Genomic DNA, 57,671 nt, shown 5'->3' on the forward strand with positions numbered 1-57,671 from the left:
GCGTAAACGTGTTTCAGAATTAGGGGTGGCAGAAGCTGTAATACAACGTCAAGGTGCAGAACGTATCGTAATTGAATTGCCGGGGGTTCAAGATACCGCTCGTGCTAAAGAAATTCTTGGGGCGACAGCGACCTTGGAATTTCGTATGGTGAATCAAACCGTCAATGCTGAAGCTGCGGTACGTGGCATTTTACCGGCAGATTCTGAAGTGAAATATAATCGCGATGGTCGTCCGGTAGTACTTTTTAAACGTCCGTCTTTAGGTGGTGAACATATTATCAATTCAAGTGCTGCTTTGGATCAGCAATCAGGTACACCACAAGTGAGTGTGACATTGGATAGTGAGGGGGGAGAACAAATGTCTCAACTCACTAAAAAGTACTATAAAAAACCAATGGCAACTCTTTACGTTGAGTATAAAGATAATGGTAAGAAAGACGAGAACGGTAAAACCATTCTTGAGAAAAGTGAAGAAGTGATTAATGTGGCGACTATTCAGGCCCGCTTTGGCGCAAACTTCCAAATTACCGGGGTAGATAGTATGGCAGAAGCACATAATCTTTCGACCTTGTTGAAATCCGGCGCATTAATTGCACCGGTACAAATTGTGGAAGAGCGTACAATCGGTCCGTCATTAGGTGCGCAAAATGTCGAACAGGGCTTGAATGCAAGTTTCTGGGGGCTTATTGCTGTCATCTTATTTATGCTGTTCTATTATAAGCTTTTCGGCATTATTGCAAGCCTTGCAATGGTCATTAATATTGTCTTGCTGGTTGGTTTGATGTCTATTCTTCCGGGGGCCACCTTATCCATGCCGGGGATTGCCGGTATCGTTCTCACATTGGGAATGTCAGTAGATGCCAACGTACTGATTTTTGAACGTATTAAAGAAGAAATTCGCAACGGTCGTCCGGTTCAACAAGCCATTAATGAAGGTTATAACGGTGCATTTACTTCTATTTTTGATGCGAATTTAACCACGATTCTCACGGCAATTATTCTTTATGCGGTGGGAACCGGCCCGATTCAAGGTTTCGCAATTACCCTTTCATTAGGTGTTGCAATTTCCATGTTTACTGCCATTACCGGAACGCGTGCGCTTGTGAACGCAATTTATGGTGGCAAACGTGTTGAAAAACTTTCTATTTAATTGAGGTGACTATGGCACTTTTTGCAAGAGATAAAAACGGACATCTCATCAAAGAAATTAACGGAATTAAACTCCCGTTCCCGTTGACCGAGTTTATGAAAGTTCGTAAATGGGGATATATTGTTTCAGCACTACTGATGGCGATTTCACTATTTTTTATCGTCACAAAGGGCTTTAACTGGGGGCTAGATTTTACCGGTGGGGTCGTCTTTGATACCCGTTTTTCACAAACGGCGAATCTTGAACAAATCCGTGGTAAGTTAAAAGAAAACGGTATTGAAAGCCCTATTGTGCAAACAACGGGTTCTGTTCAAGATGTGATGATTCGTTTACCTGCAGCGGATAATGATTCTGGAATTGGTGATCGTATTAAATCCATGTTGGTTGAATTGGATTCGGCTATTCAAATTAAAAGTATAGAGTTCGTAGGCCCCAATGTTGGTGAAGAATTGGCTCAAGGTGCGGTGTATGCGACTTTAGCAACCTTGGCGATGATGTTAATTTACATCGGTTCCCGTTTTGAATGGCGTTTGGGCTTGGGAGGAATTGTTTCTCTTGCCCACGATGTTGTGATTACCCTTGGGGTTTTCTCAGCGTTACAAGTAGAAATGGACTTAACGTTTGTTGCCGCTATTCTTTCAGTGGTGGGATACTCCATTAACGATAGTATCGTTGTATTTGACCGGGTTCGTGAAAATTTTCGCAAGATCAGACGATTGGATACCATTGATATTATTGATATTTCCCTCACACAAACGTTATCAAGAACCATCATGACCTCTGCGACAACATTGATCGTTGTGATTGCGCTCTTTTTCTTTGGTGGACCGTCTATTCACAATTTCTCCCTTGCTTTATTGGTAGGGATTGGCTTCGGTACTTATTCTTCCATCTTTGTGGCCATTGCCGTCGCTTATGACGTAGGTTTAAGACGTGAACATATGATCCCGCCTAAGGTAGAGAAAGATGGGGATGAACTTCCTTAAAGTACCGGCATTGTGTCGCAGTTACACAAATCTAATTTAAGCTTTATATAAAAAGTGCGGTTAATATTGACCGCACTTTTTTATCGCTACAAATATGCTGAATCCCTATAAATTCAGCACAAAACCCAGTAAAATACGCCGGTTTTTTTTATATTGTTTTAGGAGTGACTATGGCAGCGGAAAGTTCAGGTGATTTAATTCGAGTGGTGGCATTGCTGGGTGCCGCAGTGGTGGCGGTGCCATTATTTAAACGCATAGGATTGGGATCGGTGTTGGGGTATCTCGCTGCCGGATTGGCTATTGGCCCCTATGGTTTACAGGTGATTGGTGATCCTCACGCAATTATTCATCTGGCTGAATTTGGTGTCGTGATGTTCTTATTTGTGATCGGGCTTGAAATGAAGCCTTCACACCTTTGGGGATTACGTCGTCAAATTTTTGGACTAGGCAGTATGCAAGTGATCATTTCTGCCATTTTAATGACCATTGTTGGTGTGCAGTTTGGCGTATCATGGGAAGTGGCGTTTGTCTCTTCCGCAGGTTTTGTATTGACATCCACCGCAATTGTGATGCAAGTATTAGGTGAACGCAAAGAACTTTCTACAAAACGCGGTCAAAAAATCGTCTCAATTTTATTATTTGAAGATCTTCTGATTGTCCCATTACTTGCTATTGTCGCTTCCCTCTCTCCTTTTGAAAAAACTGAAGCTTCCATGCCTTGGTGGCAATCTGCGGGCATTGCTATGCTCGCCTTAGCGGTATTAGTGTTTATTGGCCGTTTCATTTTAAATCCGGTTTTCCGTATTTTAGCGAATGCTAAAGCCCGTGAAGTCATGACTGCTGCTGCACTTTTTGTGGTATTGGGGGCCGCATTATTAATGGAAGAAGCCGGCTTATCCATGGCAATGGGCGCTTTTGTAGCAGGTGTAATGCTTTCCGAATCTGCCTTCCGCCATCAATTGGAAGCGGATATTGAGCCTTTCCGTGGTTTATTGCTGGGGCTTTTCTTCCTTGGCGTGGGAATGGCGTTAGATTTAAAAGTCGTTGCAGAAAACTGGCAATTAATCCTTTTAGGCGTGATTGTATTAATGCTTACCAAAGGTGTCTGTATTTATGTTGTAGCACGAGTTGCTAAAAGTACTCATAAAACAGCATTAGAACGAGCACTCTTAATGGCGCAAGGTGGGGAATTTGCTTTTGTGCTTTTTGCGGCAGCCCTGTCAAAAGGAGTGATTGATGAAACGGTAAATGCCAATATGACGGCAATTGTTGTGCTTTCTATGGTGATGACACCGCTCATTCTTGTGCTTTATGAAAAATATGGATCGAAAGAAATTGCAGAAGAAATTGAACCTGATGAAATTGATGAACAGCATCCGATACTTATTATCGGTATGGGACGTTTTGGACAAATCGTAAATGACTTGCTCCGTTTAAGTGGTTATGCCACAACAGTGGTAGATCTTAATCCAACGATGATTAAAGGTTTTAATGAATATGGTATTAAATCTTATTTTGGCGACGCTTCCCGCCGTGAGTTTTTAATTGCAGCAGGATTGGAGCAGGCTGAAATGCTTGTTGTGGCAATTGATAATAAAGCACAAGCCTCCGATATAGTGCACTTTGCCCGTGAAGTGAACCCGAATATTAAAATTATCGCCCGTGCTTATGACCGTTTTCATACTTTTGATTTATATAATGCAGGGGCTGATGACATCGTGCGGGAAACTTTTGATTCAGCGGTACGCACCGGTCGATTGGCATTAGAAACCTTAGGTATGGAAACTGAGGTTGCAAAAGAAATTGCGGAATATTATTTCCATGCCGATCGTCACGAAGTGGAATTAATGTCTCAAGTGTATGATCCACAGGCACAATTCTTTAAAAATCCGGCATTACAAGATATTGCTCGAGAATGCGACCAAAAAATGGCAGCAGAGATTCAAGAAATCTTGCTAAGAGCGAAAGAAAAAGAACAAGAAGAAAATTAAAAAATTTGATAAAAACGACCGCACTTTTAAGCATTAAAGTGCGGTCGTTTCTTTTCATTTTTTTGCATTAATAGCAGAGCCAATTTGAGGGGCATTTGTAGGGACACACTGCGTGTATCCGTTTAAAATCAAATTATTTCAATACATAGGACACACGCAGTGTGTCCCTACCTTTCGTTGAAATACCGGTTCTTATTATACGCTCAATTTTGCCTTTAATTCTTGCAACGCACGTGCACGGTGAGAGATTTTTTTCTTTTCTGTTGTTTCCAGTTCTGCAAAGGTGCAACCTTGTTCTGGGCTGAAGAATAAGCTGTCGTAACCAAACCCATTTTCCCCTTTTTCCTCAAAACCAATCATACCGTGGCATTCCCCTTCTGCAATGATAGGGGAAGGATCGGTTGGGTGACGTAATAACACTATACAGCTCACAAATTTTGCGTGGCGTTTTTCCTTTGGTACATGGGCAAGTTCTGCCAATAATTTTTGACGATTTTTCGCATCATCGCCTTCTTCGCCGGCATAACGGGCGGAATATAAACCCGGTGCGCCGTTAAGCGCATTAACGACTAATCCCGAATCGTCCGCAATTGCCGGCAAACCTGATTTTTCTGCGGCATAACGGGCTTTTAATAACGCATTTTCCACAAAAGTTAATCCTGTTTCTTCGGGGCTTTCGATGCTTAAATCCGTTTGAGCGATCACGTCGAATCCAAATGTTGCCAACACATCTGCCATTTCTTTCACTTTTCCAGGGTTACCGGTAGCCAGTACAATTTTTTGCATGATTATTTATCCTTTTTGTTGAAATTTTGATGATAACCGAGCATTAATTCCGCCCAGTTTTGTTCCGTAAATTGGATTTTCATTCTTTCGGTTTCTTTTGTAAAAGAGCGGTGCAAACGGGTTAAGTTTTCTTCTTTCCAAAAATCTCCTGATTTTTCACCGCACTTATCAAAATCAAGTAGCCAACATTTTTGTTCCGATTCAGTGTGTTGAACAAGAATATTGTGAGCATTGAGATCTGTATGGCAAATTTGCAGATCGTGTAATTGACGAATTAGCCCACCGATTTGTTGCCAAACCTCATTTGTTAGTCTTTGGGTTTGCAAAAGTGCGGTCAAATCCTGTGCATTTTCGATTTTTTCGGTGAGAATATCCGCTTGATAACAAAAACCGAATTGTCCTTTTTTTACCCGTGCGCCGATAGGTTTTGGAACGGGCAAACCCGCATCATACAAGCGTTGTAATAAAAAAAATTCTGCGAAACTACGAGTTTGGGAAAGAGATGAGAAATAATAACGATCTTTATTGAATTTTCCCCATAAACCACCCCGATAATAATGACGAAGTGCACAATTGACCCCAAACCAATCTTGTGTTGCCAAAAAATAAGTCGTTCCTCGTCCTTGTGCTGAACCAAGAATACGCTGTTGTGTTTGCCAATATTGCGGATCGAAAAACTGATGTGGTTGGTCAAAAGTGCGGTCAAAATTAAAGAGAAAAAATTGGTTATCCTGTTGGAACTCAAACATTTTATGTGGATTGAATGATAGAAAATGCCCTCATTCTACTTTAAAATAACGCCAATTTAAACGAGAAAGGAATCGCTATGCCGCTTTTTACCGACGCGCCAACCACGCTTTGTATTCTTCGCCTTTCTGCGGTGGGGGATGTGTGTCATGCCCTTGCGGTGGTACAACGCATTCAGACGTATTATCCACAAACCAAAATCACTTGGATTGTGGGGAAAACGGAAGCCACATTGTTAGAGGGAATACCTAATGTTAGGCTGATTTCTTATGATAAGAAAACGGGTTGGAAAGGGATTTTTTCTTTATGGCAGCAGCTTAAAAATACCCATTTTGATGCGTTATTAAATATGCAAACGGCATTTCGAACTTCCATCCTTTCTTTAGGTATTAAGGCAAAATATAAAATCGGTTTTGGTAAAAAACGTTCCCGTGAGGGACAGTGGCTTTTTGTGAATCGCCGTGTGAACGATCCCATATCACCTCATGTATTAGAGGGTTTTATGGCGTTCGCCGAATATATTGGTGTACCAAAAGGCGAACTCAATTGGCAGCTTGTGATTTCTGAAGAAGATAAACAATTTGCACAACAATTTATTGATCCGACCCGTAAAAATTTATTAATTTCCCCTTGTTCCAGCAAAGCTGAAAAAGATTGGTTGGTGGCACGTTATGCAGAAGTGGCAAATATTGCGAACCAACATAATGTGAACGTGATTTTTTGTAGTTCACCGGCAAAACGGGAGGTGGAAATGGTGGAGAAAATCACCGAACTCTGTGACTTCACGCCTACCAATGTCGCAGGAAAAACGAGTTTAAAACAACTTACCGCATTGATTGCTAAGGTTGATCTTGTGCTTTCGCCGGATTCCGGTCCTGCTCATATTGCCACAACGCAAGGCACACCGGTCATCGGATTGTATGCCTATCACAATCCATTGCGTACTGCGCCTTATAATAATAGAGAAAATGTGGTATCGGTGTATGAAGAAAATGTGCAAAAGGAATTTGGCCGACCTTCCTCTGAATTGCCTTGGGCAACTAAATTGAAGGGGAAAAATTTAATGGCGGAAATTCAAGTGAAAGAGGTGATTGCACAGATGGAAAAATTGAATTTATGGTAACAAAAAAGGCGTTCATTGAACGCCAATAGGGATAATATGATAAAGATTATTCCCCTTTTTGTACATTAAATGCTTCTAATGCACGTAAGGAATAGGTATAAGCCGCACCGGCATTGAGTGCGATAGACATTGCCAATGCAGCAGAAACTTCGGCTTCAGTCGCACCGGCTTTTACCGCTTCTTCCGCATGAACGCTAATGCAGCTTTCACAACGAGTGGTAACTGCCACCGCAAGGGCGATTAATTCACGGGTTTTGGCATCAAGTATATTACCTTCAGCCGCTGCGGCACCTAATGCTTGATAGGCTTGCAACATTTTAGGGTGTTTTTTGCCAAGCTCGCCAAATGATTTTTTTACATGTGAAGTGTGTTCTTTCCAATCGGTAAACATAATGTTTTCTCCTAAAATATGATTGTGTAATGATGATTAATTTCGGGGCAAATTATAGACCGTTTGTGCAAACATACTTGCCAATTTGTCTCAACTTATATGGTTGGAGTCTCATCATGGATTACTTAGATAAACTGGTTCAATTTGCTCAGGTTAGGGGAGAAATTAACATTCGTTGCGAATTTCAGGGCGAGTGGCAAGTGGAACATAATAAACATTCAAATAGCAAAGGGATTTTTCATTTGATCGAAGAAGGGGAATGTTGGCTTACTCTTGAGGATCAACGATTTCATTTAACACAAGGCGATATCTTTTTTCTTCCACAAGAACGACCGCACTTAATGGGAAATCTGCCGGAAAACAAGGAAAACACACCCTCTCATAAAAGCAAGTATGGGGTGTTTGAAGTGCAAAAAATTGGGCATGGGGCTGCAGATTTAAAAATGTTTTGCGGGGCATTTTATTATCAGAAAAATGCACTACTCACAACATCCTTACCTGATTATTTACATCTGAACTTGCGTAATACCTCAATCCAACCTCTTGTGCAATTATTTTTGCAAGAAGCAATGAAACAAGAAAACGGTAATCAATCCGTGATTGATGCATTGGCCAATGTGTTATTTATTTATATTATCCGTCACGTCATCAGTTTTGGGATGATGGGGCAAGGTGTACTGTATGCGCTTCAAGATAAACGGCTCAATCCTGTGATCCTTCGGCTTTTACAATCACCGGCACAAGATTGGTGCATTGAACAACTGGCAGAGCTGGCGTCAATGTCTCGTGCTAATTTTATCCGTGTATTCCAGCAACAGATTGGTATGTCCCCCGGTCGATTTCTTACCAAAGTGCGGTTAGATTTGGCGGCATTTTTATTAAAACAGTCGCAAAAAACCGTCTTGGCAATTGCCTTAGAAGTTGGTTATCAATCAGAGGCTCATTTCAGCAAGGCTTTTAAAAATACCTATCAAGTTTCCCCAAGTCTTTATCGTAAAGTGTAAATTTCGCTCACTGTAATTTGAGGGATTTTTACGCTATAATGCGCCATTTCAAAGGCAGCCTTATGTTGCCTTTTGCTTTTTTAAGGAAATCTTATGTTCGATAAAATTTTTTCATGGTTTGAAAACCGTTTAAATCCTTATCCGGAAAGCAATCCGACAACGCCGGAAAAAGGACTGTTCCGTTTTATATGGTCGAGTATTGACGGAATGAAAGGCTGGATTTTCTTGCTGGCGATTTTAACGGTTGGAACCGGCATAATGGAAGCATTACTATTCCAATTTATGGGGTTGCTCGTGGATTGGCTTGGCGCTTATACACCGGCAACCTTATGGCAGGAAAAAGGGCATTTACTTATTGGCATGGCAGCACTGCTTTTATTGAGTATTGTGTGGTCTTTTATTGGGGTGAATGTTCGGTTACAAACCTTGCAGGGGGTATTTCCGATGCGGCTGCGTTGGAATTTCCACCGTCTGATGCTTGGGCAAAGTTTGAGTTTCTACCAAGATGAATTTGCCGGTCGTGTTTCTGCAAAAGTGATGCAAACTGCTCTTGCTGTGCGTGATACAGTGATGACAATTGCGGATATGCTGGTTTATGTGGCGGTGTATTTTATCACCTCAGGTTTGGTATTGGCGGCGTTAGATATTTGGTTCTTATTGCCCTTCGCTATTTGGATTTTCCTCTTTATCACAATCTTGAAATTGCTGATTCCTCGTTTAGCGAAAACGGCGGAGCGCCAAGCGGATGCCCGTTCTTTGATGACAGGACGTGTCACCGATGCTTATTCCAATATTGCGACAGTAAAATTATTCTCTCACGGTTCACGTGAAGCGGCATATGCAAAACGATCAATGGAAGAATTTATGGTAACAGTACATGCGCAAATGCGTCTTGCCAGCTCCCTTGATACCTTAACTTATGCCAGCAATATTTTCTTAACCTTAACCACTGCTATATTGGGCGTTATTTTATGGCAACAAGGGCAAGTGGGTGTCGGGGCGATTGCCACAGCGACTGCAATGGCATTGCGTGTGAATGGATTGTCTCGTTGGATTATGTGGGAATCGGCACGTTTATTTGAGAATATTGGTACTGTAAATGATGGAATGGCAACCCTGACAAAACCGCACACGATTGTTGATAAACCGAATTGCCCACCATTACAGGTCAAGCAAGGGGAAATTAAATTTAATGATATTACCTTTGCCTATGATCCGACAAAACCGCTATTAAATCATTTTAATCTCACCATCAAACCGGGCGAAAAAGTCGGGTTAATCGGGCGTTCCGGTGCGGGTAAATCGACCATTGTTAATCTCTTGCTGCGCTTTTATGAGGCACAGCACGGTACAATCACCATTGACGGACAAAATGTCTTGGATGTGCAACAAGAAAGTTTACGTAGTCAAATTGGTTTGGTGACACAAGATACCTCACTATTACATCGTTCCGTCCGTGACAATATTATTTATGGTCGCCCAACTGCCACAGATGAAGAAATGCAATGGGCAGCAGAACGGGCTGAAGCCGCGGATTTCATTCCGTTCTTGACGGATGCACAAGGACGAAAAGGTTATGATGCACACGTGGGTGAGCGAGGCGTTAAATTGTCCGGTGGTCAGCGCCAGCGTATTGCCATTGCCCGTGTGATGTTGAAAGATGCACCGATTTTGTTACTGGATGAAGCGACCAGTGCGTTGGATTCTGAAGTGGAAGTGGCGATTCAAGAAAGTCTTGATAAAATGATGGAAAATAAAACGGTTATTGCGATTGCCCACCGTCTCTCTACCATTGTGGCAATGGACCGTTTGATTGTGTTAGATAAAGGTCAAATTGTGGAGCAGGGCACACACAGTGAATTGCTTGAACAAAATGGCTTGTACGCAAAACTTTGGAAACATCAAAGTGGTGGTTTTTTAAGTAGTCATGAACATTTAGATTAATACGGAAAATAGCAGTATTACGTGGCTGTTGCACAAACTTTATTTTGTTTTTTGTAGGGATACACAGCGTGTTGCTTATAACAGTTGAAATAATTTGGTTTTATCATGGACACACGCAACATATCCCTACATTTTAAAGTAACCGCTTTTATGCATTTCTCCATAACAGCGGAAAATAGAAAGAGAAACGACCGCACTTTGAGAAAGAGCGGTCGTTTTTTATGGCATTTTTGAACTAGTTAAGCCAGAAAAAATAACCGAATGTTGCAATCACGAAGACACAGACAATATTGAGTACAACACCAGCACGCACCATTTCACTTTGTTTGACTTGACCGCTACCAAACACAATAGCATTTGGTGGTGTTGCCACCGGCAACATAAATGCACAGGATGCTCCCAAACCGATAATTAATGCAAGACCAATTTCTGGGATTCCTAAGGACTGGGCGATAGAAATAAAGATTGGTACGAGCAAGGCTGCACTAGCTGTATTGGAGGTAAATTCGGTTAAGAAAATGATAAATGCCGCAACGAGTAAACCAATTAAGTAATAATGTTGCCCTTGAACTAAGAAGACAATGCCATCAGCGAGAATCTTACTTGCACCGGAATCTTTCAATACTGCACTTAATGTTAAACCGCCACCAAAGAGCATTAACACGCCCCAATCGGTATTGTCTTGGATTTGTTTCCAACTCGCCACGCCAGTTGCACAGATAATAATTGCCGCAAGTAACGCAACTACACTATCAAAGCTCGCAATGTTTTTTGGTAACCCCAATAAGCCTGAAATGAGCGGATTAATTTTGCTACTAAATACCCAACAAAGTGCGATAAATACAAAGATCAGCAAAGTTAAAATCCGTTGTGGATTCATCTCAATTTTATCAAAAGATTGTTCAAAGTGTTTATTGAGTTTAGGTTTGAATACGATGAAAAGCGTACCAATCATTAACGGCAATAAAATTAACATAATCGGTAATCCGTACCATAGCCAATCTGAGAACGTGAGGTGTAAGTTGCTCGCCACAATCGCGTTTGGCGGACTACCAACTAAGGTTCCCATTCCGCCAATACTTGCGCTATAGGCAATTCCCAACAAGACAAATACATAAGTATTATGCTCTTTTTCACGATCCATATTGCTTAAAATACCCATTGCGAGTGGTAACATCATTGCCGCAGTCGCAGTATTACTCATCCACATTGAAAGAAAAGCGGTGATCAAGAAGAGATAAATTACTGCGACAAAAAGATTACCTTTAGCGAGTGCCATAATTTTATTGGCAATCATTCTATCCAGTTTTTGCATATGTAATGCTGTTGCTAATGCAAACCCACCGAAAAATAAGAATATTGTGGGGTCAGAAAAGGCTGCAAGAGCCTGTTTTGTTGAAACTAAGTCTAATGAAACGGCAAGCAATGGAACAAGTAATGCCGTAATGGTAACGTGTAATGCTTCGCTTAACCAAAGCACTGCAATAAAAGCCAATAATGCAAGCCCAGCGTTTTCCTTCGGGGCAAAGGGTAGACATTTTAATAAAACAAAAAAGAGAAGAATATCCGCAAGGAATATCATTCCGTTTTTATGGTTTTTGAGTGAAGATGTTGTGTTCATAGAACCCTCTACATTTTTAATCAAATGAACAGGATCTTATGTTAAAGGAATGTTACTAACTTGCAATGAGCAAAATTCAAAAATGTGATCAAGAGCAAACATTTTGACAAAAAAAGTGTGGTTAAAACTTCCGACTTAGGAAGTTTATTGACGACATCCCCTTATAGCCGATAACGTATAGGCTTTCTTCCTATTGATGAGAAAACAAAAATGCAGCTTAACACAGTAATAGCCCAAAAAATTGTGAAACGAGCAATGAAAATTATCCATTATTCCGTAAACGTGATGAATGATAACGGTGTGATTATTGCTTCCGGTAATCCTGAGCGTTTGTCGCAACGACATACCGGAGCGGTGTTGGCGTTACGGGAAAATAGGGTTGTGGAGGTAGATCAACGCTTAGCGCAAAAATGGAATTTCGAGGCTCGGCCGGGGATTAATCTACCTATTCATTATTTAGGAAAAGCGATTGGAGTTGTGGGAATTTCCGGTGAGCCTACGCAGGTGAAACAATATGCGGAATTGGTGAAAATGACCGCGGAATTGATTGTAGAGCAACACGCATTATTGGAGCAAGAAAGTTGGCGCCGCCGTTACAAAGAAGAGTTTATTTTGCAGTTATTGCGTGGAGATTTGAATTGGCAAGAAACCGAGCAACAAGCCAAATTTTTTGCTTTTGATTTAACCCAATCCCGAGTGGTGATTTTGATTAAATTGTTATCCCCGAATCCTGATTCCTTACAGCATTTGATCAATTATTTAGAGCAACCTGAATTTGCGCAGGATGTGGCGATTTTATCGCTCGATCAAATTGTCGTATTAAAAACACTGTCGATTTCAACCGCACTTTCTCAGCAAATAAAAACCTTACTCCCGAAAGATTACACAAAACAGAATTATAAAATTGCAGTCGGTGCAAGTTTGAATGTGCCCTTATCCGAACAACTTCCCCTTTCTTTTCAAAGTGCCCAAAGTACCTTGGCTTACGGTATGAAATATCATCCGAGAAAAAATCTTTATCGTTTTGAGGAATATCGTTTGCCGGTGCTGTTGACAGGGCTATCCTATTCTTGGCAAGGTAAGGAATTGTTAAAGCCGATAACGCCCTTATTTGCTGAGGAAAATGCCACGCTTTATAAAACACTACAACAGTATTTTTGGGCAAATTGCGATCTCCATCTCGCTGCCGAAAAATTGTTTATTCACCCCAATACCCTACGTTATCGACTTTCTAAGATTGAACAAATAACTGGGTTGTCTTTCAATAAGATAGATGATTCATTGAGCCTTTATTTGAGTACGGTATTAGTTATAAATGGTAAGAATGATTAAAAAACAAATAAATTTAACTGTACTTTCTATTTATTTTAGACAAATTAAGAATAACTTTTTAAGTGATGATGTCCTTTAATCAAAGAATAAATAAAAAAGAGAGAGGAAATACTTATTACAATAATATTCACCCATTGCCACCCATTTGGAAAGGCTAATGTAAATCCTGCGAGAAAGGAAAAGGTTAAATTACCGGAATAGGTGAATATTGAACTCACACTTTGTAATTTATGCTTAATGCTATGATGGATTTCATTAAGATAAAATGTCCCGCCACTAAACATGAATGCCCAGCCTATCCCGGCAAAAAAGAGAGAGATAACGTAACCATGCTGTGGAGATAGTAAAAAAATACTGATTGATCCCACAATAAAACATAAACTCCCAAATAAAATTAGAGTAGCGGTTTTAATTTTTTCAATTAAAAATGGGATGAATAAAGCCGGTGCATACATCCCAATAAAATGTAGCTGCAATGCGAAGACATTTTGTGATATAGGATAGTGATTGTTATACATTGATAAGGGTGCCGAGTTCATAATTAAAGTCATTAATGAAAATCCAATAGTACAACTTAGTGTTCCAATAATAAAATTGGAGCGATATATATGTGTTGTATTTAGTAAACTTGTAGAGTTAGATAGGGGTACTTCTTTTTCAATAAAAATAAATAATTGGCTAAAAATTAAGAGAGAAAATATGATGATAATAAAAATGAAATTGCCCATTAGCTCATAATTTGAAATGAAATTACCCCCTTTCCCTGCAAGAAAAGGACCTAATATTCCTCCAATAATTCCGGAACCAATAACTAAGGAAGTTGATCTTTTCTTCCATATTTCATTATCAAAAATCTCTGCTGCTGCAAATCTGTAAAATTGATTAAATATAGCCGCATTACCAAGAATAAATGTTGAAAATAGAAAAAGCATAAAGTGCTGATAATATAACGCAAATATAGCTAGGATTGCGCCAGAAATACCAATAAAACCACTAATGACAAATGATCTTCTTCGACCGTATTTTTTCATTAATAAACTTGCATAATAAATCATACAAAATGAACCTAGAACCGTCATTGTCATAGGAAGGGTTATCAATATTTCTGTCGGCGCTAGAGATTTACCGACAAGAGCAGAGGTTAATGTCAGTAAAGAAATTACCGTTCCGCTTAAACCTTGACCTAAACAAAGTGCTATTAAAGTAATATATTTTTTCATAAATATACCCCTAATTTATTTTTGGCTATCAATTATTCTAGTTCATATGATTGAGCTTTATTTTGATGAATGATCGAAGAGTTTATAGAAAGTTTATTTTAGTTAATAAAATTACAAAAAAGCAACAAAATAAAAACAATTATTCAAGAGCGGAAAAAACTTTATTTTAAAACTGTGATCGTCCTCACATCGCTGAAAAACTATTTATTCACCTCAATACTCTACGTTATTGACTTGCTAAAATTGAATAAGTCACAGGGTTATCTTTCAATAAGATAGATGATGTATTGACCTTTATTTAGAGGCATTGCTAGAATATTGATTTGTTTAAAATCACAAAGTATGGCAGATTTGACCGCACTTTTTTGTTCATATGAATAAAGCAATTTTTTGTTAAACAAGAAATAATCTTTCCGATCTTATCATTTAGGAGGAGAGAAACTATGACAACCGTATCTGCTTTTGGGGCATTGGTGGCGTTAGTCGTCGCCATTTTTCTGATTTTGAAAAAAGTACCGCCTGCTTATGGAATGTTAGTGGGGGCATTGGTGGGAGGCTTGGTTGGCGGTGTGGATTTATCGCAAACTGTGACCTTAATGATCGGTGGCGCACAAGGGATCACCACTGCCGTAATGCGTATTTTGGCTGCCGGTGTGTTAGCCGGTGTATTGATTGAATCCGGTGCGGCAAATAGTATTGCAGAGAGCATTACCAATAAACTCGGTGAAACCCGTGCCTTATTGGCGTTGGCATTAGCCACAATGATTTTAACGGCAGTCGGAGTATTTGTGGATGTAGCGGTGATTACCGTTTCGCCGATCGCCTTAGCTTTGGCTCGCCGTACCGATTTATCCAAAGCAGCGATTTTATTGGCGATGATTGGTGGGGGGAAAGCGGGCAATATTATGTCACCAAACCCCAATGCCATTGCGGCGGCGGATACTTTCCATTTACCACTGACCTCTGTGATGATGGCAGGCGTTATTCCGGCAATATTTGGGTTAATACTCACTTATTTCTTGGCAAAACGACTTATCAATAAGGGATCAAAAGTGACGGATCAAGAAGTGGTGATGGTTGAAAGTCAAAATCTTCCTTCATTTTCTACCGCACTTGTCGCACCGTTGGTGGCGATTTTATTACTTGCCCTTCGTCCTTTGTTTGATATTAAAGTGGATCCCCTTATCGCCTTGCCGATAGGTGGCTTAATCGGTGCGCTTTGTATGGGAAAATTGCGCCAAGCAAATAGCTATGCTATCAGTGGTTTAGGTAAAATGGCTCCGGTGGCGATTATGTTACTTGGCACGGGCGCATTAGCAGGCATTATTGCCAATTCCGGTTTGAAAGATGTGTTGATTCAAGGATTGGAACATTCCGGCTTGCCTTCCTACATTCTTGCACCGATTTCAGGGGCATTAATGTCGCTTGCCACTGCTTCTACTACCGCAGGGACAGCGGTTGCCTCTAATGTCTTCAGCAGTACCTTATTGGAACTTGGCGTGAGTAGCCTTGCCGGTGCAGCGATGATTCATGCCGGGGCAACAGTGTTTGATCATATGCCTCACGGCTCTTTTTTCCACGCCACCGGCGGCAGTGTGAATATGGAAATGAAAGAGCGTTTAAAACTTATTCCTTACGAAAGTGCGGTCGGTTTGATTATGACCATTGTTTCAACCTTAATTTTCGGTGTATTTAACTTATTCTAATCAAGGAGTTCAAAATGAAAATTGTGATTGCCCCCGATTCTTTTAAAGAGAGTTTAACTGCACTTGAAGTGGCAACCGCCATTGAAATCGGCTTTAAACGTGTTTTTCCTGATGCGGAATATGTGAAATTGCCTATGGCGGACGGTGGAGAGGGAACCGTCCAATCTTTAGTGGATGCCACACAAGGTAAAATTATCGAAGCTGAAGTCACCGCACCCTTGGGGGAAAAAATCAAAAGTTTCTTTGGCTTATCCGGTGATGGTAAAACTGCCATTATTGAAATGGCGGCAGCTTCCGGGTTGCATTTAGTGCCACCGGAAAAACGTAACCCATTAATCACCACCAGCTATGGTACCGGAGAATTGATTAAATATGCCCTTGATCTCGGTGTGGAAAAATTCATTCTTGGTATTGGCGGCAGTGCCACCAACGATGGCGGTGTGGGAATGTTACAAGCCTTAGGTATGCAGTGTTTAGATGCGCAAGGCAAACAAATTGAATTTGGTGGTGCACAACTCATCAACCTCGCCAGAATTGATGCGAAAGAGTTAGATCCACGTTTGCAAAATGTGCATATTGAGGTGGCCTGTGATGTGAATAACCCTCTTTGCGGTGAACGTGGTGCTTCGGCGATTTTTGGTCCACAAAAAGGGGCGACAGCGGAGATGGTACAACAACTTGATTGCGCATTAGCCCATTTTGCGAAAATTGCCAAACGGGATTGTGGTAAGGATATTGCAGAGCAGGCAGGCGCAGGAGCGGCAGGCGGCATGGGCGGCGGATTGTTGTTATTGCCGAATGTGCAACTTAAAGCCGGCGTACAAATTGTATTAGAAAATTTACGGCTTGCCGATTACGTGCAAGATGCCGATTATGTCATTACCGGCGAAGGGCGAATGGATGCGCAAAGTATTATGGGCAAAACCCCTATTGGCGTGGCACGGACGGCGAAACAATTCAATAAAGCGGTGATTGCCATCGTAGGTTGTTTGCGTGAAGACTACGATGTGGTTTATGCCCATGGTATTGACGCGGTTTTCCCGATTATTCGTCAATTAGGCACATTGCCTGATATTCTCAAACAAGGCGAACAGAACTTAATTTCAAGCGCCCAAAATGTAGCGAGATTGTTGGCGTTGAAGTAGTTTTGTGAGATGTCACCATGGTGATGTTGGGGTGTTATTAGCAAATGCACAAAAACAGAAATTTCAACGATATGTGGGGACACAACGAGATGCCGATAACGGCTTGTATTGTTGAGTATAACTGAATTTAGATATACATGGGACACACTGCGTGTGTCCGCTTATAACATATTGAAATACGGACACACTCAGTGTGTCCCTACTTCAAAAACAGGTTTGTGCAACTGCTACATAATACCCTGATGTAGCAAAAGTGCGGTGATTTTTAACCGCACTTTTTTAGCCTCTAGGGTGGAATCGTTCATGCAAGCGTTTCAAACGTTCTTTCGCCACATGGGTATAGATTTGTGTAGTGGATAAATCACTATGTCCGAGTAGCATTTGTACCACCCGTAAATCTGCACCGTGGTTCACTAAATGGGTGGCGAAGGCGTGGCGAAGCACATGTGGCGAGAGTGCATTACTATCAATATCGGCAAGCACGGCATAATGTTTAATACGATGCCAGAAAGTTTGGCGGGTCATTTGTTGTGCCCGTTGGCTAGGGAACACAATATCGGAACTTTGTCCGTTTAATAAAACGGGGCGGGCATAAAGCACAAATTGGCGAATCCAATATGCCGCTTCTTCCCCCATCGGGACAATACGTTCTTTGTTCCCTTTGCCGATGACCCGCACAACACCTTGTTGTACGCTCATATTTTCAATAGTGAGCGAAACTAATTCTGTTACACGCAAACCTGTGGCGTAAAGCAATTCTAACATTGCTTTATCACGCAATTCTAAAGGTATTTCTACATTAGGCGTATTGAGTAAGTCGGTAACTTGTTGTTCGCTTAAATATTTTGGCAGACGGCTTGGTAATTTGGGCGAACTCAATATTGCGCTCGGATCATCCGCACGATATTTTTCACGGTATAAATACTGGAATAATTTTCGCATGGCACTTAATAGCCGTGCAGTACTGGTCGCTTTATAGCCTTGCTCGACCCGCTCTCCAAGGAAATGCTGTAAATCCACTGCATCTAAGGTTTCCAAAGAAAGATTGTTTTTATCTAACCAATCACAAAGTGCGGTCAGATCCAGTCGATAAGATTGCACGGTATTTTCAGAAAGCCCTTTTTCAATCCAATATTCATTGAGGAATAAATCAACTAATGCTGTGTTTTTCATTGTGTAATGTTTATAGGGAATAGGAAAATGTTATCTTGTTGTATTCAAAATATAGTTTTATCTATGTTTTTTGATTAATTTATTCTTTTTATCTTACTAAATTTAAATGGTCAGTTACCGATTGTCAAAAGAAAGGATTTTTGTATACTCGTTATTCGTTAAACATAAAGTTGATAGAAAATCTTTGATTTGAAGAGTTCACCTATATTTAACAATATGATTTTCATCTTTTTTGTAAATAGTATTTCTTCTATTCTAAATTGTAAGCGATTTTTTGCCTGCCCTCTTTAATATGAGTTTTAATGATACTCTGCTAATGCTAATGCTAATGCTAATGCTAATGCTAATGCTAATGCTAATGCGAGAGGATGTAGGCTATCAATCGCAATTTTAAGGGCTGAGTTAGACTTAGTTTAAAATCCGACTTAGATCAGGTTTTAATTAACAATCAATAGAAATCTACTATTGATTATTAAAAACAGATTCGATAACTTCTTTTTAATATTTTTTACTGATAAAATCGCGCAGAATTTATACCTGCCTATATATTAAAAGGAATCCAAATGGCAAACTCTCTGCGTGTCGTTCATCACGGCGAAGTAATAGAAATTACTCTTTCAACCACTGAAACTCTCCACTTAGCTGCTCAACCAGATACCCAATATCAACTATTTGATGAGAATGGTCAACTTATTCAAGAAGTGAAATCAGAACTGATTGATGGTGATTTAAAGATCTATGTTGAAGGTGATACGCCAAACTTAATTTTAGACAACTATCAGTCTGCTTATCCTATTGAGAGTAAGACTTATTTAGCAGAGATCAATGCGACTTTTGCAACGGCTGAAAATGCTTCGCAGGCAGCCTTTTACTCTCAATCAATTCTTGCTAGTGAAGTGATTTCACCCTCGATGAAAAATTTAGCAATTTGGGGATTAGGGGCTGTGGGTATTGCTGGGGTGGCTGCTGCTACGTCAAATAAACATAAAGGATCATTAATCAAGCCAAGCTTACAGCAATCAAAAGAAGAAGTAGAAACTCCAATTAAACCAGAAGAACCTGTTCAACCAGAACCTGAAAAACCTGCTCAGCCAGAGCCGGAAGAGCCGGATCAACCAGAACCGGAAAATCCTGTTCCACCAGAACCTGAAGAGCCGGTTCAACCAGAGCCGGAAAATCCAGCTCAACCAGAGCCAGAAGAACCGGATCAACCAGAACCAGAAGAGCCGGCTCAACCAGAACCTGAAAAACCTGCTCAACCAGAGCCAGAAGAGCCTGCTCAACCAGAACCGGAAAAACCTGCTCAGCCAGAGCAGGAAGAGCCAGTTCAACCAGAACCGGAAGAACCTGCTCAGCCAGAGCCGGAAGAACCAGCTCAACCAGAACCTGAAAAACCTGCTCAGCCAGAACCGGAAGAACCGGTTCAACCAGAACCTGAAAAACCTGCTCAACCGGAGCCGGAAAATCCTGTTCAACCAGAACCGGAAGAGCCGGTTCAACCAGAGCCAGAAAATCCTGTTCAACCAGAGCCCGAAGAGCCGGTTCAACCAGAGCCGGAAAATCCTGTTCAATCAGAGCCGGAAAATCCTGTTCAACCAGAACCGGAAGAGCCAGTTCAACCAGAACCTGAAGATCCGGTTCAACCAGAACCTGAAAAACCTGCTCAGCCAGAACCGGAAGAACCGGTTCAACCAGAACCTGAAAAACCTGCTCAACCGGAGCCGGAAAATCCTGCTCAACCGGAGCCGGAAAATCCTGTTCAACCAGAACCGGAAGAGCCGGTTCAACCGGAGCCGGAAAATCCTGTTCAACCAGAACCGGAAGAGCCGGTTCAACCGGAGCCGGAAAATCCTGTTCAACCAGAGCCAGAAGAGCCAGTTCAACCGGAGCCAGAAAATCCTGTTCCACCAGAACCTGAAGAGCCGGTTCAACCGGAGCCGGAAAATCCTGTTCAACCAGAACCGGAAGAGCCAGTTCAACCAGAACCGGAAGAACCCACTCAACCAAAACCGGAAGAACCGGCTCAACCAGAACCGGAAGAACCTGCTCAACCAGAACCTGAAGAGCCTGCTAAACCAGAACCGGAAGAACCAGTTCAACCGGAGCCTGAAGAGCCTGCTCAACCAGAACCGGAAGAACCAGTTCAACCGGAGCCGGAAGAGCCTGCTCAACCAGAACCGGAAGAACCAGTTCAACCGGAGCCTGAAGAGCCTACTCAACCAGAGCTGAAACAGCCTAACATGACCTTAAATAATGTAACGGAAGATAATGTTATCAATCAGGCAGAGCGCGAATCGGTGATTAATTTGTCCGGTACAACGGAAAATGTACCGGATGATACGTTGATTCGTATTCAAATTGGCGCAGAAACAGTAACCACTAAGGTGAAAAGTAATGCTTTTAGTAAGGATATTGACGGTTCTATCTTAGCTGCCAATACCAAAATCACCGCAAGTGTTGAGGTGAGAGATACAATAGGCAATGTAGTTTCTGCTCAGGTGGAAAAAGATTATATTGTGGATGTGGAACCACCAAAATTAGATGTTACGATTGATCCGATCAATCAGGGTAAGATTCTAAACTTGGACAATGCAGAAAGTGGCTTAGTGTTAAGCGGAACAATCAGTTTTGAAGAGAATGTCATCGTTGAAAAGGTTGAGGTACGTTTTGGTCAGCGTAACGAATCTGCTGTGATAACAGGGAATAAATGGACCCTAAATGCCTTTGGTGGTGATCTTATTGACTCAGAAGATAAACAGGTTAGTGTTGAGGCGTTCGCTCGAAATTTGATTGGTAATACCGCTTCTGCTAGCAAATCTCAAGATTATTCGGTTGATATTACCCCACCAACAGTGACACTCAGCCTAAATGATTTGACTGATGATAACATTATCAATATTCAAGAAAGCAAAGGAAAGATTACTCTTTCCGGTAGTGCAAAGGGTGAGTTTAATGTCAATGATGTTGTGACATTAAGTGTAGGCGAACAGGTGATTGGTTCGACTCAGCTATCTGCACAAGGTGAGTTTAGTCTTGAGGTTGATGCAAGTAAACTCGTTGCTGATCGTGAAGTTAAAGCAACCCTAACAACGCAGGATGAAGCAGGAAATTCTGCTAGTGTCACAACAACTAAAGCCTATGATGTGGATTTGCATATTTCTCAGCCAGTGATTGTCCTTGATCCTATTGCCAATGATGACTTCTTAAATGTAACGGAAGCCAAAGAGAAGGTGCTTATAAAAGGAAGTGTGACAGATGCGATAGATGGTACCGTAGTGAATATTGTCATTGGTTCATATCAAACTACAGCCGTCGTGACAAATGGGCGTTTCAGTACTGAGGTAGAGGGTCGAACATTAATCGAAAATCGTACCGTCTCTGCTAATGTTTCTGTAACTGATCAGGCAGGAAATTCGGCTGAAGGTTCAGTGAGCCGAAATTATGATGTTGATCCAAATCTAAGTGCAAGCATTGATATTACGCATATTGGTAATGCATTCAATACAGAATTGGCTCAAACCAGCCGTATTAGTGGAACTGTTGAATTCGATGGTCTTTATGCTTTAGGGCAAAATGCAAGAATGATTCGGGCCGTGAATATTGTAATCGGTGATAAGACTTATACGACGGGATTTGACGGTAAGAACAAGTCATTCTATATCGATATCCCAAATTCAGAATTGGCGGCGTTAAATGGTCAAACGGTAAGTATTAACTTCTTGAACCGAAAAACACAAGCAGAATTGCCTTATACCATGATTTCAGATAACGATCCTATTAATTTATTTGAAGTGGTTTACGATTTAACAAAAAATGACGATGGTAGCTATACGATGACGCCTAAGGGTGAATTCTATGGCGGGGTCAGACCTGAAATTAAGGTAAAAAATGTTGTATTCGATAGTGAAGTGCTTGAGGGTGAAACAGTTGGTAAGCAGGCTGAAACAACAGAAATTCGTGGTAAGGTAGATGGCAGTGCAAAAGCCGGTGATACTGTAAATATTAAAATCGGTAATGATGTGCTTGAAACGACTGTGCAAGCCGATAATACTTTCTCAGTAAATGTTGAAAATGAAAAACTCCTTGGCAATAGCCGAGTTGTTGCGACACTGAAAACACAGGATATTGCAGGTAAACAAATTGAGGTAACAGATAGCGAAATCTATATTACCCCAAGTGCGGTCAATTCTGAGTTTGTTTCTCAACACCAAGATCTCGCAAAATCAGCGCGTAAAATCGATCATACAAAAGAGGAATATAATTTCCCTTATTTTATTGATGGTATTCTGTCATCTACTAATAATTTAGGATTTAATCGTTCCTATCCTGTAGGTGGCACGAAAGAGCCTCTTACTATTCGTTATTATTTTATGACAGCTGACGAAGCTAAAAGCATGCCTCTTGAGGGAGAAAATTATATTTCAAGTTATGAATCGGATTATACAGATGTAGAAAAAGAGACTATCCGCTTCTCTTATCGACAAATTGAGCAATATACTAATATAAAATTTGTTGAAGTTGATAGTGCCGACAAAGCCGATTCAAGGATTTATAAAGCGGCTATGAAAAGTTTAAATGGCGGTTTGGTAGGTGGAATAGCTAACAGCGGTGGACATCTTGCACTAAATAGTGCGCCATTAGAGGAAAATCAAAATAATCCTAGACTTAAAGCTGATATCTATTATACGAATACTCACGAAATTGGTCATAATCTTCAATTAGAGCATTCTGCTGGTCGAAATGGTTTTAATTATGAAGATACGGCAGAATTTACCGTGGAATCATACAAAACCGTGGCTGAAGGCATACAAGGCGCCATTGTCTCTCGTTATAGCTTCCCACGCATATTTGATTTAGCGGCATTACATTATCGTTATGGCGTAAATCCTGAAGCCCGTAAAGGTAATGATGTTTATGGTTTCAAAGATTACAATGCGTTAGAAAGTGATGGGGCATTGTATATTTGGGATGGGGCCGGAGTGGATACCTTTGATGCGTCTAATGAGAAAATGGGGGTTAATGTGAATTTAACACCGGGTTCATGGATTTATCGTGGTGATAAGTTAAATGCATTTTTGGTGGCTGAAGGAAAAGAAAGTATTAGTAAGCATCAGTATTTTGGATTGGACGAAAATACAACAATAAATGGTCAATTTGTTCATGATCTACCTTTCAAAGAGGGGGTATCATTAGAGTCTCTTGAAACTTGGCTAACAGGATTATCATTACAAGGTGTGCCTAAAGAGACGATTGATGCAATAAGAAAGCAAATATTTTTGACTGAGAAAGAGTTCATGCAATATACCAAAGATCAAGCGTTTATTGGATTTGGTACCCAAATTGAGAACTTGGTTGGATCCGATTATGACGATGTGCTAACAGGTAACAATGCGGATAATAATATCCAAGGTGGTAAAGGCAATGATAGGATCCATGGAGGAGATGGTAACGATTTCTTAGATGGTGGTTTGGGGGACGACACGCTGTATGGCGGCACAGGTGATGATACTTATGTTGTCGCTCAAGCGGGTGATCAGGTCATTGAATTACCAAATGAAGGAACGGATACGGTATTCAGTCATATTGATTACGTCCTACCGGACAATGTGGAAAACCTCACCTTACTTGGTACAACCGCAACCAGTGCCTCAGGTAATGGCTTGGATAATGTGATTACCGCCAATAATATTGGTAACACTCTCAATGGTGGGGCAGGTAATGATCGCTTAATCGGTGGCTTAGGTGCCGATACCCTTACTGGTGGTGAAGGAAGTGATACTTTCGTTTTCCAAACCGCGCTCAATGGCAATGTGGATACTATCACCGATTTTGGTGCAGGTGACAAAATTGTACTTTCTAGTGTTATTTTCACTGCTTTGAAAACAGGTAGTATCAGCGATCATATCAAATATGATTCAGAGAGCGGTAAACTCTTCTATGATGAAGATGGTAGTGGTATCAAAGATGCGGTACATTTTGCCACGCTGAATAAAGGGTTGAACATTGAACAAACTCAATTTGAGATTGTATAGTTCAGTGTAAATAGAAATGAGGCTTTGTTAGCCTCATTTTATTGACAGCGTTGTGGAGAAGCGTTTTAGTCACTTTAGTGTCTTTCTCCAAAGTTTAAACTTATTATTTAAGGACTGAATCCGATAGGTTGTTGGATTCAGTCCTTTCTTTTGGTTTTCATCTCGTGCTTTTGCACTATGGTGAATCTTTGAATTGTTCGTTGATCTTGTGTACTTTGTTATCCTCTCCCTACCAATTTATGCTGTTTTACGGTATTCTATGTCGCGTTTTATAGGGTAAAAATGCCGCTAAAAGTGCGGTCAAAATTTAAGGTGATTTTATGCAAGAACAATATCGTCCCGATATGATCGAGCCAAAAGTTCAACAATACTGGGCAGAAAATAAAGTCTTTAAAGCGATTAAAGATGTAAATAAAGAAAAATATTATTGTCTTTCTATGTTCCCGTATCCATCAGGTCGTTTGCATATGGGGCATGTGCGTAACTATACGATTGGTGATGTGATTTCACGTTATCAACGTATGAACGGCAAAAATGTATTGCAACCGATTGGTTGGGATGCTTTTGGTTTGCCGGCGGAAGGGGCTGCAATTAAAAATAAGACGGCGCCGGCAAAATGGACATATGAAAATATTGAATATATGAAAAACCAGCTCAAAATGTTGGGCTTTGGTTATGATTGGGATCGTGAAATCGCAACCTGTAAACCGGAATATTACAAATGGGAACAATGGTTTTTCACCGAGCTTTATAAAAAAGGTTTAGTGTATAAAAAAACCTCAACCGTAAACTGGTGTCCGAATGATGAAACCGTACTTGCCAACGAACAAGTCCATGAAGGTTGCTGTTGGCGTTGTGATACGCCTGTGGAACAAAAAGAAATCCCTCAATGGTTTATTAAAATCACGGATTATGCCGAGCAATTATTAGGAGGTCTGGATAATCTTCCGCAATGGCCGGATATGGTGAAAACCATGCAACGCAACTGGATCGGACGTTCCGAAGGGGTAGAAATTACCTTTAATGTAAAAGATAGCGATGAGAAGGTGGCTGTTTACACCACTCGTCCTGATACTTTTTACGGCGTAACTTACATGGCCGTGGCGGCGGCTCATCCGCTGGCGACACAGGCGGCAGAAAATAATCCTGAATTAGCAAAATTTATCCAAGAAATCAGAAATGTTAAAGTTGCAGAAGCAGAGCTTGCAACGATGGAGAAAAAAGGAATGGCAACGGGCTTGTTTGCTATTCACCCCATCACAGGAAAAGAAATACCAATTTGGGTGGCAAATTTTGTATTAATGCACTATGGCACGGGAGCCGTCATGGCGGTACCTGCACATGACCCACGTGATTATGACTTTGCCAGCAAGTATGATTTACCGATTTTACCGGTGATTGAACCCTTTGATGGCAGCAAGTGGGATTATAGCCAATCCGTGTTTGCTGAGCACGGTATATTGATTAACTCTGAGGAATTTAATGGATTAGCGTTTGATGCTGCATTTAACGGCATTGCCGATAAATTGGAAGCAATGGGCGTGGCAAAACGCCAAGTGAACTACCGCTTGCGTGATTGGGGGGTATCCCGCCAACGTTATTGGGGCGCACCAATCCCAATGCTGACTCTTGAAAATGGTGATGTGGTGCCTGCACCGTTGGAAGATTTACCGATTATTCTACCTGAAAATGTCGTGATGGATGGGGTGAAAAGCCCGATTAAAGCCGATCCAAACTGGGCAAAAACCACCTTTAATGGTGCACCGGCGTTAAAAGAAACGGATACCTTTGATACCTTTATGGAGTCTTCTTGGTATTATGCCCGTTACACCTCGCCAACCTTTGCAGAAGCCATGTTAGATAAAGAGGAAGCGAATTACTGGTTACCGGTGGATCAATATATCGGCGGTATCGAGCACGCCACCATGCACTTGTTATACTTCCGTTTCTTCCACAAACTTTTGCGTGATGCCGGGTTTGTCACCTGCGATGAACCGGCAACCAAATTATTATGTCAAGGTATGGTGCTTGCCGATGCCTTTTATTACACCAGCCCGACTAACGAACGTATCTGGGTCAGCCCAACGCAAGTTACCCTTGAACGTGATGAGAAAGGTCGTATTATTAAAGCAACAGATCCAGAGGGGCGTGAACTGGTGCATTCAGGTATGACCAAAATGTCGAAATCGAAAAACAATGGTATCGACCCGCAAGAGATGGTAGAAAAATACGGTGCGGATACGGTTCGCTTGTTTATGATGTTTGCTTCTCCGGCAGAGATGACACTTGAATGGCAAGAATCCGGTGTGGAAGGAGCGAAACGTTTCTTAGGTCGTGTGTGGAACTTGGTGTATCAATACCAACAAAACCCAGCAAAAACGGCATTAAATGTGACCGCACTTTCAGCGGATCAAAAAGCCCTTCGTCGTGAAGTGCATAAAACCATTGCCAAAGTAAGTGACGATATTGGCCGCCGCCAAACTTTTAATACTGCGATTGCAGCAATTATGGAGTTGATGAACAAACTCACCAAAGCGTCATTGGATAACGAGCAAGATCGTGCGGTCATGGCGGAAGCATTGAGTGCGGTAGTGCGTATGCTTTATCCAATCACACCGCACATTTGCTTTGAGTTATGGCATGCCTTAGGCAATGAAAAGAGTATCGACACCGCAGAATGGGTGAAAGCTGATGAAGCAGCGATGGTGGAAGATGAAAAACTCATTGTTGTTCAAGTGAATGGTAAAGTACGTGGCAAGGTGACGGTATCAGCCAATGCAACTGAGCAGGAAATTAAGGCGATTGCTAAAGCAGATGAAAATGTTGCTAAATTCCTTGATGGTATGGAAATTGTCAAAGAAATTTATGTGCCACTTAAAATGGTGAGTTTTGCGGTAAAACCTATGTAAAATGAAATAAAAGGCTCGTTTGACGAGCCTTTATTTTAAGATTAGTGGAGATTATGCAAGATATTTTGAAATATCAAGGTGAAGTAGAACTTTGGGGATCAAAAGCAGAAACACGTTTGGCTTTTAATCGTGGACTTATTCAAAATGGAGAAGTATGGTTAGAGATGGTTGAAAGCCGTAATTAACTGTTCACACTTATGATAAAAATATTCTAAAAAAATATCCTGAAGTTGAACAAGCCATTATTTATGGTTCAAGAGCGAAAGGGACTTATCGTGAGGGATCAAATATTGATCTCTGTCTTAAAGGGAAAAATTTAACTCATTCAATACTTAGGAAAATTTGGTTGGATTTAGATGATTCAAATTCACCTTATTTATTTGATCCCTTCATTTATCACGAGTTATCCAATCTGAATTTAGTTGAAAATATTGATCGGATAGGAAAGGTGTTTTATCAGTGTATGTGATAAAGATATCTTTTGATGGTAAAGGGTTTGTGCTAGAGTAGCGAACACTTTTTGTCGTTTTACATAACAGGAAATTTTAATATGTTGAAGAAATCTGTTGTACTTTTTGTATTCTTTTTAACTGCCTGTGGCTGGCATTTACAAAATGGTGCATTAATTCCACAAGAATTACATACTCTCACTTTTGAGAGTGCTGATCCTTATAGTGAAATGTCAATGGCAATGCGTCGCCAACTCTTAGCAAATGATGTCCATCTTGTCAATGCGACACAGGGCGTATCGGTATTACGCCTCAATAAGCAAACGATGAGTGATGAAGTTTCTTCGATTTTCAAAGGGGGGCGTGAGGCGGAAAAAATCCTTATGTTGGAGGTGGAGGCCAGTGTCCGTTTAGCCAATGGCAAAACCTATCCAATCAGTGCTAAAGTCAACCGCACTTTCTTTGATAACTCTCGTGCAGCCTTGGCTAAGGCCGGGGAACGTGATGTGATTTGGAATGATATGCGTGAACAAGCCGCTCGCCAGCTCATCACTAAAATGGTGGCATTACAAAACCAATTAAAAGATCAGTAATGAATCGTATTTTTCCTGAACAATTGCCTCATCGTCTTGCTCAAGGGTTAGCCAAGGTTTATTGCTTGGTTGGGCAAGATCCGCTACTGCTTACTGAAAGTGAGGAGAGTATTTATCAAACTGCTGTTCAGCAAGGTTTTGATGAAAAAAATGGGGTACAAATTGACAGCCAAACAGATTGGGCGACATTGATTGAATCCTGCCAATCAATGGGGTTATTTTTCACTAAGCAAGTCCTCATTCTTAATTTACCGGAAAATTTGACCGCACTTTTACAAAAAAATCTGCAAGAATTAATAAGTGTATTAAATGAAGATGTACTCTTGGTTCTGACGATATCAAAGCTTGCCAAAACCTTAGAAAAACAAGAATGGTTTTTGACATTGAATCAATATGAGCCGAAAGCAATACTGGTAAACTGCCAAACACCAACGGTTGAAAATTTACCTCGTTGGGTAAAAAATAGGACTCAAGCGATGGGATTAATGGCTGATAACGAAGCCATTCAACAACTTTGTTACAGCTATGAAAATAATCTGCTTGCCCTTAAACAAGCCTTACAGCTTTTAGATTTACTTCACCCTGATCATAAATTGACTTATAACCGTGTGATTGCCGTTGTGGAGCAATCTTCAGTATTTACGCCCTTTCAATGGATTGATGCACTGCTTGCCGGTAAAGTGAATAGGGCTAAACGTATTTTGGCTGGATTACAGGCAGAAGAGATACAACCGATCATTTTATTGCGCACTTTACAGCGAGAATTACTTGTTTTACTTGAACTCACAAGACCTCAGCACTCTATTCGTATCACTGAGGCTCTACCGTTCCAAGAAGTGAAATCAGAATTTGATCGTCTCAAAGTTTGGCAAAATCGCCGACCGCTCTTTTTAAGTGCGATACAACGATTCACCTATCAAAAACTTTATGAAATTATTCAAGAGTTAGCCCATATTGAACGGTTGGCTAAACAAGAATTTAGCGCTGATATATGGGCTAAATTAGCAGATTTATCGGTGAAAGTTTGCCTATAATTAATCTGTTTCTGCAATCAATCGTTGGATTAATTTAGCATTTGCCGGTGGGAATAAACCCGCATCTAATGCCTTTTGTTCAATCCAAAAACCTTCTTGTCCTTCACGACCAAAGGGTTCACCAATCCATTCTTCGACAAGATAAAAGAAAAATGAAATGATCTTTGTGGGATATTCAAATTGAAAGCGCTCATAAAGCTCGGCATTTAACACGACAATACCAATTTCTTCTTCCAATTCACGTTTTAAGGCTTGCTCCGGTGTTTCATTGGCATCGACTTTTCCCCCAGGAAACTCAAGAGATTGAGCAAAATCCTGCCCTTCTAAACGTTGAGTCAAATAGAGTTGTCCGAATTCATTACGAATGATACCGGCTGAGACTTGTATGATAGATTTTTCCATTTGTTTGATCCAAGATGAAAAAAGTGCGGTCAAAAACAACCGCACTTTTAGACCATTAATTGTATTTAGCACGGCTACCGTGACAATGCTTGTATTTTTTACCCGAACCACAAGGGCAAGGCTCATTTCGACCTACACGACGATCAGAGTAATCCTCTTCTGTCTGTATAGGTTGCCCGTTTTCGTCCAGTGGTTGATGGGTTTGGCTTTCACGTTCCGCTATTTCTTGACGGAGACGCTCTGCTTCTTCTATTTCTTCTTGAGTTCTTACCCGAACACGGGTTAAGGTAGTGATGACATGGTGTTTTAAGGAATCTAACATTTCCGTAAACATACGGAATGACTCCTTTTTATACTCCTGTTTCGGATCTTTTTGTGCATAGCCACGTAAGTGGATGCCTTGACGAAGATAATCCATCGCGGCTAAATGCTCTTTCCAAAGCTCGTCTAACGTTTGTAGCATCACCCCTTTTTCAAAATGACGAAGACTTTCTTCGCCCACTAAGGCTTCTTTTTCCTTATATTCTTTTTCAGCGATTTCTATAATGCGTTCACGTAGGTTTTCTTCGTGAAGATTACTATCTTCTTCTAACCAATGTTCAATAGGTAATGCCATACCAAATTCTTGTGCTAAACGTTCTTCAAGCCCTTTAACATCCCATTGTTCTTCTAACGATTGTGGTGGGATATATTGGTCGATGACATGGTTGAACACATCGTGGCGAATTGCGTTGATCGTGTCTGAAATATCATCATTATCCAACAAATAATTGCGTTGCTCATAAATGGCATGGCGTTGATCATTGGCAACATCGTCATACTCAAGGAGGTTTTTACGGCCATCAAAGTGGAAGGCTTCCACTTTCGCCTGTGCAGAGGCGATCACTTTTGCCAGCATTTTGGATTCCATTGCTTCACCCGGCACAGTGAAAGCTTTACGCATTAGGTTGAGTTTGCCTTCATTAAGGTAAATTCGCATTAAACCGTCTTCCAAAGAAAGGTAGAAACGGGAAGAGCCCGGGTCGCCCTGACGACCGGAACGACCACGTAACTGGTTGTCAATACGGCGTGATTCATGACGCTCCGTACCGATAATATGCAATCCACCGGCTTTCATGACGATATCGTGATTTTTCTCCCACTCTGTTTTTAATGCGTCAAGTTGTTCTTGGGTCGGATTATCTAATTTGGCTGCCTGTGCTTTCCAGTTACCACCAAGAATAATATCCGTACCACGTCCTGCCATATTGGTCGCAATGGTAACCGCCCCTGGATAACCGGCTTCGGCTACAATTTCCGCTTCCTGTTGGTGGAATTTCGCATTTAATACATTGTGTTTAATCCCTGCTTTATCCAATGCTTTCGACAATTCCTCCGATTTTTCAACAGAAATTGTCCCTACTAAAACCGGTTGTTGGCGTGCGACACAATCTTTAATGTCTTCAATAATGGCATTAAATTTGTATTCTTCATTTTCAAACATCAAGTCTGTGCGATCATCACGAATCATCGGGCGATTTGTCGGGATCACCACGGTTTCTAAACCATAAATTTGTTGGAATTCAAAGGCTTCGGTATCAGCCGTTCCGGTCATACCGGCAAGTTTTTCATACAAACGGAAATAGTTTTGGTAAGAAATGGAGGCAACCGTTTGGTTCTCACTCTTAATTTCCACGCCTTCTTTAGCTTCAATGGCTTGGTGTAAACCGTCAGACCAACGGCGACCAGCCATAGTTCGCCCGGTGTGTTCATCGACAATCACAATTTCGCCATCTTTCACGATATAATCTACATCACGTTCAAATAAGGTATGTGCACGTAAGGCCGCCATAATATGATGCAATAATACGATACGGCCAGGTGAATAAAGGGAATCACCTTCCGGCATTAAGCCTTGCTCAATGAGCCAATTTTCTACTTTTTCCTGACCACGTTCGGTTAAGTGAGCTTGTTTTGATTTCAGATCTAAGGTGAAATCACCTTCACCTTGATATTCTTCCGTATCTTCTTTTTCTTGTTTAATTAAATTTGGAATAAGTTTGTTTACGGCGATATAAAGCTCGGAGCTATCTTCGGCTTGACCGGAAATAATTAATGGCGTACGGGCTTCATCAATTAAAATAGAATCCACTTCATCCACTAATGCATAGCCCAATGAGCGTTGGAAACGTTCTTCTTTTGAATGGGCTAAATTATCACGCAAATAGTCAAAGCCGAGTTCACTGTTGGTAGCGTAAGTAATATCTGCTGCATAGGCCGCTCGTTTTGCTTCAGGTGGTAAACCTGGGATATTGATACCTACGCTCATTCCTAAAAATTCAAATAATGGGCGGTTGGTCTCTGCATCACGACGTGCGAGATAGTCGTTTACAGTCACAACATGTACCCCTTTTCCTTCAAGAGCAATTAAATAGCAAGGGAGGGTTGCGGTTAAGGTTTTCCCTTCACCGGTACGCATTTCTGCAATACAGCGGTTGGTCAGCACCATCCCCCCAATGAGCTGAACATCAAAGTGGCGCATACCCAATACACGCTTGCTTGCCTCACGTACCGTAGCAAAGGCTTCAGGTAGAATATTTTGTAAGGTTTCTCCTGCGCTTAGACGCTGGCGAAATTCATCGGTTTTGGCTCGGAGCTGATCATCACTTAATGCTTCAAATTCGGGCTCTAATTGATTAATTTTGACAACTTGTTTTTTTAGCTTGCGTAAAATACGGTCGTTACGGCTACCAAAAATTTTCGTTAAAATGCTCATAATTTCTCTTTTAAAATCATTAGTTAAAGTTAATGAGTGAGTGAAATATTGATCACTCATCGTAATATTTATGTGAATCTTCTCATTTCACTTTCTTTAAAGGTGGTTAAAAAATTAAATGAGCAAAGGGCCGGCACGAATGGGCGCTTGAACGTTGAATACCGCCATCACAAAGTGCGGTCGAATTTCAGTCCGTTTTTTTTCTGAATAGGAAATTGGGAAAGGCTGAACGGAAGATCGCTGTACATGGCATGCGATCTTTGTCGTTTCCAATACTTGTTGTACAGAAACACTCGAGGAATAATTTTCTGTGGTTTTATTTTCTAAACTTTGCGCATTGGGCAAAGCAAAAATCGCAATTACACTTAAAAGTAACCGCGACCAAAAATAAGGGGGGCTTTTGCCTGAAATCATCATCTCATTGTTTCTTATAAAAATTGCGTGTATTGTAGCGGAAATCTAAATCTATGTCATTTATTGGGGTTATTTCATGGAAAACAAGGCAGATCGTTATCAAAAAGCGGTCAATATTGTGGATGTTATTGAGCAATCTTCTTTTTCTCAAATGATGAGAAAAGGATTAGCAATTCACGAATTAAATCAAAAACTTAAACTCACTTTTCCACAGGAATTTCAGGGTTTATTCCGGATTGGCCGGATTAATGGTGATAGCCTTTTTATTGAGGTGGCGAATGCGATTGTGCGACAAGGGATCTTATTTCGTCAGACAGAATCCCTCAAATTTATCCAAATTGACTATCCGCAAGTGAAACGGTTAGAGATAAAGATTAACCCTGAATTTAAGAAAGTCACCCTTTAAAAATAGCAATCAACTCTTTCACTTTAACTCGTTTTTCCGAATTCTGGCTAATAGAACGCTGAACTTTCATTGCTTTAAATTTCGCACCCTTATAGAGTTCACGCGTGAATTTTGTATCGTGATTGGAAATCAACACGGGAATTTGCTTCTCTTTTTGTATTTTTTTCGCAACCTCTGCTAAGGTGCGTTGGTGCTCCAAACCAAAGTCATTTCCGGCATAACCGGTGAAATTGGTATGTTGATGCAGTGGCGCATAAGGGGGATCACAATAAATCACTGAGGTATTGTCAGCCAGTTCAAAGGTTTCTTGAAAATCACCACAAAAAAAGACCGCACTTTGAGCCTTATGAGCGAAATAGCGTAACTCATTTTCTGGAAAATAGTGGGTTTTATAGGCGCCAAAAGGGACATTAAATTCATTCTTGCTGTTATAGCGACATAAACCGTTAAACCCAAAGCGGTTGAGGTAGAGGAAAATGATAGAACGTTCAAAAGGATCGTTAGATTCATTAAATTGACGGCGTTTAGCATAGTAATATTCTGGGGTGTTGGCATTTGGTGCATAGAAAATGGGTTTACAGGCTTTGATATAGCCTTCAACATCAGCTTTGATAATATTGAATAAGTTAATCAAATCAGGGTTGATATCCGCCAAAATATAGCGTTCAAAATTTGTATTCAAAAATACTGCACCGGCACCAACAAAGGGTTCAACTAAACATTGTTTTTTCTTTGGAAAAGCATTGTTTATTTCATCCGTTAAACGAAATTTACCACCGGCCCATTTTAAAAATGGGCGGTGTTTGATATTTGACTTAATTTGTTTTTTCGGACGTGGCATTTTAGTCCGTTTGTGTGCAACGTCGAATAGCGTTTAACACGAGGGTATGATCAGTGTTTGTTGCGACATAGGCTTGACCAAGCGATTTAAGCAACACAAGACGAAGTTTACCGGCAAGCACTTTTTTATCACGCATCATGTGCGGTAAGTAATCTTCCGGTTGCATAGTATCGGGTGATACCGTAGGTAAATTGGCGCGGGCAAGGAGTTTTTCTAGGCGAGAGACATCTGCTAAAGAAAGATGACCTAATTCTTCAGAGAGTGCTGCGGCCATCATCATTCCTGTAGAAACTGCTTCACCATGTAACCAATTGCCATAACCTAAATGGGTTTCAATAGCATGACCAAATGTATGACCGAGATTGAGTAAGGCACGATCACCTTTTTCTGTTTCATCGCGAGCAACCACATCCGCTTTGATCCGGCAACAGCGTGCAACACAGTGTTGAAGTGTATCTTGTTTCAGTGCGACGAGATCATCAATATGTTTTTCTAACCAAACAAAAAATTCATTATCAAGAATGGCACCGTATTTTATCACTTCGGCAAGGCCTGCATTCACTTCACGCTTTGGTAGTGTGTTGAGTGTCAAAGTATCGATCAGCACCATGGAAGGTTGATAGAAAGCACCAATCATATTTTTACCGAGCTCATGATTGACGGCAGTTTTTCCGCCAACAGAAGAATCCACTTGTGAAAGTAGCGTGGTTGGAATCTGAATTAAACGCACTCCCCGTTGATAGCTTGCCGCAGCAAAGCCGGCGACATCACCAATCACTCCACCGCCAAGGGCGATAATTGTTGTATCACGCCCGTGATTCGCTTTTAAAAGCGCAGTAAAGATTAGGTTTAATGACTCAAGGGTTTTATATTTTTCACCATCGGGAATGAGAACATACTCGGTAACAGCCCCTTGCTTTTGAAGTGCTGTCATGACGCTTTCCAAGTAAAATTGTGCGACAGTAGGATTCGTCACAATCATTACCCTATCCCCTTGCTTTACCGGGTAATTTTGTTCATTTTGGAGTAAACCACTACCAATCAAAATCGGGTAACGACGTTCTTGCAACTCTACATTGACGCACAACATAATTTATCCCTTTTTATATTAAAGCGAACTATTTAATCCATTCATATTGTCAATTAAATCAACAATTTGATTCACCATTACTTTGGTGTTTTGCTCATCGGTTGGAAGTGTGATGTCGGCAATTTCCTCATAAAGTGGATTGCGAATTTTTGCTAACTCTTCCAAGACTTGACGAGGATCATCAACACCTTGTAAGAGCGGTCGTTTTTTATCACGTTGTGTACGTTGGAATTGTTTATCAACAGTCGTCTCTAAATAAATCACAATGCCACGAGCAGATAGATAATTACGGTTATCTTTAGACATCACTGCCCCGCCTCCGGTAGAGAGTACGATACCTTGCATCTGTGTTAATTCATTAATGACCCGTTCCTCACGCTTACGGAAACCTTCCTCTCCTTCTAAATCAAAAATCCAACTAATATCTGCACCGGTACGTTCTTCAATAACGGCATCGGAGTCTAAAAAGTCCATGTTTAATTGCTGTGCTAATTGGCGTCCAATAGTGCTTTTACCTGCTCCCATTGGGCCCACTAAAAAAATATTACGTTTTTCAGCCATTGTTTTTTTCTAACGATAAATTTACTCAAAATTGATCTTTTAAAAAGAGAAAGCAAAACCACAAAAGGTTGCGAAAAGATCACCCAAAAATCTTTGGGATTATCGCAATAAATCACCCTAATTTTCAACCTTTAAAGGGAATTTATTTTGGAAAACCTTAAAGAGCGGTTAGAAAATGTATTTTTATTTGCCTATCAGATTAACAGATTGAGCTTTTATTCTTGCAAATGTATAGTAGGCATAGTTTTTATGAGGGATTTTATGACGACACTTTTTTATTCTTTTTTATCGCTTAACCCGGTATTACAGGCATTGATCGCTGGCTTATTTACGTGGTTTTGCACGATTTTTGGCTCTGCCTTTGTGTTCTTTTTTAAACAGGTTAATCAGAAACTGCTTGATAGTATGATGGGATTTGCTGCCGGCGTAATGATTGCCGCTTCTTTTTGGTCGTTACTAGAGCCATCTTTTGAATTTAGTAAACAAAACCAAAGTGAATGGTATTGGCTTCCGACGCTCGTTGGATTTTTGATAGGGGGATTATTTTTACGTGGAGTGGATTACCTTGTTCCTCATTTGCATTTAAGTAAACCGATTGAAGAGGCGGAAGGTATGCAGCCCCGCCGTAGATTATCCAAATCCATGTTACTTTTCTTGGCAATTACTATTCATAACATTCCTGAGGGGCTTGCGATTGGTGTGGCATTTGGTGCTGTGGCAACGCTTAGTGAAAATGCAGATACCCTTCCTTTGACATTAAGTGCTATTGGGCTTGCGATTGGTATGGGGTTACAAAATGTGCCGGAAGGCTCTGCGTTGTCTATGCCACTTCGGGCTGAAGGGCATAGCAGAATGAAAGCCTTTACTTACGGAGCTTTCTCCGCCATTGTTGAGCCTATTGGTGCTGTGATTGGTGCATTATTTGTGATATCCATGACATCAATTCTTCCTTATGCTCTCGCCTTTGCAGCAGGGGCGATGATCTTCGTTGTGGTTGAAGAGCTTATTCCCGAATCACAAAGTAACGGTAATACCGATATTGCGACACTCAGCTTAATGTTGGGTTTTTCGTTGATGATGATTTTAGATGTGGCATTAGGGTAGCAATTAGAAAAAATGTGCGGTTAAAATCGTTTTGAATTTTAACCGCACTTTGATTGCTATTCTATCTCTTCTGCTTTTTCAACCGTACCTTTAATGGTCAGGCTAATTTCTGTGGAAATGAGATGCTCAAGGATGGAGGATAATGCATTCAAATAAGGAAGATTACCCTGACCTTGCTCATCAAAATAGCCCTCCTCTTTTAAATTCGCAATAAATGCAGAGAATACTGCTTTATCAAAGAATTCCGGTGCATTAATACCATGTAAGACTGACAGGCGTTGTGCGACTAACTGACTTTCTTTTTCTAAGGTTGCACGGGAGATTTGTGGGTCTTTCTGTAAGATAGTCGTTGTGATGTAGTAACGTTGTAAAATTTCACGCACTCCGGCAGACCAAAGTTGTAAAATTCGGACTTTTGAACGGTCGATAGAAAGGAGATTTTCACGGTTATGGATTACCCCTTGACGTGTAAATTCCGTAATAATTTTGCTTACTTGTTGTTTTAATTCTTCCTGATTGAAATGTAGGAAAAGTTCGCCTTTTAAGAATGGGTAGATTTTACTGACGGCATCTAATAAGAGATCTTTCTGAATTGCCTCATAATGGAGCACAATACTCGCAACCAAAGAGGGTAAAACAAAGGCGTGTTGAATGTTATTACGATAGTAAGTCATTAATACCGCTGAGGTGCGTTCAAGACGAACAATTTCACCAAAGTTATCTTTTTCAATTAATACACCGACACGATCAAGACTTAATACGTGTTCTAACATCGCTTTAGGTGAATCTGTTGGAATGACCATATCTTCGGAATAAGGTGCATTTTGCAACATTTGTTGGTAGCTATCCAATTGCTCAAGCAATTGTTCACGGGCAAGGGCGCGCTGACGAGAGGAGAGTAGCGTTGTTCCCACTAAATTCATAGCATTGACAGCCGCTGCTTTATTGATGTTAATCATCACTTGGCGGGAAACCATATCTACAGCTTGATTAAACCAATGAGGTTTGTCTTCGTGGTTATTTTCTTTCCAATTAGGAAAATGTTGATTGAGATAATTGGATAGCGTAATCGGCTCACCAAAATTCACGAAACCTTGTCCTAAATTACGTAATTTTTTAATCACACGAATCACCAAGCCTGCGTTTTCTTTTTCTTTTGCCGCACCGCGTAATTCTTTTGCATAAGTGTCCACTTCCAACACGTGTTCATAGCCCACATAAACAGGAACGACTGAAATGGGACGGCTTTGATTATGTTGAAGGGCTTGCAAGGTCATTGACATCATTCCCGTTTTGGGTGCGAGTAAACGACCGGTACGGGAACGCCCACCTTCAATAAAATATTCTACCGAATAGCCTCGATGGAATAATTCTGCTAAATATTCTCGGAAGATAGCGGAATAAAGTCGATTACCTTTGAAAGTACGGCGAATAAAGAACGCCCCCCAACTACGGAAAAGACGGCCTACCGGCCAGAAATTAAGGTTAATTCCCGCCGCAATGTGGGGAGGGACTAAGCCTTGATGATAAAGTACATAAGAAAGCAATAAATAGTCAATGTGGCTTCGGTGGCAAGGGACATAGACAATCTCATGACCTTCAAGGGCAAGCTTACGAACACGATCCGCATTTTGTACATCAATGCCGGAATATAACTTATTCCATAGCCAACGTAAAAAACGATCTGCCGCTCTAAGACTAGAATGGCTCACATCTGCTGCGATCTCATCTAAAATTTTGTAGGCTTCTTTTTCTGCTTTTTCACGGCTAATATTTTTACTTTTGGCCTCATCTTCAATTGCCGCTTGAATAGCAGTGGATTGTAGAAGTTTATTAAACATCGCTTTACGATTCGGCAAACGTGGCCCCGTAGCTGAAATACGCTGACGGGCAAAGTGCATTTTGGCAACACGTGCTAATTTTTGTGCCATTTTCTCATCAGAACCATATTCGTTCACCATATAGCGTAATGAAACTGCTTGAGAAAAACGCACAAAGGTATCACGCCCAAACCAAATCGCCGCAAAGGTTTTTTGTACACCATTCAATAATCGTAAGTTGGGTAAAGCTGCTTTATCTTCATGTCCCGGTGAGCGCCCCCAAAGAACGGAAACCGGTACGATTTGTACATCTAAATCTTCAAAGGTGCGGTGTAATTCTAAATAGTTGTTAAATACCTGAGTAGTTTCGTCTTTTGCACCTTTTGATTTAAAAAAACGACGTCCCTCATCTAAATACACATAGCGGGGCAAACTGACGCCATGCACATCATTTTTCTGAGCGGGATCCGGTAAACCTACATTCAAACAATTTCGACGGAAAATCACAAAATCGGTTTGAGAGGTATAGGGTAAAACATAGACGATAGGTTGGGAAAGATTAAGTTGAAGTTCTTCAGCTGGATTGGCTGGGATAGGATTATTTTTTACTAAGAACGATAAGGGAAATTCTAACAGTTTACGATAGGCATTCACGATACTCGACATAATCAGGTTCTCTTTTGTTATCAATTATCGACTCAATAATATCATATTAGACCAGTTATAATCCCTTAAAATTTTGGTATGAAATATAAATAACGGTTGCAACAGCCTTTCTTCTGTATATAATGACATAATCTCTGTATATAACAACAGGAGTGGCTATGAAACCATTAACCAATAGACAACAGGAAGTATTGGATTTATTAAAACGGCATTTAGAAACAACGGGGATGCCGCCAACACGAGCCGAAATTTCGCGTGAATTGGGTTTTAAATCCCCTAATGCGGCGGAAGAACATCTGAAAGCATTAGCTCGGAAAGGGGCGATTGAGATTATCTCTGGCGCATCACGAGGTATCCGTATTTTAGATGATGGTACAAGTGATGAGCAGGAAGGACTACCGTTGATTGGCCGTGTTGCGGCAGGTGAGCCGATTCTTGCAGAACAGCATATTGAAGGGACTTATCGTGTGGATGCCACAATGTTTAAACCACAAGCAGATTTTTTGCTTAAAGTCTATGGGCAATCTATGAAAGATATCGGCATTCTGGATGGTGACTTGCTCGCAGTCCACAGTACAAAAGATGTGAGAAATGGGCAGGTAATTGTTGCACGTATTGAAGATGAGGTTACAGTGAAACGTTATGAGCGTAAAGGTTCCATAATTTATCTTCACGCCGAAAACGAAGAATTTCAGCCTATTGTTGTAAACTTGGAAGAACAGCCTTATTTTGAAATTGAAGGTATTGCTGTGGGGATTATTCGTAATAATGCTTGGATGTAAGTATTCATCAAAGCTAAAAGTGCGGTCAAATTGATCGCATTTTTTATGCTTCTTTCTCGTTTTTGCTCATTTGCTATTCCCTTTGTTGGTTACTATAATGCGAAGCCATCACTTTAAAGAATTTAAGGATAGCAATGCAGTTTTCCAAAATGCACGGTTTGGGCAATGATTTTGTCGTTGTCGATGCGATTACACAAAATGTTTATTTGGCTCCGGAAACCGTTAAACGCCTTTCAGATCGCCACCGCGGAATTGGCTTTGATCAACTTTTGATTGTTGAACCGCCTTACGATCCTGATTTAGATTTCCATTATCGTATTTTTAATTCAGATGGCACTGAAGTTTCACAATGTGGTAATGGTGCTCGTTGTTTTGCACGTTTTGTGACACTTAAAGGTTTAACCAATAAGAAAAATATTGCTGTTAGCACCCAAAAAGGAAAAATGATTTTAACGGTGCAAGACGATGGGCAAGTTCGTGTAAACATGGGGGAACCCATTTGGGAGCCTGCAAAAATTCCTTTTATCGCGAATAAATTTGAAAAAAATTATATCTTGCGTACAGACATTCAAACCGTTTTATGCGGTGCGGTCTCTATGGGAAATCCTCATTGTGTTGTGCAAGTAGAAGATATTTACAGCGCAAATGTTGAACAACTCGGGCCTTTACTTGAAAATCACGAACGTTTTCCTGAACGTGTTAACGTTGGGTTTATGCAAATAATAAACCGTAACCATATAAAATTACGTGTGTATGAACGTGGGGCCGGAGAAACCCAAGCCTGTGGTAGTGGAGCATGTGCCGCTGCAGCTGTGGGAATCATGCAAGGTCTGCTTGATAACAAAGTACAAGTTGATTTACCGGGGGGAAGTTTGATGATTGAATGGCAAGGAGCAGGACAGCCACTTTATATGACGGGTGATGCTACTCATATTTATGATGGATATATTCAAATTTAAAGCAAAAAGTGCGGTCAATTTTAAGCGCACTTTTGAGCTATTACGGTAGTATGTCGAAAATGCACAAAAACAAACATTTCAATGAGATATGGGGACACACAGTGTGTCCCGAAAAAACAGTTTTGTGCACCTGCTATACATAACATTGAGCTGTGATTAAGTATTTTCTAATAGTGTTATCACTTTTTTTAAGGCTTCAATTTCATTATCTTTTGCCTCAAGTAATTGCTTTAACTTTTCGTTTTCAATAGATAGCTTTTCGTTTGAACCAAAATAATTACTATAATTTGAGTGGTTATCCCCAATAGAACAAATAACAAAACGTTCACCATCATCTAATAGCTGTGCAACATTGATATTAAACACTTGTGCAATCTGTTTTAATTTTTCCACACTCATATTCGTTTGCCCTCTCTCAATTTTTGCATAACCTGTTGTGGACATTCCCAATTTCTCAGCCATTTCTTCTTGCGTCCAGTGATTCATTTCACGCATAATTTTAATTTTTTCTGATGATTCCATAACTTACCTTATTAGTCACTTTTTAACTCTTTCAGCATTTCAAATAGCTCTTCGAGTTACTGGATTAAATTTGCATTAAAAATAACATAATAATCCCTTAGAACCAATTTTCATTCAGGAAATTAATATGAAAAAACTATGTACAATAGTTGTGTCTCTTGCATTACTTTCTGCTTGTAGCACTACTCTAGAAGGGAGTTCAAAGTTAAGAGAACAAAGCTTAACATCAGTCGAAAACAAAATTATTGCTAATGTTACCACTAAAAATGAAGTAAGAGAATTTATGGGTGAACCTACAGGAATTTATCAACAGCCTAATGATTTAAGTGAAATTTGGTACTATGAATCTTACGAAAAACATAGCAATTATACTCCAGTAGCACTCTTTCCAATCACGCTACCATTAAGTATTGTTTTCGGACACAATTTCATGAAACCAAGTGTTGAAAAGAAAAATGAAAAACAGCTAAGGGTAAAAATTGATACTGGCACAAATAAAGTCACCAACGTATCAACAGCAGTAACAAATAGATCTTGGTATTAATTTCTAAATCTTTATTGGTAGTGAGATTAAACTTTAAAGCACAAAAGTGCGGTTGCTTTTGACCGCACTTTTCGTTTTATATTTGTCCCAATTTTTTCCGCAAATCTTCAGCCGTTTGGCAAGTTCTAATCTGTTCAAACATCGCATTAGCTTCATTATACTCTTTATTCAAGTAACGTAGCCATTGCTTAATGCGAGCAACATGGTAAAAGCCCGAATCGTGAGAATTCTCCATTTCGGCATATTTTTGTAACATTGTCTGAATTTCTGTCCATGGCATTTTTGGCAGATTTGATTTTAAGACATGACTTAAATTTGGTATGTTTAATGCGCCACGCCCTACCATAAGGTCATGACAACCTGTTTTTGCAATACAATTTTGTCCATCTTGCCAATGCCAAATTTCACCATTTGCAATGACGGGGATAGAGAGAGATTGACGAATTTCACCAATTTTTTCCCAATTAATGCAATCAGCCTGATAGCCATCAGTCTTGGTTCGACCATGAACCGTGATTTCTGTCGCACCGCCTTGTTGTACTGCATCGGCAATTTCAATAGCTTGGGAAATATCGTCCCAACCTAAACGCACTTTTACGCTTACGGGATAGGATATCGGAACCGCTTTTCGTAGAGCCTGTGTTGCACGATAAATTAATTCAGGCTGTTTGAGTAATGCGGCACCGCCGTGGCTTCCATTGACGGTTTTAGAAGGGCAACCGCAATTAAAATCAATACCGTGTGAACCGAGATTAATGGCACGAATAGCATTTTCGGCTAAGTAATCAGGATGTTGTCCAAGTAACTGAACCCGTACCGGTGTACCTGAAGGTGTGAAACCTTGATTTTTGAGTTCAGGGCATAAGCGATAAAAGACTTTTTCAGGAAGACACTGATCTACAACACGGATAAATTCTGTAACACATAAATCGTAATCGTTGATTTCAGTCAGAAGTTGGCGTACAAAAGGATCGAGTACGCCTTGCATTGGGGCGAGAATGACACGCACGCTTTATTTCCAGCCCTTTGATTTACAAATCAAATCATAAGCGGCCTGGATTTGTTGTGCTTTTTCTTTCGCCATTTCCATCATCTCCGGCGGTAATCCCTTCGCCACGAGTTTATCTGGGTGATGTTCATTCATTAAACGGCGATATGCCCGTTTGACCGTATTTCGATCATCGGATTCGTTCACACCCAGCACTTTATAGGCATCATTCAACGTTGGTCCGGAAGATTGTTGATAGGCGTTACGATTTTGTTGATATTCATAGTTGCCACGTTGTTGATATGCGCCTTGTTGATAAAACCCTCCTTGGGTGAAAGCTCGAGCGGCCATTTCCATCGCAATCATTTGTTCAAATTGCATACGGGAAAGTCCGAGTTCTTCTGCAATAACATAAAGCACTTCTTTTTCGCCTTCATGTAATTGTGCGTCAGAGAATGCGGCTTGCACCTGTACATGTAAGAACATCCGCAATAAATCTGCTCGTTGTCCACAACCAATACGAAATTCACGAATAACTTGGCGAATAGGGAAATCGGTTTCTTTGCCTCGGCGAAATGCATCTTGAGCAAGACGGCGACCTTGATCATCCAATTTCATTTGTGCCATTAATTGATTGGCAAGTTGAATGTCTTCTTCGGTCACACGACCTTTCGATTTACTCAAATGCCCCAGTACGGCAAAGGTTGTCTGCATAAAAAGTGCTTGGCGTGTTGTTTTTCGATTAAAAAAGCTCGAATTGACAGCACCCAGTTCATAGAGCTTTTTATCAGCTATGGAGCCTAAAATAAATCCTGCTATGGCACCAAAAAATCCGCCGATTTTCCAGCCGATGAACACCCCTAAAATTTTTCCAATAAAATTCATTCTGTCCTCTAAAAAGTGCGGTTGTTTTTGCGTGTTTTCTAAAATAGCGACAAAGATCGATTTATCAAGTTTTATACGCCAAATTCTGCACGATAAGCACGCATTGTTGGCAAGTGATCACGATATTTTGGATCTTGTTCAATAAATTGCATTAAATCGTCTAAATCAATGATTGATAATACTCGACATTGGTAATCCCGTTCTACCTCTTGAATGGCTGAAAGTTCTCCTTTGCCTCGTTCTTTACGATTTAGGGCGATTAATACGGCTGCCAGTTCGGCATTATTGGCGTTGATGAGTGTCATGGATTCACGGATAGCGGTTCCTGCGGTGATCACATCATCAACTAATAAAATTTTGCCTTGCAATGGACTCCCGATTAAAGTTCCTCCCTCTCCATGATCTTTGGTTTCTTTACGATTAAAACAGACGGCTTTATCAATACCGTAGCGATTAAACAATGCGACAGAAACTGTTGTACCAATGGGAATCCCTTTGTAAGCCGGGCCAAAAATAACATCAAAATCAACCGCACTTGCTTGAATTGCAGAGGCATAAAACTCACCCAATCGGGCTAAATCCGCCCCACTATTGAAGAGACCCGCATTAAAAAAATATGGACTTTTACGCCCTGATTTCAACGTAAACTCGCCGAATTTCAGTACCTGACGGCTGAGGGCAAATTCAATAAAATCACGTTTATATTGTTCCATTTTCTATCCTTATAAGCCTAGGGCTTCACGTTGTGCGGCAAAGATTTGATGGCAACCTTGTTTGGCTAATTCAAGTAAAGTGAGTAATTCCTCATGGCTGAACGGCTCGCCTTCTGCCGTACCTTGTACCTCAATCATACGGCCGTCTTCCATCATCACGACATTCATATCCGTTTCTGCCGCTGAATCCTCTACATATTCTAAATCACAAACGGCTTCTCCCTCGACAATCCCAACGGAAATCGCCGAAACTAACCCTTTAATTGGATTCGTTTTTAAAGTTCCGTTTTTGATTAATCCATTAATTGCGTCATACAATGCAACCGCCGCGCCGGTAATTGCGGCAGTACGAGTGCCACCATCTGCTTGAATGACATCGCAATCTAGGGTAATGGCTCTCTCACCCAGTGCATTTAAATCCACCATTGCACGTAAAGAACGGGCGATTAAGCGTTGGATTTCCATTGTACGTCCACCTTGTTTACCCTTTGTGGCTTCACGTTGCATACGGCTATGCGTAGAGCGTGGCAACATACCATATTCAGCGGTTACCCAACCTTGGTTTTGACCTTTTAGAAAACGTGGTACGGTCTCTTCCACCGTGGCAGTACAAAGCACTTTTGTATCCCCAAACTCAACTAAAACGGAACCTTCCGCATGTTTAGTATAATGGCGGGTAATTTTAATTGGGCGAGGCTGATAATTCTCTCGATTATTCGGGCGCATTGAATATTCCTTTAATCTGTTAATAAAAAAGCGCACTATTCTAGCACGCTTTTGTTTTTCCTTATGGATTAGATCCCTCAAAATGACGAATTTTATTAAAGCTTTCTTTTAAATCCGAAGCAAAATTGATTTTTTGTATTTCCGGGGCGCTGTTTGACTTCACTAACATTCTCAAAGGTTGGAATTGCATATTGCATAAGTAAAGCTGCTGATGGGGGAGCATATGTTGTACGAAACGCGTGAGTGCATGAATCCCCCCTGTATCCAATACGGTCACCGCATCACACTGTAGCACAATATGTTTGATTTCGTGATCAGTATGAACAGTTTTATCGTGTAACTCCGCAAACAATTTGTCTGCTGCGGCAAAAAATAGAGGGCCACTGATACGATAAACCAAAACATCATTGAGATCCTCCGGTGAATTTTGCTCAATGGCTTTGGTCATTTCAGCAATCGTGCGAATAAATAATAGGCTCGCTAAGAGTACACCAACGGTGATGGCGATGACCATATCAAATAGCACAGTCAAAATTAAACAGGTAAATAATACGGTAAGCTCGTTTTTACTCGAACGACGGGCAAGGCTAATTATTTCATGTATGCTTGCCATATTCCAGGCCACGACTAAAAGTAGTGCCGCCATAGAGGATAGGGGTAAATAAGAAAGCGCTGGTGCAAAAAATAATAACGCAAATAATACTAAAAGGGCATGCACAACACTGGCAATAGGTGAGACCGCACCAGATTTAACGTTGGCGGTGGAACGAGCGATAGCTGCTGTTGCTGTAATGCCGCCAAAGAATGGCGAAAAGAGGTTTCCTAACCCCTGAGCTAATAACTCATTGTTTGAATGATGTTTGGTGTCTGTCATATTGTCTAGAACCACAGCACAGAGTAATGATTCAATTGCCCCTAATACAGCCATAGAGAAGGCCGCGGGCAGCAAGGTCTGTAGGCGATCAAAATTCCATTGGATCAATTCACCTTGAGCATTTGGCACATTCCACGGTAGGGAAAAATCGGGTAATACATTGGGAATTCCTTGTCCTATAGAGCCGTCCGGTAGCGTATATTGGAATGCAGAGCCAATGGTCTCGATATAAAAACCGAAATGCTGTAAGAGTAATGCCAGTATAGTTCCGATTATCAGCTGGTAAATGACCAGGTATCGCAACACGTAGTTTATGCCATTGTGTTAATACCAATAATGTTGTGGCACCCACAATTGTATCTGACCAACTAATGGTTGGAAGTGCGGTAAAAATAGCATGAGTTTTCTCCAAATAATGAGCGGGCATTTGTTCAATCTTTAACCCTAGAAAATCTTTAATTTGCAGCGTTCCTATGGTAATACCTATCCCACAGGTAAAGCCCAGAGTAACGGGTAGAGGAATGTATTCAATTAGTCGACCGAGGCGGAATAGCGCCATTAAGATTAAAATTACACCGGAAAGTAAGGTTGCCATCAGCAAACCACTCAAGCCGAACTGCTGGGTCACTGGATATAAAATAACGACAAAAGCGGCTGTGGGGCCGGAAACATTGAAACGTGAACCACCGCTTAGAGCGATGATAATACCTGCAATAATTGCGGTATAAAGCCCATGTTGTGGTGCGACACCACTCGCAATCGCTAATGCCATAGAAAGAGGAATGGCAATGACTCCGACCGTTAAGCCTGCAATGATATCTCGAAATAGTGATTTTTTCGTATAACCGAGTCGAAATGAATCTTTCAGTGCACTGAAAGGTTTTACGGCTAAAAATACATTTTTAGAAAACAATGATTTGAGGTGCATAAAAAAACAACAAGAGATGAATAAAATATCGCTATTTTAACGAAAATTTAAGAAGATTTTTATATTCTGGCTCAAAAAACTTGACTAAATTTCTGCAAATCTTTATAGTTTGTGCACCTCAACACGGTGAGATGTCCGAGTGGTTGAAGGAGCACGCCTGGAAAGCGTGTATGTGGGGAACTGCATCGGGGGTTCGAATCCCCCTCTCACCGCCAGAACACAATTCATCAACGTTCACCAACGTTCATTTCAGATAAAAATTCATTAATATTTCAATGAGTTACTATTCATAGATGTTCATTACTGTTTATTTCTGATTGCTTATAGCCGCACTTTTTAGATCCCTGTTTAGATCCCTCACTGTTTAGGGCTTTTTGCGAGGGATCTAAAAATGCGATTACGCCTTATTCTTTATGAGATGATGTGATATGAGCAAGATAGTTAAACCTTTAACAAATACAACGATTCAGAATCTTAAAGCCGCCGAAAAAGAATACATTAAATCAGATGGGGGTGGACTTTATATCAGAATTAAACCTAATGGTGCTAAGATTTGGTACTTTGCCTATAAATGGCAGGGGAAACACAGAAAACTTAGTTTAGGGTCGTTCCCTGATTTATCTCTTATTCATGCACGCGAATTAGCGCGGGAATATCGGGGACTTATTTTACGTAATGTTGATCCGCTAAAGTATCGCCAATCTTTAAATGAGGTTGTAGAGGAAAAGAAAATCACCTTTGCAGAGATGGCGATTAGATGGCGCGATAAACGGTTAAAATTAGGGAAACTCAAAGCGCAAACCGTAAATGAAGCATTCCGTCGCGTAGAGTTGCATTTATTCCCTAAAATCGCAGATCTGCCGATTGATGAGGCAAATTATGAGACTTTTGGCCCGGCGCTTTCACCGCTGAAAAATTCCAATACGCTTTATAAAATCAATATTGCTATTAATCAGATTTTTAGAATGGCAGAAGATGAAGATTTGATTATTAAGAATCCTTTTCGCAATATTCATGATGAATTTACGTATGTAGAGACAAGGAATTACCCGACCATTAAGCCGGAAGATTTGCCGCGCCTATTCCAAGTGTTACAAGGGGCAGATGTGAAGAAACCGACCGCACTTTTAATCGAGTGGCAGTTATTGAGCATTTTGAGAAGTTCCGAGGCGGTAACGATAGAATGGGCTGATATTGACTGGGAGACGAAAGCCTTACATATTCCGGCAGAGCGAATGAAAGGCGGTAAGCGTGCGCATAGTGTTCCACTTTCCTCTCAAGCCTTGAATGTGTTAGAGCAAATGCGCCGTTATACCGGCAACCGTAAATATGTATTTTGTAGCCGTGTTGCGCCTTATAATCGCCCTATGAATAGCGGTGCGGCTAACGTGGCATTAAAACGAATGGGATTTAAAGATTTGTTAGTTGCTCACGGCTTGCGCAGCATTGCCAGCACTTATCTTCATGAGCTTGATATTTTTTCATCAGAAGCCATTGAGCTTTGTTTATCCCATGAGAACCGCGGTAAGGTGCGCGCGGCGTATGATAAATCGAAAAAATGGCGCTCCCGACAAGAAATTATGCAGAAATGGGGCGATTATGTGGAAGAATGTAAATTTAAGGCACTTTGCTCTTGATCATTCATTAACACTTCTAGAATTTCTTGTTTTTTGTCATTCGGTAAGCAAGTGAGGATATATTTAAAATAATCTTGTTCTTTTAATTTACTAGGCTTTGTTGTGTGACTAAATTCTAAATTTAATACGAATTTATGCCCACAATCCTGATTTTTACAGGTGCAATAAAGTTTAGTAAATTCCTTATGTTCTCTTTGACTTTTGTTTATTAGGGCTTTTGCACCGCATATTTTACACTCTACCATTTATCGCTTTTCCCTCTCTTAACTGAAATGTTTTTTCGTCATCTCGCCCACGTAAAATCTTAAAACCCATTATAAATCAAATGGTTATACTTTGTATCAAGAAAATCACACTTTTTCTTAAGTGAAAAATAGTGAAAAAGTATGTAATTTTTACAGTTAAGAATTAGTTAAAGCGATATATTTAAAGCTAGATATAGCAAGGGTTTTCGCTATTTTAGTGGCTGAAAATTAACTGTAATTTTATCAATTTTTAACGCAAATTCGGCGGGGGAGGAAGTGGATTTTCCGTGGCGTGGGGTTTTCCGTGAAAAATTTCCGTAGCATGCCGGCTAACTGTTTATTTTTTATCCTTTTATTGTGCTTTCTCATTTCACAATTAAATTTTCTATTCGATCCGAGATAAATATTTTATTTTTGCCCTATCCAATGGGATGAATTTGGATACCTATGAATCTACTTTTTTATGATAAGGAAAGTTATGGCCGAGAAGACAGCACAGGCGGAACGATTTATTAAACTGCCGGAAGTGATGAATAAAACAGGCTTAGGGCGCTCCACAATCTATCGAAATATGAAAGCCGGTGAATTTCCTAAAAGTATTCAACTGAATAAACAAAATTCAGTTTGGCTTGAAAGTGAAGTGAATGCCTGGATGAAAGAGCAAATTAACAAACGAAACCAAAAGGAGACAAACCAATGACACTACAAAACCCAGAAAAGCAAGCGGAACTAGAAAAGCTGATTGCAGAACTAAACAAAAATAATCAAGCCTTTTTAGCCATTCAAGATAAGGCTTTAACGATTAAATCAAACATTGAACGTAATCAAAAAATGATTGAGGCACTGGAACAGGAAAACCAAGAGGCACAAAAAGAAATTGATAATCTTCAAGTAAGTGATACCGGTGAAATTAATTTTGAGGGCTTTGATGAAGTTTCCGAGCGTGTGAGTAAAAATACATTAAAGATTAATGCACTGAATAAAGTTATCACAAAATTTGATGCGAAATTAAAACTTCTATTAATCACAGAATATAAAGCATTTTCAGATAACTCTATCAGTATCAAAACAAAAGCCTTAGATTTAATTGCTCAAGAATTCATGGAAGATTTTTTCAAAAGTGAATCTATGAAGAAAATCAATGAAATCTATTCAATTCTATTTGAAAATAAAAGTAGCGTTCTATTCGGAAATTATATTAACTATGATTATAGTGGCGCTTTCTTGAATTTCTTTGTTAGTAAAATTAAAACTCATTTAGATGAAAAAATTGATATTAGCCATTTAAAAATTAATATGCCGGAGATTAAATTTAACATTCCTAACCCGGGCGGCGGCTCATGGCAAAAGCGTGAATATATACGCGAACTAGAAGAGCTGGCTAATCAGTAGTTGAAAATTGTGAATGACGTAATGCCCCGTAGAAGATACGGGGCTTTTTTATGTCTCTTTGAACGATTTGGGAAGATTTGGGATAACTTGAGACTAGTCACCATCCTTGTGATATGCTATCTTCACACTATATAAAAACACAGTAAAGGAACTGTTATGGGGCTATACTCTGTTGAACAAGATTTTTTCACTATTGAGCAGTTTATTTCGAACTTTAAGCAAGAATATGACAAAGAAATATCTATTGATAATATTTTAGATTTTTTTGAGAATGAAAAAATCTCTTTGTTTTTATTCGTAAAGAAAAATGAAGATGGAATAAGAATCGCGAGTAGTATTTTTAAATTTGATGAAATTAGCGTTAGGTATAGTAGAAATGAACCCGATAAAACTGTGCTTTTTCATTCTAACAAAAAAATGGAAGCTATGAATGGCGGTTTATTTCAATTTGAAATAAAAGATTATATTAAAAACAATCATGTATCTTTATATAATGATGAAAATAAATATCATAGCATTTCAGGGATAACAAATAGTAAGCTATATTATAAAGGCATATCAGAAAACCTGAATCAAAAACAAGATGAAGAAATAGAAATAATAGATGAACAGGAAATATTAATACTGAATGACTGTTTTCTAAGTGGTTACTTTAAAATACCAAAAGGACAATTAAAATTATCTTACTTAATTAAACCGGAAATGATTCCAGAAAAACTAAATACTATTATAGAATCATTATTACCTGAGCTAGAAATTTATAGCCATTATGAATTTTTAGGAAACGAAGAGTTCAAAAAGAGCTTTAAAACTTCAATAATAAATATTTTCATTCCTGATTACTTAGATAAATTAAGAATAGATTTTTTTAAAAATCTCTATATCTCAAAGGATGATATTGAAAGAATTAAAAAAGAGTTAAATTTACTTTCTATTTTTGATACAAGAAAACCAAATAACAAATCAGACGATGAAATGTACCAAAGTATTATCAATGCCTTAGTTTTTATGCATCATCCTAAATTTCAGAAAGTGAACCGGAAAGATTTTTTTATCACAGATAAAAACCGCCCTTCATTTAACGCTATATCCGAAGCAATTAGCGATATTTTGGAAGAAATGGAAAGCAAGATGGGCTATTCCGGAAAAGTGAGGAAAGCCAAAACTATCGCCCCATTTTTGGAAAAATTCCTAGAGAGAAGCCCATATTAAGAGCGACCCGCCCCAGACATGGGGCTTTTTTATACTTATTTTTTCCCAAAATCCCCGAAATTTTTCTAAAAAACGTCAAATTTTTCCAAAAACAGCCAAATTTTTCTAATTTTCGCATCGACTTTTTTTATCTGCCTACAATCCTCAACGCAATCGAAAATAAACAAATGGTGAACGTTGATTAAGATTGCGGAGTATATAAACACACTTTACTTTTTAAAGAGGAAAACAACATGACAACATCCCCACTAAAACAATATGCCAGCCAATTGGCGGCAAAATATCAAGATAAATTGGATGAAAGAAAAGACGTTTTATTATCCATTTCACTCAATGACAAGGCGCAACAAGAGCTGATGAAAGATTTTAAAACCCGTTCTGATTTTCTCAATTCGATTAACTGGATAACAGTGAAAAATCAAAAAGATAAAAAAATCTTTGGGGCATTAAAAGGCACAACAACGGGGCGCAAACAAGATGGGCGTAATCGTTCTATTGTGGAATATGGCGACATTTATCAACTCCAAGAAATCGACAGCGGTGTGCAAATTGATTGGCGTTTAATTGATGAGCTTGAAGTGATTCAAGATAACTTTTCGGAAAATTTCACCCGCTTGACGGAACAGCAATTTATTTTAGATATGCTGCAAATGGGCTGGTATGGTGAAAGCGAGGCGACAAACACACAAGCGGAAGATCTATCCGATGTGGTGAAAGGTTGGCTCGCCCAACTGAAAGAACAAAACCCGGCAAATATCATCACGGGCGGAAAAAGTGCGGGTAAAATTACTTTATTTTCTGAACAAGCCGATTATAAAAATTTAGACGAATTGGCGACCGCACTCCGCAATAAATTGCCGGCCCAATATCAAGAACGCAATGATCTTGTTTTCTTTGTGGGGGCGGATTTAGTGGCGAAAGCGAATGCCAATATTCAAGGGGCGTTTAATTATTCAGAAAATAACGGTATCAACAATCTTTATCTATCAAATTATTTTGGCGGTATGCCGGCAATTATTCCGCCGCAATTCCCACGAAAATGCGCCGTAGTTACCACGTTAAAAAATCTAAGCATTTATACACAAAAAGGCAGTTGTCACCGCTCAATTTATAATGATGAAGAGACAATGGATTATATCAGCGCTTATTTAAGACAAGAATGTTATATCGTGGAAAATCTTAATTTAATGGCGGCGATAGAATACAAAAACGTAATATTGGGAGATGAAGAAAATGGAAAGTAAAGAAATGATAAAAAGTAGAGATGTTGCATTATCTTTACTAGAAAAATTTAAAAAATTACCGCTTCATCAACAAAACCAATTTATAGATGAAATTAGGTATGAATTAAATCATGAAAAAATATTAAGAAATAGTGCTATTTTTCCTGATTATGGAAAATTAACAGGAAATGAAAAGATGATGTTTTATTTTGCATTAGGTTTACATGTGCAAGAAGAAAAGAAACAGACAGAAAATTTTATTGCCGTTTAATAAATAAAAGTGCGGTCAATTCCGCACTTAAATAAAAGGAAAGAATATGACATTAAAAGCCTTATTAACGATTCAAGAGTTAGAAGAAATGGGGATTGCCTCTCGCACAAAAATTTATTATTTAGTGAAACGGGGCGATTTTCCCAAACCGCTTAAATATGACAGAACTAACCGATGGGCGCGTGAAGATGTGCAAGCCTGGTTAGATAAACAAAATCCCAACCATACAAAAGGCGACGAAGATGGCAGGCTTGCGGCTTAATTGCCCGGAATGTGGAAAAGCATTGAAAATCCGGAGTTCCACACGCCCTAGCGCAGTTGTGACGGTTGCTCACGTTTATTGCGAATCATGCGAATTGAAAGGCATTGTTCGCGCCGGATTTGAACAAGGGCAATTTGCGCAATTTTCGCCCGTAGCTCAAACACACCGATGGGCGCAAGATAACAAAGCGGAAACCTCAAACAAAAAATAAGGGCTTACCCCGAAAGATAAGCCCGTTCCCTATAACGACAATTTAAAGCGAATAATTCAATGAACTATTTAAACGACAATCTACCGTTTAATGCGGTAGGGCGCAACTTTTTTACGCCCCAAAACAGAAAATTTTTACAAAGCGGCTTGACAGTTAAAACGAAATTAAACTATATTAAATCCGCTTTAGCAAAATCTAAAGCCGGTCACTGCAAGATCGTTTTATTATTACAGGCGAACAGCACGCCAAATCGTGCTTTTTTTGTTCGTAGCGTTTACGCACCTATTCAATATAGCCTATTTTCTGATAGTCTATTCTCAATGGTAGCGCATAATGGGAAAGGTTCCGCCCTTTGCCGTTTTCCTGTAATAACGGTTTTGCAGCCCGTTATGTGCTACCGCCCAAGCCTGCAAACTTTAGCGGTAGTTCCTCAAAATTTATTACAGGAAGCCGCAGAAATGATCTACAAATTTCTATGCGTGAATCGCACGCACTCGCACTTTAATTTGTGCGTTAAAACTATTCAAGCCAACAACGAAACTAACGCGCGCCTAAGCCTTAGCGCCGATTTTCAATGCCTTTCACTTATCGCCAAAATCAACCCGAAATTTAACCGCACTTTTACGCAAAGGGGGATTTATGCCTAATCTTTCCCTTTCTTTTCTTGATGAAATTCAAACGGAAGTTTCACGCCTTGAAACCCTAGGTACGTGCTTAGAAATGGCTGGTGCTACCGATTATTTGAAAGATGTAAACGAATTGCGCGGCTTTATGTTGAATATTGCGCACTTTCAACAGTTACAGATCGACCGAATTCAAGGGAAATTGGATCAATGTTTTCCCAAATCCCAACCTACTTTATCGAAAGGAGCGCGCCATGATAACGCATAGAATCACCTTACCAAATGGCACACTGATTGAAATTTTTAGCGATGAAGAGGGGATCGCCCTATGGCAGAAAGCCGAGCGATTAGTACAACAAACGCAATTTATCAAAGCGAAAACACAACGCCGCAAGAAAAAACAACGCATCCAACAAAAACAAGCAAGACGGCAACAACGCTAGGGGGGAATATGGAAAATAAACCAAATACGACCGATTTTTTATTAAAGGAATTAGAAAACCTGAAAGCCCGCGTGCAAACCATAGAAGCGCAACAATTAAACGCCGATAAAATATGGACACCACACGATATAGCCGATTATGCGGGCTGTTCTTATGGTTATGTGATTCAAACCTTAATTAAATTGCCGGGCTTTCCGGCAACCTTAGGCGACCCACGCCCACGCAGCCCGAAAAAATACCGCGCCGGCGACGTGATTGCGTTTTTTAAGCATAGAAATCAAGGTTAGGGGGAATTATGGCATATAAAAAACAACCTCCAAAAGTACCGCACTTTGACGAACAAGGGCGAGTAGCCTATGAGCATATTTACGCTTTGATTGGTGATAAAGCGTGGAAAGCATGGGGATTTGGGAAAGAGAAAGGAAACGGCTTAGAATGGGGCTTATTGCGTGATAAATTAGGCTTAGGCAATGATTATAAGCCGCTTATTTTAGATGCTGAAAAACTGGCAAATGCGGGCAATTATCAGATTTTAAAAGAGGATGTTCACGCCGTGACATTTTGCCGTTTTGGTGAAGTTAGCCAAGCACAAGAAACCGCCCTACTTTTAGCCATTGCCAAACATTCAAAGGCTGAAAAAGTCTTTTTTGCCGATAACTTAGGCGAAAACAAGCAGGATTTAAGTGGCTATGTTTTACGCCTAAGAGAAGATGAAGAGGCACGCAATACGGCTGAAATCGTGATAGAAACAGAAGAACAAGGCAGAGTTTCACGCGCCGCACCTTATGTTGAATATCGAGAAAATGGCAAGATTAAAGGGTTACATTATATAACGCCTAAAGTTGATGGAAACACCGGCGAGATCATTCAAGAAAAAGAAACGTGGATTTGTGACAATTTAGAATTAGCAGGCGAAGGCAAAACCGCAAGCGGTGAATATTATTATTTGTTCCAATGGCAAAACCGAGACGAAAACACCCCTAGAACGGTTGCGATTGCCCGTGAAGATTTTGGTACGGATACCGGCTGGAAAATGTTGAAGGCACAAGGCTTGAAGATGACACAGGGATCGGGCTTAACGCAGAAACTCACCGAGCATTTTCACTTTAACGGCAACCATTCGACACAATGGACGATCACCAACGTGACAGGCTGGCTAAATGGGGCGTATTTATTACCCAATGGGGAAATTATTGGCACACCTAAAAAGCCGATTTATTTCACCGATAAAAGCGGCTCAAGTTTAGGCTATATCACCGCCGGCACGCTTGCCGATTGGCAACGGGAGATCGCCCAGAATGTAAAAGGCAACGTTTCTATGATGTTAGGCGTGGCAGTTGCACTTGCTGCCCCTATGCTTTCACTTTTGGGGCGTGAATCCTTTGGGGTTCACCTTTTCGCCGAAAGTTCAAAAGGGAAAAGCACGACATTAAATATTGCCAACAGCATTTACGGCAACCCAGACAAAATCAAATTAAGTTGGAGTACCACGGCAACGGGCGTTAAAAATGAAGCCGCCGCACGCAATGACGGCTTTATTACTCTTGACGAAATCGGGCAAGCCAAAGACGGGAAAAACCTTGAAAATATCGCTTATGACCTGTTCAACGAGACGGACAAAATACGCGGTGAGAAAGAGGGCGGAAATCGTCAAATAAAACGCTGGAAAGTAACCGCACTTTCAACCGGTGAAAAGGATTTAGAAACGCAATTAAGGTTACAAGGGGCAAAAGTCCACGCCGGGCAATTAGTGCGACTCTTAAATGTTCCTTTGGAAGAGGCGAATAATTTGCACCATTTCCCGAATAATAAAGCCCACGCCGACCATTTAAACGAAAAAGTGCAAGAATATTTTGGCGTGATTGGGCGTGAATGGATCGCTTTCCTTGCCAATAACGCGGACAGTATAAAAACCACCTATAAAGCAATCCGGCAAAAATGGTTAGATTTATCTAGCAATATGAGCGGACAAGTTCAACGCGTGGCGGGCGACCGTTTCGCCGTGCTTGAAACCGCTTTATGCTTAGCCAAGGATTTAACCCAATGGACGGAAGAAGAAAGCGCCAATGCTATTTTGAAAAACTTTCTTAACTGGAAAGAAGAATTTGGCGAGAATAGCCGAGAAGAAAGCGCACTGATTCGAGCCGTAACTGATTGGCTATTAATTAATGAAGCCGCTTTTATTGAATATCCGGCAGACCCAAACGCCAAAACACCGTTAAAAATTGCAGGTGTTCGTGTACTGGCAGATGAAGCAGCCAAAGAGGAAGAACACTACTTCATTTACCCCAAAATCTTTGATGAAGTGATAGACGGATTCCCCAAAAAAATGGCATTGGGCATTCTATTTACGGCGGGACTACTAAAAAAACCAAACAAACCGGAACAAGGCTATAATGAGTTTATTTTTAAGATTCCCAAAAAGATGATCGGCAAAACGGCAAGAGCCTATAAAATCATGCCGTTTTCAGATGAGCCGGAAACGGAAGAATAAACCGACAAAATCCCAAAAGAGCAAGGCGGCCAAACCTTGCTTTTTTTATGCCGTGAAAAAGATTTTTTATAGAATAGAGTGATTTTTTATAGGAATTATAGGAATAAAAATAATAAATATTTATTAATCAATATGTTATAAAAATAAAACGTTCCTATTCTATGCTATAAAATTCCTATTTACCTTGCTTTTGTTCCTGTTTTTTCCCTTTTCATTCCTATTTTGAAAAAATGGCTTTTGTCCGTTCCTAAAAAATTCCTATTGCGTTCCTATTTTTGAAAGCACAAATAGGAACGTTTTTTAACGCTTAACTATTTGATAAATAAGAAAATAACTTCTAGC

Annotated in this window: 51 protein-coding genes, 1 tRNA gene and 1 pseudogene (1 of these 53 running past the window's edge); 33 read left to right on the forward strand and 20 right to left on the reverse strand. The window is 40.2% G+C overall.

Features of this window, described 5'->3' with window-relative positions; genetic code table 11:
- From secD to E4T92_RS01180, 3 genes are all read left to right on the forward strand, one after another.
- A protein-coding gene (gene secD / locus E4T92_RS01170; protein ID WP_135093097.1) for a protein translocase subunit SecD crosses the window boundary here: on the forward strand, positions 1–1,150 show its 3' portion. It extends 701 nt beyond the left edge of the window; the window shows 1,150 of its 1,851 coding nt (coding positions 702–1,851); its start codon lies off the left edge, out of view; its stop codon occupies positions 1,148–1,150.
- Positions 1,151–1,161: 11 nt separating this feature from the next.
- Positions 1,162–2,136, forward strand: a complete 975-nt coding sequence (gene secF / locus E4T92_RS01175; RefSeq protein WP_135093098.1) for a protein translocase subunit SecF — start codon at positions 1,162–1,164, stop codon at positions 2,134–2,136.
- A 170-nt stretch (positions 2,137–2,306) separates the two neighbouring features.
- A complete protein-coding gene (locus tag E4T92_RS01180; protein WP_135093099.1) occupies positions 2,307–4,127 on the forward strand; it encodes a monovalent cation:proton antiporter-2 (CPA2) family protein in 1,821 nt (606 codons plus the stop codon).
- 195 nt (positions 4,128–4,322) lie between these two features.
- On the opposite strand, the gene E4T92_RS01185 is transcribed toward E4T92_RS01180, so the two are convergent.
- Entirely contained in the window at positions 4,323–4,916 is a 594-nt protein-coding gene (locus E4T92_RS01185) for an XTP/dITP diphosphatase (RefSeq protein WP_135093100.1), read from the reverse strand.
- Positions 4,916–5,662 (reverse strand): 3-deoxy-D-manno-octulosonic acid kinase, encoded by a 747-nt coding sequence (locus E4T92_RS01190; RefSeq protein WP_135093101.1) that lies wholly within the window; start codon positions 5,660–5,662, stop codon positions 4,916–4,918. The genes E4T92_RS01185 and E4T92_RS01190 overlap by 1 nt, the downstream gene beginning before the upstream one ends.
- A gap of 77 nt (positions 5,663–5,739) precedes the next feature.
- Between E4T92_RS01190 and E4T92_RS01195 the strand changes: the two genes are divergently transcribed.
- Positions 5,740–6,783 (forward strand): glycosyltransferase family 9 protein, encoded by a 1,044-nt coding sequence (locus E4T92_RS01195; RefSeq protein ID WP_135093102.1) that lies wholly within the window; start codon positions 5,740–5,742, stop codon positions 6,781–6,783.
- A 46-nt stretch (positions 6,784–6,829) separates the two neighbouring features.
- Here the strand turns inward: E4T92_RS01195 and E4T92_RS01200 are convergent, their stop codons facing one another.
- Complete coding sequence (locus tag E4T92_RS01200; protein ID WP_077542918.1) at positions 6,830–7,174, reverse strand: carboxymuconolactone decarboxylase family protein; 345 nt, start codon at positions 7,172–7,174, stop codon at positions 6,830–6,832.
- Between the two features lie 116 nt (positions 7,175–7,290).
- Between E4T92_RS01200 and E4T92_RS01205 the strand changes: the two genes are divergently transcribed.
- A complete protein-coding gene (locus tag E4T92_RS01205) occupies positions 7,291–8,178 on the forward strand; it encodes a cupin domain-containing protein (RefSeq protein WP_135093103.1) in 888 nt (295 codons plus the stop codon).
- 93 nt (positions 8,179–8,271) lie between these two features.
- Positions 8,272–10,122 carry an ABC transporter ATP-binding protein gene (locus E4T92_RS01210; protein ID WP_135093104.1) on the forward strand — a complete coding sequence of 617 codons (1,851 nt, stop codon included), beginning with the start codon at positions 8,272–8,274 and terminating at the stop codon, positions 10,120–10,122.
- Positions 10,123–10,357: 235 nt separating this feature from the next.
- On the opposite strand, the gene E4T92_RS01215 is transcribed toward E4T92_RS01210, so the two are convergent.
- Entirely contained in the window at positions 10,358–11,743 is a 1,386-nt protein-coding gene (locus E4T92_RS01215) for a DASS family sodium-coupled anion symporter (RefSeq protein ID WP_077542920.1), read from the reverse strand.
- 210 nt (positions 11,744–11,953) lie between these two features.
- Here E4T92_RS01215 and E4T92_RS01220 point away from each other — a divergent pair, with 210 nt between their 5' ends.
- Positions 11,954–13,075 carry a sugar diacid recognition domain-containing protein gene (locus tag E4T92_RS01220; RefSeq protein WP_135093105.1) on the forward strand — a complete coding sequence of 374 codons (1,122 nt, stop codon included), beginning with the start codon at positions 11,954–11,956 and terminating at the stop codon, positions 13,073–13,075.
- A 44-nt stretch (positions 13,076–13,119) separates the two neighbouring features.
- On the opposite strand, the gene E4T92_RS01225 is transcribed toward E4T92_RS01220, so the two are convergent.
- A complete protein-coding gene (locus E4T92_RS01225; RefSeq protein WP_135093106.1) occupies positions 13,120–14,295 on the reverse strand; it encodes an MFS transporter in 1,176 nt (391 codons plus the stop codon).
- 443 nt (positions 14,296–14,738) lie between these two features.
- On the opposite strand from E4T92_RS01225, the gene E4T92_RS01230 reads away from it, so the two are divergent.
- Together E4T92_RS01230 and E4T92_RS01235 are read left to right on the forward strand one after the other, a co-directional pair.
- Positions 14,739–16,001: a GntP family permease gene (locus E4T92_RS01230; protein WP_135093107.1), complete on the forward strand. Its 1,263-nt coding sequence runs from the start codon at positions 14,739–14,741 to the stop codon at positions 15,999–16,001.
- Between the two features lie 14 nt (positions 16,002–16,015).
- Positions 16,016–17,146, forward strand: a complete 1,131-nt coding sequence (locus tag E4T92_RS01235) for a glycerate kinase (protein ID WP_135093108.1) — start codon at positions 16,016–16,018, stop codon at positions 17,144–17,146.
- A 279-nt stretch (positions 17,147–17,425) separates the two neighbouring features.
- On the opposite strand, the gene xerD is transcribed toward E4T92_RS01235, so the two are convergent.
- Positions 17,426–18,319, reverse strand: a complete 894-nt coding sequence (gene xerD / locus E4T92_RS01240; protein WP_135093109.1) for a site-specific tyrosine recombinase XerD — start codon at positions 18,317–18,319, stop codon at positions 17,426–17,428.
- Between the two features lie 563 nt (positions 18,320–18,882).
- On the opposite strand from xerD, the gene E4T92_RS01245 reads away from it, so the two are divergent.
- The 6 genes from E4T92_RS01245 (at position 18,883) to holA (ending at position 29,336) form a co-directional block, all read left to right on the forward strand.
- Positions 18,883–24,351 carry an Ig-like domain-containing protein gene (locus tag E4T92_RS01245; RefSeq protein WP_135093110.1) on the forward strand — a complete coding sequence of 1,823 codons (5,469 nt, stop codon included), beginning with the start codon at positions 18,883–18,885 and terminating at the stop codon, positions 24,349–24,351.
- Positions 24,352–24,671: 320 nt separating this feature from the next.
- Positions 24,672–27,260, forward strand: a complete 2,589-nt coding sequence (gene leuS, locus E4T92_RS01250) for a leucine--tRNA ligase (protein WP_135093111.1) — start codon at positions 24,672–24,674, stop codon at positions 27,258–27,260.
- A 53-nt stretch (positions 27,261–27,313) separates the two neighbouring features.
- Positions 27,314–27,445, forward strand: coding sequence for a nucleotidyltransferase substrate binding protein (locus tag E4T92_RS11135; protein WP_228063519.1), 132 nt, complete (start codon positions 27,314–27,316; stop codon positions 27,443–27,445).
- Positions 27,446–27,504: 59 nt separating this feature from the next.
- Positions 27,505–27,729 carry a nucleotidyltransferase domain-containing protein gene (locus E4T92_RS01255; RefSeq protein ID WP_245232420.1) on the forward strand — a complete coding sequence of 75 codons (225 nt, stop codon included), beginning with the start codon at positions 27,505–27,507 and terminating at the stop codon, positions 27,727–27,729.
- A gap of 81 nt (positions 27,730–27,810) precedes the next feature.
- Entirely contained in the window at positions 27,811–28,302 is a 492-nt protein-coding gene (gene lptE, locus E4T92_RS01260) for an LPS assembly lipoprotein LptE (protein ID WP_135093112.1), read from the forward strand.
- Positions 28,302–29,336, forward strand: a complete 1,035-nt coding sequence (gene holA / locus E4T92_RS01265; RefSeq protein ID WP_135093113.1) for a DNA polymerase III subunit delta — start codon at positions 28,302–28,304, stop codon at positions 29,334–29,336. Before lptE ends, holA begins: the two co-directional genes overlap by 1 nt.
- On the opposite strand, the gene mutT is transcribed toward holA, so the two are convergent.
- From mutT to secM, 3 genes are all read right to left on the reverse strand, one after another.
- Complete coding sequence (gene mutT, locus E4T92_RS01270) at positions 29,337–29,738, reverse strand: 8-oxo-dGTP diphosphatase MutT (RefSeq protein ID WP_077541751.1); 402 nt, start codon at positions 29,736–29,738, stop codon at positions 29,337–29,339.
- A gap of 55 nt (positions 29,739–29,793) precedes the next feature.
- Entirely contained in the window at positions 29,794–32,493 is a 2,700-nt protein-coding gene (gene secA / locus E4T92_RS01275) for a preprotein translocase subunit SecA (protein WP_135093114.1), read from the reverse strand.
- A 114-nt stretch (positions 32,494–32,607) separates the two neighbouring features.
- Positions 32,608–32,907: a secA translation cis-regulator SecM gene (secM, locus tag E4T92_RS01280; RefSeq protein ID WP_135093246.1), complete on the reverse strand. Its 300-nt coding sequence runs from the start codon at positions 32,905–32,907 to the stop codon at positions 32,608–32,610.
- A gap of 76 nt (positions 32,908–32,983) precedes the next feature.
- On the opposite strand from secM, the gene E4T92_RS01285 reads away from it, so the two are divergent.
- Positions 32,984–33,313 carry a DciA family protein gene (locus E4T92_RS01285; protein WP_135093115.1) on the forward strand — a complete coding sequence of 110 codons (330 nt, stop codon included), beginning with the start codon at positions 32,984–32,986 and terminating at the stop codon, positions 33,311–33,313.
- On the opposite strand, the gene E4T92_RS01290 is transcribed toward E4T92_RS01285, so the two are convergent.
- The 3 genes from E4T92_RS01290 to aroK are packed head-to-tail and all read right to left on the reverse strand — an operon-like array spanning position 33,303 to position 35,805.
- The gene (locus E4T92_RS01290) at positions 33,303–34,154 is read right to left on the reverse strand and encodes a Dam family site-specific DNA-(adenine-N6)-methyltransferase (RefSeq protein ID WP_135093116.1); all 852 of its coding nucleotides are present in this window, start codon (positions 34,152–34,154) and stop codon (positions 33,303–33,305) included. The two genes, E4T92_RS01285 and E4T92_RS01290, sit on opposite strands and share 11 nt — an antisense overlap.
- A 1-nt stretch (position 34,155) precedes the next feature.
- Positions 34,156–35,244 (reverse strand): 3-dehydroquinate synthase, encoded by a 1,089-nt coding sequence (gene aroB / locus E4T92_RS01295; protein ID WP_135093118.1) that lies wholly within the window; start codon positions 35,242–35,244, stop codon positions 34,156–34,158.
- An 18-nt stretch (positions 35,245–35,262) separates the two neighbouring features.
- A complete protein-coding gene (gene aroK, locus E4T92_RS01300) occupies positions 35,263–35,805 on the reverse strand; it encodes a shikimate kinase AroK (RefSeq protein ID WP_077541526.1) in 543 nt (180 codons plus the stop codon).
- 261 nt (positions 35,806–36,066) lie between these two features.
- Here aroK and E4T92_RS01305 point away from each other — a divergent pair, with 261 nt between their 5' ends.
- Positions 36,067–36,909, forward strand: a complete 843-nt coding sequence (locus tag E4T92_RS01305) for a ZIP family metal transporter (protein WP_135093119.1) — start codon at positions 36,067–36,069, stop codon at positions 36,907–36,909.
- Between the two features lie 56 nt (positions 36,910–36,965).
- Here E4T92_RS01305 and plsB read toward each other — a convergent pair whose 3' ends face one another.
- A complete protein-coding gene (gene plsB / locus E4T92_RS01310; RefSeq protein WP_135093120.1) occupies positions 36,966–39,395 on the reverse strand; it encodes a glycerol-3-phosphate 1-O-acyltransferase PlsB in 2,430 nt (809 codons plus the stop codon).
- A gap of 158 nt (positions 39,396–39,553) precedes the next feature.
- Between plsB and lexA the strand changes: the two genes are divergently transcribed.
- Both lexA and dapF read left to right on the forward strand, forming a co-directional pair.
- Positions 39,554–40,177 carry a transcriptional repressor LexA gene (gene lexA, locus E4T92_RS01315; protein WP_077541532.1) on the forward strand — a complete coding sequence of 208 codons (624 nt, stop codon included), beginning with the start codon at positions 39,554–39,556 and terminating at the stop codon, positions 40,175–40,177.
- A 134-nt stretch (positions 40,178–40,311) separates the two neighbouring features.
- Positions 40,312–41,136: a diaminopimelate epimerase gene (gene dapF, locus E4T92_RS01320; protein WP_135093121.1), complete on the forward strand. Its 825-nt coding sequence runs from the start codon at positions 40,312–40,314 to the stop codon at positions 41,134–41,136.
- 156 nt (positions 41,137–41,292) lie between these two features.
- Here the strand turns inward: dapF and E4T92_RS01325 are convergent, their stop codons facing one another.
- Entirely contained in the window at positions 41,293–41,658 is a 366-nt protein-coding gene (locus E4T92_RS01325; RefSeq protein WP_135093122.1) for a helix-turn-helix transcriptional regulator, read from the reverse strand.
- Positions 41,659–41,785: 127 nt separating this feature from the next.
- Here E4T92_RS01325 and E4T92_RS01330 point away from each other — a divergent pair, with 127 nt between their 5' ends.
- Positions 41,786–42,202, forward strand: a complete 417-nt coding sequence (locus E4T92_RS01330; RefSeq protein ID WP_135093123.1) for a hypothetical protein — start codon at positions 41,786–41,788, stop codon at positions 42,200–42,202.
- 76 nt (positions 42,203–42,278) lie between these two features.
- Here E4T92_RS01330 and dusC read toward each other — a convergent pair whose 3' ends face one another.
- The 5 genes and pseudogenes from dusC to dauA all read right to left on the reverse strand — a co-directional run bounded on the left by dusC (position 42,279) and on the right by dauA (position 47,316).
- Entirely contained in the window at positions 42,279–43,211 is a 933-nt protein-coding gene (dusC, locus tag E4T92_RS01335) for a tRNA dihydrouridine(16) synthase DusC (RefSeq protein ID WP_135093125.1), read from the reverse strand.
- Positions 43,212–43,214: 3 nt separating this feature from the next.
- Positions 43,215–44,075, reverse strand: coding sequence for a co-chaperone DjlA (djlA, locus tag E4T92_RS01340; RefSeq protein WP_135093126.1), 861 nt, complete (start codon positions 44,073–44,075; stop codon positions 43,215–43,217).
- A 71-nt stretch (positions 44,076–44,146) separates the two neighbouring features.
- Positions 44,147–44,788 (reverse strand): orotate phosphoribosyltransferase, encoded by a 642-nt coding sequence (gene pyrE, locus E4T92_RS01345; RefSeq protein WP_135093127.1) that lies wholly within the window; start codon positions 44,786–44,788, stop codon positions 44,147–44,149.
- 9 nt (positions 44,789–44,797) lie between these two features.
- Positions 44,798–45,514: a ribonuclease PH gene (gene rph, locus E4T92_RS01350; protein ID WP_135093129.1), complete on the reverse strand. Its 717-nt coding sequence runs from the start codon at positions 45,512–45,514 to the stop codon at positions 44,798–44,800.
- Positions 45,515–45,575: 61 nt separating this feature from the next.
- A pseudogene (gene dauA, locus E4T92_RS01355) lies at positions 45,576–47,316 on the reverse strand (C4-dicarboxylic acid transporter DauA).
- 125 nt (positions 47,317–47,441) lie between these two features.
- On the opposite strand from dauA, the gene E4T92_RS01360 reads away from it, so the two are divergent.
- Together E4T92_RS01360 and E4T92_RS01365 are read left to right on the forward strand one after the other, a co-directional pair.
- Positions 47,442–47,531 (forward strand) — tRNA-Ser (locus tag E4T92_RS01360).
- Positions 47,532–47,744: 213 nt separating this feature from the next.
- Positions 47,745–48,953, forward strand: coding sequence for an integrase arm-type DNA-binding domain-containing protein (locus E4T92_RS01365; RefSeq protein ID WP_135093130.1), 1,209 nt, complete (start codon positions 47,745–47,747; stop codon positions 48,951–48,953).
- Here the strand turns inward: E4T92_RS01365 and E4T92_RS01370 are convergent.
- A complete protein-coding gene (locus E4T92_RS01370) occupies positions 48,914–49,198 on the reverse strand; it encodes an ogr/Delta-like zinc finger family protein (protein WP_077462857.1) in 285 nt (94 codons plus the stop codon). The two genes, E4T92_RS01365 and E4T92_RS01370, sit on opposite strands and share 40 nt — an antisense overlap.
- Before the next feature lie 478 nt (positions 49,199–49,676).
- Here E4T92_RS01370 and E4T92_RS01375 point away from each other — a divergent pair, with 478 nt between their 5' ends.
- The 11 genes from E4T92_RS01375 (at position 49,677) to E4T92_RS01430 (ending at position 57,329) form a co-directional block, all read left to right on the forward strand.
- Positions 49,677–49,898: an AlpA family transcriptional regulator gene (locus tag E4T92_RS01375; protein ID WP_077462858.1), complete on the forward strand. Its 222-nt coding sequence runs from the start codon at positions 49,677–49,679 to the stop codon at positions 49,896–49,898.
- Complete coding sequence (locus E4T92_RS01380; RefSeq protein ID WP_135093131.1) at positions 49,895–50,590, forward strand: hypothetical protein; 696 nt, start codon at positions 49,895–49,897, stop codon at positions 50,588–50,590. The genes E4T92_RS01375 and E4T92_RS01380 overlap by 4 nt, the downstream gene beginning before the upstream one ends.
- Positions 50,591–50,746: 156 nt before the next feature.
- Positions 50,747–51,802 carry a hypothetical protein gene (locus E4T92_RS01385; RefSeq protein ID WP_135093132.1) on the forward strand — a complete coding sequence of 352 codons (1,056 nt, stop codon included), beginning with the start codon at positions 50,747–50,749 and terminating at the stop codon, positions 51,800–51,802.
- Between the two features lie 233 nt (positions 51,803–52,035).
- Positions 52,036–53,046: a phage major capsid protein, P2 family gene (locus E4T92_RS01390; protein ID WP_135093133.1), complete on the forward strand. Its 1,011-nt coding sequence runs from the start codon at positions 52,036–52,038 to the stop codon at positions 53,044–53,046.
- Positions 53,036–53,296, forward strand: coding sequence for a hypothetical protein (locus E4T92_RS01395; RefSeq protein WP_135093134.1), 261 nt, complete (start codon positions 53,036–53,038; stop codon positions 53,294–53,296). Before E4T92_RS01390 ends, E4T92_RS01395 begins: the two co-directional genes overlap by 11 nt.
- A gap of 46 nt (positions 53,297–53,342) precedes the next feature.
- Positions 53,343–53,558, forward strand: a complete 216-nt coding sequence (locus E4T92_RS01400) for a helix-turn-helix domain-containing protein (protein ID WP_077462863.1) — start codon at positions 53,343–53,345, stop codon at positions 53,556–53,558.
- A gap of 270 nt (positions 53,559–53,828) precedes the next feature.
- On the forward strand, positions 53,829–54,416 hold the full coding sequence (locus E4T92_RS01410) for a host cell division inhibitor Icd-like protein (RefSeq protein WP_135093135.1): 588 nt from the start codon (positions 53,829–53,831) through the stop codon (positions 54,414–54,416).
- Entirely contained in the window at positions 54,409–54,660 is a 252-nt protein-coding gene (locus tag E4T92_RS01415; protein ID WP_135093136.1) for a hypothetical protein, read from the forward strand. Before E4T92_RS01410 ends, E4T92_RS01415 begins: the two co-directional genes overlap by 8 nt.
- Positions 54,647–54,835, forward strand: a complete 189-nt coding sequence (locus tag E4T92_RS01420) for a hypothetical protein (protein ID WP_135093137.1) — start codon at positions 54,647–54,649, stop codon at positions 54,833–54,835. The genes E4T92_RS01415 and E4T92_RS01420 overlap by 14 nt, the downstream gene beginning before the upstream one ends.
- 8 nt (positions 54,836–54,843) lie before the next feature.
- Complete coding sequence (locus E4T92_RS01425) at positions 54,844–55,122, forward strand: hypothetical protein (protein WP_135093138.1); 279 nt, start codon at positions 54,844–54,846, stop codon at positions 55,120–55,122.
- 8 nt (positions 55,123–55,130) lie between these two features.
- Positions 55,131–57,329: a DUF927 domain-containing protein gene (locus E4T92_RS01430; protein ID WP_135093139.1), complete on the forward strand. Its 2,199-nt coding sequence runs from the start codon at positions 55,131–55,133 to the stop codon at positions 57,327–57,329.
- Positions 57,330–57,671 lie beyond the last annotated feature (342 nt).

The organism is Pasteurella sp. WM03 (assembly GCF_004570945.1).
Lineage (GTDB): Bacteria > Pseudomonadota > Gammaproteobacteria > Enterobacterales > Pasteurellaceae > Rodentibacter.

Coding starts and splice junctions, on each gene's coding strand:
- E4T92_RS01400 (WP_077462863.1), top strand. CDS start 53,343: ATGACATTAAAAGCCTTATTAACGATTCAAGAGTTAGAAGAAATGGGG.
- E4T92_RS01370 (WP_077462857.1), bottom strand. CDS start 49,198: ATGGTAGAGTGTAAAATATGCGGTGCAAAAGCCCTAATAAACAAAAGT.
- aroK (WP_077541526.1), bottom strand. CDS start 35,805: ATGGCTGAAAAACGTAATATTTTTTTAGTGGGCCCAATGGGAGCAGGT.
- E4T92_RS01425 (WP_135093138.1), top strand. CDS start 54,844: ATGGAAAATAAACCAAATACGACCGATTTTTTATTAAAGGAATTAGAA.
- E4T92_RS01200 (WP_077542918.1), bottom strand. CDS start 7,174: ATGTTTACCGATTGGAAAGAACACACTTCACATGTAAAAAAATCATTT.
- E4T92_RS01290 (WP_135093116.1), bottom strand. CDS start 34,154: ATGCCACGTCCGAAAAAACAAATTAAGTCAAATATCAAACACCGCCCA.
- E4T92_RS01215 (WP_077542920.1), bottom strand. CDS start 11,743: ATGAACACAACATCTTCACTCAAAAACCATAAAAACGGAATGATATTC.
- E4T92_RS01305 (WP_135093119.1), top strand. CDS start 36,067: ATGACGACACTTTTTTATTCTTTTTTATCGCTTAACCCGGTATTACAG.
- E4T92_RS01330 (WP_135093123.1), top strand. CDS start 41,786: ATGAAAAAACTATGTACAATAGTTGTGTCTCTTGCATTACTTTCTGCT.
- E4T92_RS01380 (WP_135093131.1), top strand. CDS start 49,895: ATGACACTACAAAACCCAGAAAAGCAAGCGGAACTAGAAAAGCTGATT.
- E4T92_RS01420 (WP_135093137.1), top strand. CDS start 54,647: ATGATAACGCATAGAATCACCTTACCAAATGGCACACTGATTGAAATT.
- E4T92_RS01180 (WP_135093099.1), top strand. CDS start 2,307: ATGGCAGCGGAAAGTTCAGGTGATTTAATTCGAGTGGTGGCATTGCTG.
- secA (WP_135093114.1), bottom strand. CDS start 32,493: ATGAGCATTTTAACGAAAATTTTTGGTAGCCGTAACGACCGTATTTTA.
- xerD (WP_135093109.1), bottom strand. CDS start 18,319: ATGAAAAACACAGCATTAGTTGATTTATTCCTCAATGAATATTGGATT.
- E4T92_RS01325 (WP_135093122.1), bottom strand. CDS start 41,658: ATGGAATCATCAGAAAAAATTAAAATTATGCGTGAAATGAATCACTGG.
- E4T92_RS01210 (WP_135093104.1), top strand. CDS start 8,272: ATGTTCGATAAAATTTTTTCATGGTTTGAAAACCGTTTAAATCCTTAT.
- lptE (WP_135093112.1), top strand. CDS start 27,811: ATGTTGAAGAAATCTGTTGTACTTTTTGTATTCTTTTTAACTGCCTGT.
- E4T92_RS01195 (WP_135093102.1), top strand. CDS start 5,740: ATGCCGCTTTTTACCGACGCGCCAACCACGCTTTGTATTCTTCGCCTT.
- djlA (WP_135093126.1), bottom strand. CDS start 44,075: ATGAATTTTATTGGAAAAATTTTAGGGGTGTTCATCGGCTGGAAAATC.
- E4T92_RS01395 (WP_135093134.1), top strand. CDS start 53,036: ATGGAAAGTAAAGAAATGATAAAAAGTAGAGATGTTGCATTATCTTTA.
- E4T92_RS01190 (WP_135093101.1), bottom strand. CDS start 5,662: ATGTTTGAGTTCCAACAGGATAACCAATTTTTTCTCTTTAATTTTGAC.
- secF (WP_135093098.1), top strand. CDS start 1,162: ATGGCACTTTTTGCAAGAGATAAAAACGGACATCTCATCAAAGAAATT.
- E4T92_RS01220 (WP_135093105.1), top strand. CDS start 11,954: ATGCAGCTTAACACAGTAATAGCCCAAAAAATTGTGAAACGAGCAATG.
- secM (WP_135093246.1), bottom strand. CDS start 32,907: ATGATTTCAGGCAAAAGCCCCCCTTATTTTTGGTCGCGGTTACTTTTA.
- E4T92_RS01390 (WP_135093133.1), top strand. CDS start 52,036: ATGACAACATCCCCACTAAAACAATATGCCAGCCAATTGGCGGCAAAA.
- mutT (WP_077541751.1), bottom strand. CDS start 29,738: ATGGAAAAATCTATCATACAAGTCTCAGCCGGTATCATTCGTAATGAA.
- E4T92_RS01205 (WP_135093103.1), top strand. CDS start 7,291: ATGGATTACTTAGATAAACTGGTTCAATTTGCTCAGGTTAGGGGAGAA.
- E4T92_RS01415 (WP_135093136.1), top strand. CDS start 54,409: ATGCCTAATCTTTCCCTTTCTTTTCTTGATGAAATTCAAACGGAAGTT.
- E4T92_RS01385 (WP_135093132.1), top strand. CDS start 50,747: ATGGGGCTATACTCTGTTGAACAAGATTTTTTCACTATTGAGCAGTTT.
- lexA (WP_077541532.1), top strand. CDS start 39,554: ATGAAACCATTAACCAATAGACAACAGGAAGTATTGGATTTATTAAAA.
- rph (WP_135093129.1), bottom strand. CDS start 45,514: ATGCGCCCGAATAATCGAGAGAATTATCAGCCTCGCCCAATTAAAATT.
- E4T92_RS01235 (WP_135093108.1), top strand. CDS start 16,016: ATGAAAATTGTGATTGCCCCCGATTCTTTTAAAGAGAGTTTAACTGCA.
- plsB (WP_135093120.1), bottom strand. CDS start 39,395: ATGTCGAGTATCGTGAATGCCTATCGTAAACTGTTAGAATTTCCCTTA.
- E4T92_RS11135 (WP_228063519.1), top strand. CDS start 27,314: ATGCAAGATATTTTGAAATATCAAGGTGAAGTAGAACTTTGGGGATCA.
- dapF (WP_135093121.1), top strand. CDS start 40,312: ATGCAGTTTTCCAAAATGCACGGTTTGGGCAATGATTTTGTCGTTGTC.
- leuS (WP_135093111.1), top strand. CDS start 24,672: ATGCAAGAACAATATCGTCCCGATATGATCGAGCCAAAAGTTCAACAA.
- E4T92_RS01230 (WP_135093107.1), top strand. CDS start 14,739: ATGACAACCGTATCTGCTTTTGGGGCATTGGTGGCGTTAGTCGTCGCC.
- E4T92_RS01365 (WP_135093130.1), top strand. CDS start 47,745: ATGAGCAAGATAGTTAAACCTTTAACAAATACAACGATTCAGAATCTT.
- holA (WP_135093113.1), top strand. CDS start 28,302: ATGAATCGTATTTTTCCTGAACAATTGCCTCATCGTCTTGCTCAAGGG.
- E4T92_RS01225 (WP_135093106.1), bottom strand. CDS start 14,295: ATGAAAAAATATATTACTTTAATAGCACTTTGTTTAGGTCAAGGTTTA.
- E4T92_RS01285 (WP_135093115.1), top strand. CDS start 32,984: ATGGAAAACAAGGCAGATCGTTATCAAAAAGCGGTCAATATTGTGGAT.
- aroB (WP_135093118.1), bottom strand. CDS start 35,244: ATGTTGTGCGTCAATGTAGAGTTGCAAGAACGTCGTTACCCGATTTTG.
- E4T92_RS01375 (WP_077462858.1), top strand. CDS start 49,677: ATGGCCGAGAAGACAGCACAGGCGGAACGATTTATTAAACTGCCGGAA.
- pyrE (WP_135093127.1), bottom strand. CDS start 44,788: ATGGAACAATATAAACGTGATTTTATTGAATTTGCCCTCAGCCGTCAG.
- E4T92_RS01245 (WP_135093110.1), top strand. CDS start 18,883: ATGGCAAACTCTCTGCGTGTCGTTCATCACGGCGAAGTAATAGAAATT.
- E4T92_RS01430 (WP_135093139.1), top strand. CDS start 55,131: ATGGCATATAAAAAACAACCTCCAAAAGTACCGCACTTTGACGAACAA.
- E4T92_RS01410 (WP_135093135.1), top strand. CDS start 53,829: ATGAACTATTTAAACGACAATCTACCGTTTAATGCGGTAGGGCGCAAC.